Origin of the sequence: Mycolicibacterium arseniciresistens, from assembly GCF_030519285.1 — a bacterium.
Taxonomy (GTDB): Bacteria; Actinomycetota; Actinomycetes; order Mycobacteriales; family Mycobacteriaceae; genus Mycobacterium; species Mycobacterium arseniciresistens.
In genome coordinates, this window is record NZ_JAUMSQ010000023.1 from 1 (window position 1) to 42,478 (window position 42,478).

At 69.6% G+C, this 42,478-nt stretch carries 50 protein-coding genes; 31 read left to right on the forward strand and 19 right to left on the reverse strand.

Going from position 1 to position 42,478, the window contains the following annotated elements; translation table 11 throughout:
• The 4 genes from Q2100_RS05290 to Q2100_RS05305 all read left to right on the forward strand — a co-directional run.
• A partial coding sequence (locus tag Q2100_RS05290) for a WHG domain-containing protein (RefSeq protein ID WP_302913128.1) occupies positions 1 to 186 on the forward strand: 186 nt, incomplete at its 5' end.
• 26 nt (positions 187 to 212) lie between these two features.
• Positions 213 to 710, forward strand: a complete 498-nt coding sequence (locus Q2100_RS05295; protein ID WP_302913129.1) for a glutathione peroxidase — start codon at positions 213 to 215, stop codon at positions 708 to 710.
• A gap of 59 nt (positions 711 to 769) precedes the next feature.
• Positions 770 to 1,474 (forward strand): DUF2334 domain-containing protein, encoded by a 705-nt coding sequence (locus tag Q2100_RS05300; RefSeq protein ID WP_302913130.1) that lies wholly within the window; start codon positions 770 to 772, stop codon positions 1,472 to 1,474.
• A 37-nt stretch (positions 1,475 to 1,511) separates the two neighbouring features.
• Positions 1,512 to 3,155, forward strand: a complete 1,644-nt coding sequence (locus Q2100_RS05305) for an FAD-binding dehydrogenase (protein WP_302913131.1) — start codon at positions 1,512 to 1,514, stop codon at positions 3,153 to 3,155.
• A 13-nt stretch (positions 3,156 to 3,168) separates the two neighbouring features.
• On the opposite strand, the gene Q2100_RS05310 is transcribed toward Q2100_RS05305, so the two are convergent.
• Positions 3,169 to 3,831, reverse strand: a complete 663-nt coding sequence (locus Q2100_RS05310) for an MBL fold metallo-hydrolase (protein ID WP_302913132.1) — start codon at positions 3,829 to 3,831, stop codon at positions 3,169 to 3,171.
• A 46-nt stretch (positions 3,832 to 3,877) separates the two neighbouring features.
• Here Q2100_RS05310 and Q2100_RS05315 point away from each other — a divergent pair, with 46 nt between their 5' ends.
• Genes Q2100_RS05315 through purQ form a run of 3 tightly spaced genes read left to right on the forward strand, consistent with a single transcriptional unit; the run spans position 3,878 to position 5,486 of the window.
• Positions 3,878 to 4,537, forward strand: coding sequence for an ATPase (locus Q2100_RS05315; RefSeq protein ID WP_302913133.1), 660 nt, complete (start codon positions 3,878 to 3,880; stop codon positions 4,535 to 4,537).
• Positions 4,538 to 4,572: 35 nt separating this feature from the next.
• On the forward strand, positions 4,573 to 4,812 hold the full coding sequence (gene purS / locus Q2100_RS05320) for a phosphoribosylformylglycinamidine synthase subunit PurS (RefSeq protein ID WP_264013966.1): 240 nt from the start codon (positions 4,573 to 4,575) through the stop codon (positions 4,810 to 4,812).
• Complete coding sequence (gene purQ, locus Q2100_RS05325; RefSeq protein ID WP_302913134.1) at positions 4,809 to 5,486, forward strand: phosphoribosylformylglycinamidine synthase subunit PurQ; 678 nt, start codon at positions 4,809 to 4,811, stop codon at positions 5,484 to 5,486. Before purS ends, purQ begins: the two co-directional genes overlap by 4 nt.
• Before the next feature lie 16 nt (positions 5,487 to 5,502).
• On the opposite strand, the gene Q2100_RS05330 is transcribed toward purQ, so the two are convergent.
• Positions 5,503 to 6,300: a family 1 encapsulin nanocompartment shell protein gene (locus Q2100_RS05330; protein WP_264013964.1), complete on the reverse strand. Its 798-nt coding sequence runs from the start codon at positions 6,298 to 6,300 to the stop codon at positions 5,503 to 5,505.
• Positions 6,297 to 7,322, reverse strand: coding sequence for a Dyp-type peroxidase (locus Q2100_RS05335; RefSeq protein WP_302913135.1), 1,026 nt, complete (start codon positions 7,320 to 7,322; stop codon positions 6,297 to 6,299). The genes Q2100_RS05330 and Q2100_RS05335 overlap by 4 nt, the downstream gene beginning before the upstream one ends.
• A gap of 51 nt (positions 7,323 to 7,373) precedes the next feature.
• Here Q2100_RS05335 and Q2100_RS05340 point away from each other — a divergent pair, with 51 nt between their 5' ends.
• Genes Q2100_RS05340 through Q2100_RS05370 form a run of 7 tightly spaced genes read left to right on the forward strand, consistent with a single transcriptional unit; the run spans position 7,374 to position 15,078 of the window.
• Entirely contained in the window at positions 7,374 to 8,648 is a 1,275-nt protein-coding gene (locus tag Q2100_RS05340; RefSeq protein ID WP_302913136.1) for a M18 family aminopeptidase, read from the forward strand.
• Between the two features lie 50 nt (positions 8,649 to 8,698).
• On the forward strand, positions 8,699 to 9,742 hold the full coding sequence (locus tag Q2100_RS05345; protein WP_302913137.1) for an amidohydrolase family protein: 1,044 nt from the start codon (positions 8,699 to 8,701) through the stop codon (positions 9,740 to 9,742).
• 15 nt (positions 9,743 to 9,757) lie between these two features.
• A complete protein-coding gene (locus Q2100_RS05350; RefSeq protein ID WP_302913138.1) occupies positions 9,758 to 10,105 on the forward strand; it encodes a VOC family protein in 348 nt (115 codons plus the stop codon).
• Positions 10,106 to 10,134: 29 nt separating this feature from the next.
• The gene (locus tag Q2100_RS05355) at positions 10,135 to 10,398 is read left to right on the forward strand and encodes a hypothetical protein (RefSeq protein WP_302913139.1); all 264 of its coding nucleotides are present in this window, start codon (positions 10,135 to 10,137) and stop codon (positions 10,396 to 10,398) included.
• On the forward strand, positions 10,395 to 12,692 hold the full coding sequence (gene purL / locus Q2100_RS05360) for a phosphoribosylformylglycinamidine synthase subunit PurL (protein ID WP_302913140.1): 2,298 nt from the start codon (positions 10,395 to 10,397) through the stop codon (positions 12,690 to 12,692). Before Q2100_RS05355 ends, purL begins: the two co-directional genes overlap by 4 nt.
• The gene (locus Q2100_RS05365) at positions 12,689 to 14,455 is read left to right on the forward strand and encodes an alpha/beta hydrolase (protein ID WP_407667578.1); all 1,767 of its coding nucleotides are present in this window, start codon (positions 12,689 to 12,691) and stop codon (positions 14,453 to 14,455) included. Before purL ends, Q2100_RS05365 begins: the two co-directional genes overlap by 4 nt.
• Entirely contained in the window at positions 14,455 to 15,078 is a 624-nt protein-coding gene (locus tag Q2100_RS05370) for an Rv0804 family intramembrane glutamic endopeptidase (protein ID WP_302913141.1), read from the forward strand. Before Q2100_RS05365 ends, Q2100_RS05370 begins: the two co-directional genes overlap by 1 nt.
• Positions 15,079 to 15,084: 6 nt before the next feature.
• Here the strand turns inward: Q2100_RS05370 and Q2100_RS05375 are convergent, their stop codons facing one another.
• Positions 15,085 to 15,501: a PPOX class F420-dependent oxidoreductase gene (locus Q2100_RS05375; protein WP_302913142.1), complete on the reverse strand. Its 417-nt coding sequence runs from the start codon at positions 15,499 to 15,501 to the stop codon at positions 15,085 to 15,087.
• A 49-nt stretch (positions 15,502 to 15,550) separates the two neighbouring features.
• Entirely contained in the window at positions 15,551 to 16,756 is a 1,206-nt protein-coding gene (locus tag Q2100_RS05380; RefSeq protein WP_302913143.1) for an MCE family protein, read from the reverse strand.
• A 16-nt stretch (positions 16,757 to 16,772) separates the two neighbouring features.
• On the opposite strand from Q2100_RS05380, the gene Q2100_RS05385 reads away from it, so the two are divergent.
• Positions 16,773 to 17,165, forward strand: coding sequence for a sterol carrier family protein (locus Q2100_RS05385; RefSeq protein ID WP_302913144.1), 393 nt, complete (start codon positions 16,773 to 16,775; stop codon positions 17,163 to 17,165).
• A 130-nt stretch (positions 17,166 to 17,295) separates the two neighbouring features.
• A complete protein-coding gene (gene purF / locus Q2100_RS05390; protein ID WP_407667580.1) occupies positions 17,296 to 18,873 on the forward strand; it encodes an amidophosphoribosyltransferase in 1,578 nt (525 codons plus the stop codon).
• A 3-nt stretch (positions 18,874 to 18,876) separates the two neighbouring features.
• Here the strand turns inward: purF and Q2100_RS05395 are convergent, their stop codons facing one another.
• Together Q2100_RS05395 and Q2100_RS05400 are read right to left on the reverse strand one after the other, a co-directional pair.
• A complete protein-coding gene (locus Q2100_RS05395) occupies positions 18,877 to 19,857 on the reverse strand; it encodes an NAD(P)H-binding protein (RefSeq protein WP_302913146.1) in 981 nt (326 codons plus the stop codon).
• A 73-nt stretch (positions 19,858 to 19,930) separates the two neighbouring features.
• Positions 19,931 to 20,377 carry a cupin domain-containing protein gene (locus Q2100_RS05400; protein ID WP_302913147.1) on the reverse strand — a complete coding sequence of 149 codons (447 nt, stop codon included), beginning with the start codon at positions 20,375 to 20,377 and terminating at the stop codon, positions 19,931 to 19,933.
• 107 nt (positions 20,378 to 20,484) lie between these two features.
• Between Q2100_RS05400 and purM the strand changes: the two genes are divergently transcribed.
• The gene (gene purM, locus Q2100_RS05405) at positions 20,485 to 21,558 is read left to right on the forward strand and encodes a phosphoribosylformylglycinamidine cyclo-ligase (protein WP_302913148.1); all 1,074 of its coding nucleotides are present in this window, start codon (positions 20,485 to 20,487) and stop codon (positions 21,556 to 21,558) included.
• A 9-nt stretch (positions 21,559 to 21,567) separates the two neighbouring features.
• Here the strand turns inward: purM and Q2100_RS05410 are convergent, their stop codons facing one another.
• Together Q2100_RS05410 and ygfZ are read right to left on the reverse strand one after the other, a co-directional pair.
• A complete protein-coding gene (locus Q2100_RS05410) occupies positions 21,568 to 21,744 on the reverse strand; it encodes a DUF3073 domain-containing protein (RefSeq protein WP_302913149.1) in 177 nt (58 codons plus the stop codon).
• A gap of 135 nt (positions 21,745 to 21,879) precedes the next feature.
• A complete protein-coding gene (gene ygfZ, locus Q2100_RS05415; RefSeq protein ID WP_302913150.1) occupies positions 21,880 to 22,965 on the reverse strand; it encodes a CAF17-like 4Fe-4S cluster assembly/insertion protein YgfZ in 1,086 nt (361 codons plus the stop codon).
• Positions 22,966 to 22,999: 34 nt separating this feature from the next.
• Here ygfZ and Q2100_RS05420 point away from each other — a divergent pair, with 34 nt between their 5' ends.
• The 4 genes from Q2100_RS05420 to Q2100_RS05435 all read left to right on the forward strand — a co-directional run bounded on the left by Q2100_RS05420 (position 23,000) and on the right by Q2100_RS05435 (position 26,629).
• Positions 23,000 to 23,875 carry an aminodeoxychorismate lyase gene (locus tag Q2100_RS05420; RefSeq protein WP_302913151.1) on the forward strand — a complete coding sequence of 292 codons (876 nt, stop codon included), beginning with the start codon at positions 23,000 to 23,002 and terminating at the stop codon, positions 23,873 to 23,875.
• A 314-nt stretch (positions 23,876 to 24,189) separates the two neighbouring features.
• Positions 24,190 to 25,044 carry an ABC transporter substrate-binding protein gene (locus tag Q2100_RS05425; protein ID WP_302913152.1) on the forward strand — a complete coding sequence of 285 codons (855 nt, stop codon included), beginning with the start codon at positions 24,190 to 24,192 and terminating at the stop codon, positions 25,042 to 25,044.
• Complete coding sequence (locus Q2100_RS05430; RefSeq protein ID WP_302913153.1) at positions 25,041 to 25,883, forward strand: amino acid ABC transporter permease; 843 nt, start codon at positions 25,041 to 25,043, stop codon at positions 25,881 to 25,883. Before Q2100_RS05425 ends, Q2100_RS05430 begins: the two co-directional genes overlap by 4 nt.
• Positions 25,880 to 26,629: an amino acid ABC transporter ATP-binding protein gene (locus tag Q2100_RS05435; protein WP_302913154.1), complete on the forward strand. Its 750-nt coding sequence runs from the start codon at positions 25,880 to 25,882 to the stop codon at positions 26,627 to 26,629. Before Q2100_RS05430 ends, Q2100_RS05435 begins: the two co-directional genes overlap by 4 nt.
• A gap of 10 nt (positions 26,630 to 26,639) precedes the next feature.
• Here Q2100_RS05435 and Q2100_RS05440 read toward each other — a convergent pair whose 3' ends face one another.
• The 8 genes from Q2100_RS05440 to lmeA all read right to left on the reverse strand — a co-directional run bounded on the left by Q2100_RS05440 (position 26,640) and on the right by lmeA (position 30,851).
• Complete coding sequence (locus Q2100_RS05440) at positions 26,640 to 26,906, reverse strand: YajG family lipoprotein (RefSeq protein WP_264013943.1); 267 nt, start codon at positions 26,904 to 26,906, stop codon at positions 26,640 to 26,642.
• Positions 26,903 to 27,574, reverse strand: a complete 672-nt coding sequence (locus Q2100_RS05445) for a heme-binding beta-barrel domain-containing protein (protein ID WP_269892810.1) — start codon at positions 27,572 to 27,574, stop codon at positions 26,903 to 26,905. Before Q2100_RS05445 ends, Q2100_RS05440 begins: the two co-directional genes overlap by 4 nt.
• 221 nt (positions 27,575 to 27,795) lie before the next feature.
• Positions 27,796 to 28,098 carry a DUF1416 domain-containing protein gene (locus tag Q2100_RS05450; RefSeq protein ID WP_264013941.1) on the reverse strand — a complete coding sequence of 101 codons (303 nt, stop codon included), beginning with the start codon at positions 28,096 to 28,098 and terminating at the stop codon, positions 27,796 to 27,798.
• 5 nt (positions 28,099 to 28,103) lie between these two features.
• Positions 28,104 to 28,937: a sulfurtransferase gene (locus tag Q2100_RS05455; protein ID WP_302913155.1), complete on the reverse strand. Its 834-nt coding sequence runs from the start codon at positions 28,935 to 28,937 to the stop codon at positions 28,104 to 28,106.
• Between the two features lie 33 nt (positions 28,938 to 28,970).
• Complete coding sequence (locus Q2100_RS05460) at positions 28,971 to 29,426, reverse strand: DUF4395 domain-containing protein (RefSeq protein WP_302913156.1); 456 nt, start codon at positions 29,424 to 29,426, stop codon at positions 28,971 to 28,973.
• 86 nt (positions 29,427 to 29,512) lie between these two features.
• Positions 29,513 to 29,614 carry an Ms5788A family Cys-rich leader peptide gene (locus Q2100_RS31825; RefSeq protein ID WP_372503763.1) on the reverse strand — a complete coding sequence of 34 codons (102 nt, stop codon included), beginning with the start codon at positions 29,612 to 29,614 and terminating at the stop codon, positions 29,513 to 29,515.
• 20 nt (positions 29,615 to 29,634) lie between these two features.
• Positions 29,635 to 30,057: a thioredoxin family protein gene (locus tag Q2100_RS05465; protein WP_302913157.1), complete on the reverse strand. Its 423-nt coding sequence runs from the start codon at positions 30,055 to 30,057 to the stop codon at positions 29,635 to 29,637.
• A complete protein-coding gene (lmeA, locus tag Q2100_RS05470; RefSeq protein ID WP_302913158.1) occupies positions 30,054 to 30,851 on the reverse strand; it encodes a mannan chain length control protein LmeA in 798 nt (265 codons plus the stop codon). Before lmeA ends, Q2100_RS05465 begins: the two co-directional genes overlap by 4 nt.
• 166 nt (positions 30,852 to 31,017) lie before the next feature.
• Here lmeA and Q2100_RS05475 point away from each other — a divergent pair, with 166 nt between their 5' ends.
• The 10 genes from Q2100_RS05475 to Q2100_RS05520 all read left to right on the forward strand — a co-directional run bounded on the left by Q2100_RS05475 (position 31,018) and on the right by Q2100_RS05520 (position 39,559).
• On the forward strand, positions 31,018 to 31,800 hold the full coding sequence (locus Q2100_RS05475; protein ID WP_264013935.1) for a winged helix-turn-helix transcriptional regulator: 783 nt from the start codon (positions 31,018 to 31,020) through the stop codon (positions 31,798 to 31,800).
• A complete protein-coding gene (mshD, locus tag Q2100_RS05480) occupies positions 31,797 to 32,702 on the forward strand; it encodes a mycothiol synthase (protein ID WP_302913159.1) in 906 nt (301 codons plus the stop codon). The genes Q2100_RS05475 and mshD overlap by 4 nt, the downstream gene beginning before the upstream one ends.
• Before the next feature lie 63 nt (positions 32,703 to 32,765).
• Positions 32,766 to 33,143 (forward strand): ArsR/SmtB family transcription factor, encoded by a 378-nt coding sequence (locus tag Q2100_RS05485; protein WP_302913160.1) that lies wholly within the window; start codon positions 32,766 to 32,768, stop codon positions 33,141 to 33,143.
• Positions 33,140 to 34,258 carry an ACR3 family arsenite efflux transporter gene (gene arsB / locus Q2100_RS05490; RefSeq protein ID WP_302913161.1) on the forward strand — a complete coding sequence of 373 codons (1,119 nt, stop codon included), beginning with the start codon at positions 33,140 to 33,142 and terminating at the stop codon, positions 34,256 to 34,258. The genes Q2100_RS05485 and arsB overlap by 4 nt, the downstream gene beginning before the upstream one ends.
• Positions 34,251 to 34,673, forward strand: a complete 423-nt coding sequence (locus tag Q2100_RS05495; RefSeq protein WP_302913162.1) for an arsenate-mycothiol transferase ArsC — start codon at positions 34,251 to 34,253, stop codon at positions 34,671 to 34,673. The genes arsB and Q2100_RS05495 overlap by 8 nt, the downstream gene beginning before the upstream one ends.
• A 204-nt stretch (positions 34,674 to 34,877) precedes the next feature.
• Complete coding sequence (gene pstS, locus Q2100_RS05500) at positions 34,878 to 36,011, forward strand: phosphate ABC transporter substrate-binding protein PstS (RefSeq protein WP_269892799.1); 1,134 nt, start codon at positions 34,878 to 34,880, stop codon at positions 36,009 to 36,011.
• A 12-nt stretch (positions 36,012 to 36,023) separates the two neighbouring features.
• Positions 36,024 to 37,070, forward strand: coding sequence for a phosphate ABC transporter permease subunit PstC (pstC, locus tag Q2100_RS05505; protein ID WP_302913163.1), 1,047 nt, complete (start codon positions 36,024 to 36,026; stop codon positions 37,068 to 37,070).
• Positions 37,067 to 37,978, forward strand: coding sequence for a phosphate ABC transporter permease PstA (gene pstA / locus Q2100_RS05510; protein WP_302913164.1), 912 nt, complete (start codon positions 37,067 to 37,069; stop codon positions 37,976 to 37,978). The genes pstC and pstA overlap by 4 nt, the downstream gene beginning before the upstream one ends.
• Before the next feature lie 7 nt (positions 37,979 to 37,985).
• Positions 37,986 to 38,762, forward strand: a complete 777-nt coding sequence (gene pstB / locus Q2100_RS05515) for a phosphate ABC transporter ATP-binding protein PstB (RefSeq protein WP_302913165.1) — start codon at positions 37,986 to 37,988, stop codon at positions 38,760 to 38,762.
• Between the two features lie 59 nt (positions 38,763 to 38,821).
• Positions 38,822 to 39,559, forward strand: coding sequence for a winged helix-turn-helix transcriptional regulator (locus Q2100_RS05520; protein ID WP_302913166.1), 738 nt, complete (start codon positions 38,822 to 38,824; stop codon positions 39,557 to 39,559).
• A gap of 55 nt (positions 39,560 to 39,614) precedes the next feature.
• On the opposite strand, the gene phoU is transcribed toward Q2100_RS05520, so the two are convergent.
• Both phoU and Q2100_RS05530 read right to left on the reverse strand, forming a co-directional pair.
• Positions 39,615 to 40,283, reverse strand: a complete 669-nt coding sequence (phoU, locus tag Q2100_RS05525) for a phosphate signaling complex protein PhoU (protein WP_302913167.1) — start codon at positions 40,281 to 40,283, stop codon at positions 39,615 to 39,617.
• Between the two features lie 105 nt (positions 40,284 to 40,388).
• The coding region (locus Q2100_RS05530; protein ID WP_302913168.1) for an LCP family protein at positions 40,389 to 42,478 on the reverse strand (2,090 nt) is incomplete at its 5' end.

Consider the following 42,478-nt stretch of genomic DNA (forward strand, 5'->3'; position numbering starts at 1 on the left):
GAGCTGGCCCGCGGCGTCGGCACCCTCGCCGACGACCGTGCCGAGGCCGATCCCGAAGCCGCCGCGCTCGCCGCGTGGTCGCTGGTGCACGGCTTCTCGCTGCTCTGGCTCAACCAGGCCGTCGACACCGACGCCGATCCGATCGCCACCGCCCGCCGTACCGCCACGATGCTCTTCGGTCGCTGACCCAGGGCCTGCGGTAGCGTGCGGACATGGCTGACACGTCGCTGTCCGACATCCCGCTGACCACCCTCGACGGCACCCCCACCAACCTCGCCGAGATCACCGACGGCGCGGTGCTCGTGGTGAACGTCGCCTCGAAATGTGGTCTGACGCCGCAGTACAGCGCCCTGGAGCGGCTGGCCCAGGAGTACGGCAGGCGCGGCCTGACCGTCATCGGCGTGCCCTGCAACCAGTTCATGGGCCAGGAGCCCGGCAGTGCCGAGGAGATCCAGACCTTCTGCTCGCAGAACTACGGCGTGACGTTCCCGCTGCTGGCCAAGACCGACGTCAACGGGCCGGACCGGCATCCGCTCTACGTCGAGCTGACCAAGACACCCGACGCCGGCGGCGAGGCCGGTGACATCCAGTGGAACTTCGAGAAGTTCCTCATCGCACCCGACGGCTCCGTGGTCAACCGGTTCCGTCCGCGCACCGAGCCGGACGCACCGGAGGTCATCACCGCCATCGAAGCGGTCTTGCCGCGATAGACAACTCCCGCCCACGTGTCGGCAACCGTCACGACACCTGGCGTTGCCACACTGCACATGTGGCTGGACAACTGATCGTCTCGATCGCCCATATCAGCGAACGCACGCTGCCCCACGTCGCCTCGTTCTGCGCCGAACTCGACGCGCGCAACGTGCCGTCGTCGTTCCTGGTCGCCCCCCGCCTCAAGGGGGGCTACCGGCTGGACCGCGACGAGCGGACGGTGGGCTGGCTGACAGAACGCCGCGCGGACGGCGCCGCCATCGTGCTGCACGGCTTCGACGAGGCCGCGACCAAGCAGCGCCGCAGCGAGTTCGCCACCCTGCCCGCGCACGAGGCCAACCTGCGGTTGATGGGCGCCGACCGGGTGCTCGAACACCTCGGTCTGCGCACCCGGCTGTTCGCCGCCCCCGGCTGGACCGTCTCGCAGGGCACCGTGACGGCATTGCCCCGCAACGGCTTCCGTCTGATGGCCGGCCTCACCGGGATCACCGACCTGGTGCGGCAGACCACCGTGCGCGCCCGCGTCGTCGGTATCGGCGCCGGCTTCCTCACCGAACCGTGGTGGTGCCGCACGCTGGTGCTCACCGCCGACCGCACCGCCCGCCGCGGTGGCATGGTCCGGCTCGCGGTGTCGGCCAAACAGCTGCACCGTCCCGGTCCGCGGCAGGCCGTGCTGGACGCCGTCGACCTCGCGCTCATGCACCGGTGCGCACCGGCGGTCTACAGCTGGACGACGCCCGTGGCGCTCACCGACGCCGCCTGAGCTCCGCGCACAGCGGGCAGGGCTAACGTAGCGTCCTGTGGACGCTGACGTCATAGTCGTAGGAGCCGGCCTGGCCGGTCTGGTCGCGGCCTGCGAGCTCGTCGAGCGGGGCCGGCGCGTGCTAATCGTCGACCAGGAGAACGCCGCCAACGTCGGTGGTCAGGCGTACTGGTCGTTCGGTGGGCTGTTCTTCGTCGACAGCCCCGAACAGCGCAGGCTCGGCATCCGCGACAGCCACGAACTCGCACTGCAGGACTGGCTGGGCTCGGCCGGCTTCGACCGGCCCGAGGACCACTGGCCGCGGCAATGGGCGCACGCCTACGTCGACTTCGCGGCGGGGGAGAAGCGCAGCTGGTTGCGGGCCCGCGGACTGCAGACCTTCCCGCTCGTCGGGTGGGCCGAGCGGGGCGGCTACGGCGCCACCGGGCACGGCAATTCCGTGCCGCGCTTCCACGTCACGTGGGGCACCGGCCCAGCGATCGTCGAGGTGTTCGAGCGGCGGCTGCGTGCGGACCCGGGCACGGTGCGGTTCGCGCACCGGCACCGCGTCGACGAGTTGATCGTCGAGGGCGGCGCCGTCACCGGCGTGCGGGGCGCCGTCCTCGAACCGTCGACCGCGGTGCGGGGTGCGCCGTCGTCACGGAACACTGTCGGCGAGTTCGAGTTTCGCGCCTCGGCGGTGATCGTCTCCAGCGGCGGCATCGGCGGCAACCACGACCTGGTGCGGAAGAACTGGCCGCCCAGGATGGGCCGGGTGCCCGAACAGTTGATCAGCGGTGTGCCCGCCCACGTCGACGGGCGGATGATCGGCATCACCGAGGCCGCCGGAGCGCGGGTGATCAACGCCGACCGCATGTGGCACTACACCGAGGGCATCACCAACTACGACCCGATCTGGCCGCTGCACGGCATCCGGATCCTGCCCGGCCCGTCGTCATTGTGGCTGGACGCCAACGGGAAACGGCTGCCCGTGCCGTTGTACCCGGGCTTCGACACCCTCGGCACACTGGAACACATCTGCACCACCGGGCAGGACTACACCTGGTTCATCCTCAACGCGCGGATCATCGAGAAGGAGTTCGCGCTGTCGGGGCAGGAGCAGAACCCCGACCTCACCGGCCGGAGCGTGCGGCAGGTGCTGGCCAGGGTGCGACCGGGCGCACCGGCCCCGGTGCAGGCCTTCGTCGACCGGGGCGTCGACTTCGTCAGCGCGAACTCGTTGCGGGAGTTGGTCGCCGCGATGAACGGCGTGCCCGCCGTGGTGCCGCTCGACTACGACGCCGTGGCCGCTGAGGTGACCGCACGCGACCGCGAGGTGGAGAACCGGTTCACCAAGGACAGCCAGATCACCGCGATCCGCGGAGCCAGGGCGTATCTCGGCGACCGGTTCAGCCGGGTGGTCGCCCCGCACCGCCTCACCGACCCGAAGGCCGGGCCGCTGATCGCGGTGAAGTTGCACATCCTGACCCGGAAGTCGTTGGGCGGGTTGGAGACCGACCTCGATTCCCGCGTGCTGACCGCCGACGGGTCCGCGTATCCGGGGCTGTACGCGGCCGGCGAGGCGGCCGGCTTCGGCGGCGGCGGCGTGCACGGCTACCGCTCGCTGGAGGGGACCTTCCTGGGCGGCTGCATCTTCTCCGGCCGGGCCGCCGGCCGCGGCGCCGCCCGCGACATCGCCTGAGGCCCGGCTCAGGTCAGAACGCGGTGCCGTTCTCCGGTTCGAGCACACGGAAATCGGTGTCGGTCATCTCCGAGAGCCTGCCGTAGTAGATGCCGCGCGCACTCGGGTCGATGATCGCCTGGTGGATGGGCACCGCCTGGGCCGGCGCGACCGCCCGCAGGTAGTCGACCGCCTCGGAGATCTTCATCCACGGTGCCGCTGCCGGGGTGGCCAGTACCTCGACCGGCTCACCGGGCACGAACAGCGCGTCACCAGGATGCATGAGCCGGGCCGGGTGATCGCCGTCGCCGAGCAGGTAGGAGATGTTGTCGATCACCGGGATCTCCGGATGGATCACGGCGTGCCTGCCGCCGACGCCGCGTACCTGCAGGTGGCCGATGCCGAACTCGTCGCCGACGTGCACGGCCCGCCACGGCTCGCCCAGCTGCTCCGCGGTCTGCGGGTCGGCGTAGAGGGCGGCCTGCGGGTTGGCCTCCAGCAGGGCAGGCAGCCGCTCGGTGTCGGCGTGGTCGGGGTGCTGGTGGGTGATCAGGATCGCCGACAGGCCGGTGATGCCCTCGAAGCCGTGGGAGAACGTGCCGGGGTCGAAGAGCACCGTCGTCTCGGCCCCGGATTCACCGGATCCGGCGGAAAAGCTGGCGAGAAGGCAGGAATGGCCGAAATGCGTCAGTTGCATGCCTATATTGTGGCGCTCGGGCGGGGCGTGAGCGCGGGGGTTCTCGATGCGAATTCTGCTGGCGGCGGTGCTGGCCGGCTGTGGGTTGGCGTTCGCGCCCGCTCATGGGGACGCCGCCCCGCTGGACTGCCCGCCGTTCTGCGACCGGATTCCGCAGTCCGCCTGGATCGCCCCGAGCTCGATCCCGCTGCACGACGCCTACCGATGGCCCGAACTCGGCGCCGTCGCCACCCCGGTGACGGCGCCACTGTTCCGGTTCGAAGAGGCGTGCGCCTCGCCACCGGTCGACGACGCACGCGCCTACGCCGTGGCGTCCCGCGCCGTCGTGACCTCGCCCGACGGCATGTGGCACCTGCAGGCGCAGGTGATGCACTGGCGCGGGGAGGCCTGGCGGGCCGGTGAGACGGCGACCGAGGTCTACGACGCGGGTGTCGCCGCACTGCGCCGGTGCCAGCTGACCGCCCCGCACACCTCGCCATCGCTCACCACCGCCGAACCGGAGCGCAAAGCCGCGGTGATCAGCGACGCAGCCGGACCGACGCTGCACGAATACCTGCTGGTCGACCCGCGCAGCGGCACGATCAGCGAGCTGGCGCTGTGGTCGACGGGCCGGCAGGCCCGCCCGTGGCCGGCCGTCGCGGACGCCGATGTCCTCGACGCGATGGCCGCCCCGCTGTGCGTCGCCTACATCGACTCGTGCCGGTAGGGCGGCTGCGCCACCCACGCCGGTACAGTTGTCCCGTGGCAAGGGTGGTGGTGCATGTGATGCCCAAGGCGGAGATCCTCGATCCGCAGGGCCAGGCAATCGTCGGTGCGCTCGGTCGCCTCGGCATCGCCGGAGTGTCAGATGTCAGGCAGGGCAAGAGATTCGAACTCGAGGTCGACGACAGCGTGACCGACGAGACGATCGCCGAGATCGCCGAATCCCTGCTGGCGAACACGGTGATCGAGGATTGGTCGGTCAGCAGGGAGCAGGCATGACGGCGCGTGTGGGGGTCATCACATTCCCCGGCACCCTCGATGACATCGACGCCGCCCGCGCGGTGCGGCTCTCAGGCGCCGAGGCGGTCAGCCTGTGGCATGCCGACGCCGACCTCAAGGGGGTCGACGCGGTCGTGGTGCCCGGCGGCTTCTCCTACGGCGACTACCTGCGCGCGGGCGCGATCGCGAAGTTCGCCCCGGTGATGGGTGAGGTGGTCCGCGATGCCCGCGAGGGGCTGCCGGTGCTCGGCATCTGCAACGGCTTCCAGGTGCTGTGCGAGGCGGGTCTGCTGCCCGGTGCGCTCACCCGCAACGCCGGCCTGCACTTCGTGTGCCGCGACATCTGGCTGGAGGTCGCCTCGACGTCCTCGGCGTGGTCCACCCGCTTCGAACCGGGCGCCGACGTCCTGGTCCCGCTCAAGTCGGGGGAGGGCCGCTACGTCGCCGACGAGAAGACCCTCGACGAACTCGAGGGCGAGGGCCGGGTGGTGTTCCGCTACCGCGACAACCCCAACGGGTCGATGCGCGACATCGCGGGCGTCAGCTCGGCCGACGGCCGCGTCGTCGGCCTGATGCCGCACCCCGAGCACGCCACCGAGGCGTTGACCGGTCCGTCCGACGACGGCCTCGGCCTGTTCTACTCGGCGCTGGACGCGGTGCTCGCGTCGGCCTGAGCGCCTCGCGACCGGCTCAGGCCGTCAGGGCGACCGACGCCTCGGCGGTGTAGCAGAGGAACGTCAGCGTCTCCTGCAGGTACAGCTGCACGGTGTCGGCGTCGTGCGACAGGTATCCGATCGACACGTCGGTGCCGAGCTGCAGATCGAAATCCCCACCGCGGGTGGACAACACGAATGCCCCGTCGATGGCCGGCGCCCAGATGATGTCGCCGTCGACGAGCCGGTTGAGGTGCTCGCGGATCGGATAGCCGTTCACCGTCGTCTCGCTCACCTGCGTGTACACGTCGGCCGACAGCAGCACGCTGTACGGGCCGTCGACGCCGGCCAGCCTCAGTTCCGACAGCGCCTGGGTGATGACGTCGGGGATCTCCCGCGGATCGGCGGGCAGTTTGAGGTTCGGGCAGGAACTCGAGCCGCGGATGCCCTCGATCGACGCGGCCGGATAGCCCTCGAAGATCGCGCGGTCCTCGACGAACGCCAGCTTCTTCGCGGCGTCCTTGACCGGATCCCAGTCGGAGTCCTGCGAACCGCGTTCGACGTCGTCGATCGCGCTGCGCGACACCGTGAACGGGACCCGCAGCCGCACCAGCGGCCTGCTGTCGCGCAGATGCGCGAACACGCCGTCGCCCGGTGACGTCACGTCGACCAGATGGCCGGTGCTGATCGCCGCGGTGACCGGGCCACCCGGCTCGCTCACGTCGACGACGCGACGACCGGCGATGTGGCGCTTGAACGTTCGGGTCGCCTCCTGTTCGATCTGCTCCCATGCCCCGTCGGTGACCGGTGCCAGCTCGCGGTAGAGGTTGTTCATCGGGACTGTCCTTTCAGGCTGCCGATCGAGAGGGAACCGGCATAGGCGGGGGACGGCGCGGGAGGCGCGGCCGGGACGGCGGCCGCGCCGGGCAACGGCGGTGGGTCGTCGAGGAAGTCGATCGTCGGGGAGAAGAACATGCCGCCCGTCACGGCGGTGGAGAAGTCCAGGATGCGGTCGGTGTTCCCGGGCGGATCGCCGATGAACATGTTGCGCAGCATCCGCTCGGTCACCGCGGCGGTCCGCGAGTAGCCGATGAAGTAGGTGCCGAACTCGGAACGGCCGATCTCGCCGAACGGCATGTTGTGCCGCAGGATCTTGAGCTCGTTGCCCGCGTCGTCGGTGATGACGTTGAGCGCGATGTGCGCGTTCGCGGGCTTCGCGTCGTCACCCAGTTCGACGTCGTCGAGCTTGGTGCGGCCGATCACCCGCTCCTGCTCGCCGACCGGCAACGCATTCCACGACCCCATGTCGTGCAGGTACTTCTGCACGTGTACGTAGCAGCCGCCGGCGAAATCGGGGTCCTCGTCCCCGATCTGCGTCGCGCTGCGCGCCAGCGGGCCGTCCGGGTTCTCCGTGCCGTCGACGAAGCCCATCAGGTCCCGGTTGTCGAAGAACTTGAAGCCGTGCACCTCGTCGACGACGGTGACGGCGCCGGCCATCGCCTCGACCAGCTTGGTGGCCAGTTCGAAGCACACGTCCATCGATTCCGCGCGGATGTGGAACAGCAGATCGCCGGGCGTCGCGGGGGCGTCGTGCCGCGGACCGTGCAGCGCGACGAAGGGGTGCAGCTCGGCGGGCCGGGGACCGGAGAACAACCGGTCCCACGCGTCGGACCCGATCGAGGCCACCACCGACAGCCGCTTGCTGGGATCGCGAAAACCGATGGAACGCACCAGCCCCGAGATGTCGGCGAGCCCGTCGTGCACCGTTTCCTCGCCGCCGTCGTCGACGGTGAGGACCAGGAACACGGCCGCCGGAGTCAGCGGCGCCAGCACCGGTTGTGGCAGCGGATCGGGCACAACGTGGACCCTAGCGTCAAGATCAGTGAAATCGCCCGTCAAACTTGAAAGATGGCAGCTAGCCCCCAGCACCTCTGTGAGTTCATCGACGCCTCGCCGTCGCCGTTCCACGTCTGCGTCACCGTCGCCGAACGGTTGCGGGCCGAAGGCTTCACCGAACTGGCCGAGTCCGACGCCTGGCCGGCCGATCCGGGTGACTACTTCACGGTGCGGGCGGGGTCACTGGTCGCGTGGCGGGCGGGTGAGGACCCCGGTGCGCCGTTCCGGATTGTCGGCGGCCACACGGACAGCCCCAACCTGCGGGTCAAGCAGCATCCGGACCGCTTCGTGTCGGGCTGGCAGGTGGTGGCGCTGCAGCCCTACGGCGGTGCCTGGCTGAACTCGTGGCTGGACCGCGACCTCGGCGTGAGTGGCCGGCTCTCGGTGCGCGGCGGCGGGGGCGGCGGCGGGAGCGTGCAGGACGTGCTGGTACGCGTCGACGAACCGATCCTGCGGGTGCCGCAGCTGGCGATCCACCTGTCCGACGACCGCAAGGGCGTCACCCTCGACCCGCAGCGACACCTGAACGCGGTGTGGGGCGTGGGGAGCGGAACCCGGTCGTTCCTGGAGTACGTCGCCGACCGTGCGGGCGTGGCGGCCGGCGATGTGCTCGCCGCGGACCTCATGACCCACGACCTCGCGGGTTCGCGCCTCGTCGGCGCGACCGAGGATCTGGTCAGTGCGCCCCGGCTGGACAACCAGGGCACCTGCTACGCCGGGCTGGAAGCCTTCCTCGCCACCACCGCGGCCGGCCGCGCCGTGCCGGTGCTCGCGCTGTTCGACCACGAGGAGGTGGGGTCGACGTCGGATCATGGCGCGCAGTCCGACCTGTTGCCGACCGTGCTGGAACGGATCACGCTGGCGGCCGGCGGCGCGCGCGAAGACCTGCTGCGCCGGCTGTCGGGATCGATGGTGGCCTCCGGCGACATGGCGCACGCCACCCATCCGAACTACCCCGAGCGCCACGAACCCCTGCATCTGATCGAGGTGAACGCCGGACCCGTGCTCAAGGTCCAGCCGAATCTGCGCTACGCCACCGACAGCCGGACCGCCGCGGCATTCCAGCTCGCGTGCGATCAGGCCGGCGTCCCGCTGCAGCGCTACGAGCACCGCGCCGACCTGCCGTGCGGGTCGACCATCGGCCCGATGACCTCGGCGCGCACCGGCATCCCGACCGTCGACGTCGGTGCGGCCCAGCTCGCGATGCACTCGGCGCGCGAGCTGATGGGCGCGCACGACGTCGCGGCGTATTCGGCGGCGCTGCAGGCGTTCCTGGCGCCTGCCTGATTTCCGCGGATTCGCCTGCCGATGCGGCGTCGGCGCGCCACAGTGAACCCGTGATCGCACGAGACGTGGTGGACGCGCACATCCACCAGTGGGACCCGTTCACCACCCCGCGCAAGGTGTCGGCGGTCGCGAAGGTGGTGCGCCGCGCGCCGCTGGTGATGCCGGCGCTGGTGCGGGTGTTCCCGCGCAGCAACCGCGAGTTCGTCGGCGATGCGCGGTATCTGTTCGACCGGTACCTGCCCGAGGACTACCGGGACGACGCGGCGGCCGCCGGCGTGCGCACCGTCGTCCACGTCCAGGCGGGCTGGGAGTCGAAGGAACCGCTCGGCGCGGTCGACGAGACGCGGTGGATCGCGGCGCTGCCGTTCGGCCGCGACGGCGCGCCTTCCCTCGGCGCGATCGTGGTGCACGCCGACCCCGGTGAGTCCGGTGTGGCCGGAGTGCTCGACGCCCACCTCGAGGCGAGCCCGCTCGTGCGGGGCGTGCGCTGCCTGGCCGCCCACCACGACGACCCCGGCGTGATGGACTGGACAGCCTCGCCGCACCTGCTCGCCGCGCCATCGTTCCTCCGTGGTTTCGCGGCGGTGGCCGAGCGCGGCCTCACCTTCGACATCTGGGTCTACAGCCACCAGCTCCCCGACGCGGCGAAGCTCGCCCGCGAGTACCCGCAGACCACCTTCGTGCTCGACCACTTCGCCACGCCGGTGGGTGCGCTCGGCCCGCGCGGCCGGCACACCGGCACCACCGGAGCCGAGCGCGGCGACATCCTGGCCCGCTGGCGTGACGACATCGCCGCACTCGCCGCGCTGCCCAACGTCGTCGCCAAGCTCGGCGGCCTCGGCATGCCGGTGCTGGGCGCCGGGGCTGTGCCGCGCGAACGACTGCGTGACCTCGCCGCACCGCTGATCGCCCACCTGTATTCGGTGTTCGGGCCGCAGCGCTCGTTCTGGGCGTCGAACTATCCGATCGACAAGCCCAATGTGTGGTTGCCGGACAGCATCTGGATGCTGCGCGAGGTCCTGGGCGACGCGTTCGACGAGGACGCCGTGCTGCGCGACAACGCCCGGCGTGTCTATCGGTTGTCGGTGGCCTGACCTAGGGTCGGGTCCATGGCACTCAGAGTGGAGACGCTGACCTTCGACTGTGACGACCCGGACGGGCTGGCCGCCTGGTGGGCAGGGGCGGTGGGCGGTGACGTCAACGCCGTCGTGCCAGGCGAATTCGTGCTCGTCGCGCAGGCGAACGGCCCGCAACTGGGCTTCCAGCGGGTGCCCGACCCGACGCCGGGAAAGAACAAGCTGCACCTCGACTTCGCGGCCGCTGACGTGGAGGCGGAGGTGGCCCGGCTGGTGGGCCTCGGTGCGGAGGAGACGGGTCGCCACAGCTTCGGCGAGGAATTCCGCTGGGTGGTGCTCGCCGACCCGGCGGGCAACGCGTTCTGCGTCGCGGAGGGATGAGCGTCCACGGGCGGTGAAATGATCGCGCCGTGCTGCTGTCACTGATCGCCGTCTCCGTGGTGCTCGCCGGCTGGTCGCTGCTGGCCTTCAACACGCTGTCCGACACGGCCGAACACGAGGTCCTGCTGGCGATGGTGATCACCGTGCTGGGCAGCGTGGTGCTGCACGGACTGGGCGCTCCAGCGGCGGCACGCGCGCACGCGCGGAGCGGTGATCGGGAGCACAGTGCCCCGGGGCGACTAGGTGCGGCGGGCAGGAGCGAAGCGACAGGGGAATTAGACTGGTCCCCGTGACGCAGGAGGTCGGACCCACACTGGACACCGTCGAGCGGGCGGCAGCCAGCCCCGACCAACCCCAGCCCCACCGCGAACTGGGCCTCAAGGACGACGAGTACCAGCGGATCCGCGAGATACTCGGCCGTAGGCCCACCGACGCCGAGCTGGCGATGTACTCGGTGATGTGGAGTGAACACTGCTCCTACAAGTCCTCGAAGGTGCATCTGCGCTACTTCGGCGAGACGACCACCGACGAGATGCGCGCCGGGATGCTGGCCGGCATCGGCGAGAACGCCGGCGTGGTCGACATCGGCGACGGCTGGGCGGTCACGTTCAAGGTCGAGTCACACAACCACCCCTCCTACGTGGAGCCCTACCAGGGGGCGGCCACCGGCGTCGGCGGCATCGTGCGCGACATCATGGCGATGGGCGCCCGCCCGGTCGCGGTGATGGACCAGCTGCGCTTCGGCGCGGCCGACGCCCCCGACACCCGCCGGGTGCTCGACGGTGTGGTGCGCGGCATCGGCGGCTACGGCAATTCGCTCGGCCTGCCGAACATCGGCGGCGAAACGGTCTTCGACGCCTCCTACGCAGGCAACCCGTTGGTCAACGCCCTGTGCGTCGGCGCGATGCGCACCGAGGATCTGCATCTGGCCTTCGCATCGGGCACCGGCAACAAGATCATCCTGTTCGGCGCGCGCACCGGCCTGGACGGCATCGGCGGGGTGTCGGTGCTGGCGTCGGAGACGTTCGGCGGCGACGAGGGATCGGGGCCCGGACGCAAGAAGCTGCCCAGCGTGCAGGTCGGCGACCCCTTCATGGAGAAGGTGCTCATCGAGTGCTGCCTCGAGTTGTACGCCGCCGGTCTGGTGGTCGGCATCCAGGACCTCGGTGGCGCCGGACTGTCCTGCGCCACATCCGAACTCGCGTCGGCCGGCGACGGTGGCATGCGCATCGAGCTGGACCGCGTGCCCCTGCGTGCGAAGAACATGACACCGGCGGAGGTGCTGTCCAGCGAGTCGCAGGAACGCATGTGCGCGGTGGTCACTCCCGACAACGTCGACGCGTTCATGGCGGTGTGCCGCAAGTGGGAGGTGCTGGCCACGGTCATCGGGGAGGTCAGCGACGGCGACCGGCTGGAGATCACCTGGCACGGTGAGACCGTCGTCGACGTCCCGCCGCGCACCGTGGCGCACGAGGGTCCGGTCTACCAGCGCCCGCTGGCCCGGCCCGACAGCCAGGACGCGCTGACGGCCGACACCACCGCCGGACTACCCCGGCCGCAGACCGGTGACGAACTGCGCGCCACCCTGCTGGCCATGGTGGGCAGCCCGCACCTGTGCAGCCGGGCGTACATCACCGAGCAGTACGACCGCTACGTGCGCGGCAACACCGTGCTCGCCGAACACGCCGACGGCGGTGTGCTGCGCATCGACGAGGCCACCGGCCGCGGCGTCGCGGTCTCCACCGACGCGAGCGGCCGCTACACCGCGCTCGACCCCTATGCGGGGGCGCAACTGGCGCTCGCCGAGGCCTACCGCAACGTGGCCGTCACCGGCGCGACCCCCGTCGCCGTGACCAACTGCCTGAACTTCGGCTCGCCGGAGGACCCCGGCGTGATGTGGCAGTTCTCCGAAGCGGTCCGCGGGCTCGCCGACGGGTGTGCCGCACTGGGCATCCCGGTCACCGGCGGCAACGTCAGCTTCTACAACCAGACCGGCAGCACCCCGATCCTGCCCACCCCCGTGGTGGGCGTGCTCGGCGTGATCGACGACGTCAAGCGCCGCATCCCCACCGGCCTCGGCACCGAGCCCGGAGAGACGCTGATCCTGCTCGGCGAGACCCGCGACGAGTTCGACGGCTCCATCTGGGCGCAGGTCACCGCGGGCCACCTCGGCGGCACGCCACCGCAGGTGGACCTCGACCGGGAGAAGCTGCTCGGCGAGGTGCTGACCGCCGCATCGCGCGACGGCCTGATCTCCGCGGCCCACGACCTGTCCGAGGGCGGACTGATCCAGGCTGTGGTCGAGGCGGCACTGGCGGGCGAAACCGGTTGCCGCGTCATTCTTCCCGACGGAGCCGATCCGTTCGTCACGCTCTTCTCCGAGTCGGCGGGCAGGGTGCTGGTCGCCGTGCCGCGCACCGAGGAGAGCCGGTTCCGGTCGATGTGCGAGGCGCGCGGCCTACCCGCCACCCGCATCGGTGTGGCGGACGACGGCAGCGACGCCGTCGAGGTGCAGGACCAATTCAGCGTGTCCCTCGCGGAGCTGCGCAGCACGTCGGAGGGCGTGCTCCCCGGATTGTTCGGGTGAGTGCGCCGACCGACGACCGTACCGGCGAGCGACTCGCCGAGGGGGAACAACGCCGAACGCGCCACCCGCTGCTGATCTGGGCCTGGAGCCTGATCCGCCTCGACTTCGTCGGGATCGGCTTCGGTGCGCTGTTCTTCTGCCTGTCGCTGACGCCGTCACTGTTGCCGCGGGACTGGCTGTTCCAGGGACTGATCGGCGGCATCAACGGCGCCATCGGCTACGGGATCGGCGTGTTCACCGCGACGATGCTGCACCGCTTCGTGTTTCGTCATTCCCGGCGCTGGCCGCCGCCGCAGCGGGTGCTGTCCTGGGCCAAGGGGCTGACGGTGGTACTGGCGATCGCCGCCAGCGTGGCGATGCTCGTTCCCGCCGCGGCGTGGCAGCGGCAGGTTTCGGCCGTGACCGGCGTGGAAGGTCCGACCACACTGGGACATTCGCGCACGCTGATCATCGCCGTGCTCGTCGGCGCCGCCTGCGTCGCGGTCACCCGGGTGTTGCTCGACGCGGTGAAGGCGCTTGCCCGGACCTTGATCAGGCGCTGGCACCTGCATCAGGAGGTGGCGCTGTTCATCGGCACCGCCATCGTCGTGGTGCTCGTCATCACGCTGATCAACGGCGTGCTGCTGCGCGGCTTCCTGGCCGGTGCGAACCGGGTGTTCCAGCCACAGAACACCACCACCCGTGACGGCATCGTGGCGCCGACCCAACCGCAGCGCTCGGGCAGCCCGGAATCCTTCGCGTCGTGGGATTCCCTTGGCTTCCAGGGCCGCAACTTCGTCGCGTCCGGGCCGAACGCCGACGAGCTCGAAGCCGTCAACGGGCGCCCGGCGCTGGAGCCGATCAGGGTGTACGCCGGGCTGCAGTCGGCCGACACCGACGAGCAGCGGGTCGCGTTGCTGCTTTCCGAACTCGAGCGCACCGGCGCCTTCGACCGGCAGCTGCTGGTGATCGTCCCGACCACCGGCACCGGGTGGATCAACCCGGTGGCCGCGCGGTCGCTGGAGCTGATGTACAACGGCGACACGGCGATGGTCGGGATGCAGTACTCCTACCTGCCGAGCTGGATCTCGTTCCTGGGTGACCGGCAGAAGTCGATCGACACCGGACGGCTGATGATCGACGCGATCCACGAGCGTTGGGAAAGGCGCCCCGCGGACCGGCGACCCGAATTGGTGCTCTACGGCGAGAGTCTCGGATCGATGGGCGGCCAGGGCGCGTTCGCGTGGCTGCCCGACATCGCCAGGATGGGCTTCTCGTCGGTGCTCTGGGTGGGCCCGCCCAACGCCAGCCCCCTGTGGCGCGCCATCATCGAGCGGCGCGATCCCGGCACGCCGGAGGTCGCCCCGCGCTACGACAACGGGCGCACCGTCCGGTTCTCCGAGGCGACCGGTCCGCAGGAGATCGCGCAGGACACCGCCGACCCGTGGGAGGGCACCCGCGTGCTGTTCCTGCAACACCCGTCGGATCCGATCGTGTGGTGGTCACCGGATCTGCTGTTCTCCCGGCCCGACTGGCTGAGGGAGGCGCCGGGCCGTGACCGCACCGCGTCGATGCGCTGGTACCCGATCGTCACCTTCTGGCAGGTCGGCGCCGACATGACGAACGCGTCGGGGGTGCCGGGCGGGCACGGCCACAATTACGGTGACTCGGTGCTCGACGGATGGGCTGCCGTCGCGCCGCCCGACGGCTGGACCGCCGAGGACACGGCACGCATCCGGCTGGCCCTGGAGAAGTCCGCCGCGGCCGACGGGCCCGAATACTAGTGTCGCGGCGCGGTTTCCGGGCGGTGGCGCTCGCCGTCACCCTCGTCACCCTCAAGGGTTTGGTGAGCCCGCGGCTACCGGCGCGCTGGCATCCGCTGGTGCAGGCCGCCTTCGGCACCGCGCTGGTGCGGCTGACGCGCGCACCGCTCGGCCTGCGGCCGCCCGAGCTCAGGACCGGATTGCGCCATGGCTCGGCCGTGGTCGCTGTCGTGGCGGCGGCCGTCGGGACGGCCACCGTGCTGCCCGCTGTGCGCTCGGCGATGGCGGGCCAGAAGGTGCCCGACCGCCCGGTGCGCTGGCTGCTGCTGCGCATCCCGCTCGGCACGGTGTGGGCCGAGGAGACCGCGTTTCGCGCCGCGCTCGGCACGCTCGCCGCGGAGGCGTTCGGGCCGGACGGCGGGCGGCTGCTGCAGTCCGCGGCGTTCGGGCTGTCGCACATCGCCGACGCGCGGGCAGCCGGTCAGCCGGTGGCGGCCGTGGTCGTGGCGACCGGGCTCGCCGGCTGGGTGTTCGGCCTGCTCGCGGAACGCTCAGGCAGCATCGCCGCGCCGATGCTGGCGCACTTCGCGGTCAACGAGGCGGGGGCCGTTGCCGCGCTGGTGATCCTGCGGCGAACCGCGTGATGAGAATCAGACGTCGCGGATGTCGGCGACGAGATCGTGCGGCGCGGTCTCGGTGTCGTCGATGCCGAAGCTGATGATGCGGCGGGGATGCACGCGGATGATCGCGGGGTCGAGCCCGTCGCCTGAGCCGGCCGTCCCGGCCTGCGCCTGCTCGGCGCTGCCGCGGATCTCCAGGCAGCGCACCCGCCACGGGTCGCGGGAGTAGATGTCGTCGACCACGAACGCCACGCCGGGGTGGTGGGCGATGTTGCGGAACTTCTGGCTGCGCGACATCCGGTAGCCGGCGATGTCGATGGTGCCGAGTTCGTCGTTGTAGGTGAACCCCACCGGACTGTTCTGCGGGGTGCCGTCGGACTGAATCGTGGCGAGCCGACCCAGGTCGGCCTCACGCAGAAATGCGATCTCGCGCGGTTTGAACATCATGCCCGCCAACGTAAAACCTCAACGGAACTTGATGTCAACACACCGACAGTCAGGGATTGATGGTGAGCTCGCCGAACTGGCGGCCCCACACGTAGTCGATCGCAAAGGGCTGGCCGATCTCCAGGTGGTTGTACGGGGCGATGCTGTATCCGGTGTCCATCACCAGGTAGGGCATCGGCCAGAGCTCGCGGGTGATCTTCTGCCAGCACCCCGGTCGGCCGCCCGGGCCGCCGCGGGCGTTCACCCGCGGCAGGTTGTCGGGATAGATGTAAGGGTTCCCCGCACCCGTGGGGGCACCCGCCGACCGCAGTGAGAACCCGTTGTCGCCGCCGAGGGTGCGCTGGATCTCCGGAGCGACGTCGTGATAGTTGCGGATCGTGCAGAAGATCATGCCGCGGTAGTCGTCGAGCAGCTTGGCCGTGGGCCCCAGATCCTCGGCCACCCGGACGAAATACGGGCCGGCCCGCTCGAAGGCGTCGCCCCCGGTGTTCGCGAACCCGATGGACGCGAGCAGGGCGGCGTCCACGTCGGCACGCCGGTCGTTCAGCGCACGTGCGGTCACCACGGCTCCGTCGAGGCCGTCCCACAGGTCCTGCGAGGCGTCTGCGTAGACGTCGGCGAGGTCGGCGAGGTTCGTGACGTCCTCGCGTAGCCGCGGCATCCGGGGGTTGAGGTCGTCGAGGATGGCGTTGCCGTCGGTCAGGGAGCCGCCGAACCGGTCGCCGAGCCCGGTCAGCGCCTGCGCCGTTGTGCTCAGCGTCTGGTTCAGTTTGATCGGGTCGACCTGTTCGGCCAGTGCGGTGACCGTCTCGAACACCGTGTTGAACTCGGTGGTCACCGACGACGCCACCACCACGTCACCGTCTGAAAGGCGTTGCGCGGCAGGATCGGCCGGAGAGCTGAAGGCGATGTACTTGTTGCCGAACACCGTGCTCGCGTTGATGTCGGTCACCACGTTGGCCGGGATGAGCCCCAGGTAGCGGGGATCGACGTCCAGCGACAGCCGGGCCTGCTGAGAGTCGTCGGTGGCGACGGTGCCGATACCGGTGACCCTGCCGATCTCGACCCCGTTGAACGTCACCTTCGACCCAGGATCGACCACCAGCCCCGCGCGTGACGACACCACCGTCAGCTCGGCCCTCGGTGTGAACGCGCCACGGAACTGGAGTGAGAACAGCACGCCGACGACGACCATCAATGCGATCAACGCCGCACCCGCCGTTTTGTACGGCGGGTGGTGGTGAAGATCAATCACTTTGCGACCCTAAGATATGGCCACCCGTCGTAGTCCCGATCCGGCAAAGACCCGCGCCGCCGTCGTGGCGGTCGCCGACTGGCTGCGCGACGCCGTCCGGCCGGAACCGTCGCGCACCGAGCTCGCCGAGGCGGTGCGCCTCACCGCCCGCACCCTCGCCGCGTCGGCGCCCGGCGCCAGCGTCGAAGTACGCGTCCCGCCCTTCGTTGCGGTGCAGTGCATCTCCGGCCCCCGCCACACCCGGGGCAACCCACCCAACGTCGTCGAGACCGACGGGCGGACCTGGCTGCGGCTGGCGACGGGGCTCACGACCGTCGACGCCGCGGTGAGCGCACACGACATCACGCTTTCGGGTTCGCGGGCCGGGGAGATCGCGCAGTGGCTTCCGGTGGTCACGCTCGAGGGTTAGCTTCGCCACAGCCCGGCGGCGTTGTGTGGGCCGCGACGCGGGAATGACCTGCAGCTGCGACGGTGTTGTACCTCCGAGATTCACCGGCGACACTGCCGCCGCGATTCCTCGAACACCCGCCTGTGACCGTATGCTCGGTCATGTCACCCACCGCCCCCACGGAGCAGCCCCTAACGTGACCGGCCAGACAGACCTCGAGCCCGAAGAGGGCCCCAAGGAAGAGTGCGGCGTGTTCGGTGTCTGGGCACCGGGCGAAGACGTCGCGAAACTCACCTACTACGGCCTCTACGCCCTGCAGCACCGCGGCCAGGAGGCGGCGGGCATCGCCGTCGCGGACGGTTCGCAGGTGCTGGTCTTCAAGGATCTGGGCCTGGTCAGTCAGGTGTTCGACGAGCAGACCCTGGCCGCCATGGACGGCCACGTCGCGATCGGCCACTGCCGCTACTCCACCACCGGGTCGACCACGTGGGAGAACGCCCAGCCGGTGTTCCGCAACACCGCGGCGGGCACCGGTGTCGCCCTCGGCCACAACGGCAACCTGGTCAACACCACCGAACTCGCCGCCCGCGCCCGCGACGCCGGGCTGATCAACCCCCGCACACCCGGCGCGGCCACCACGGACTCCGACATCCTTGGCGCGCTGCTGGCCCACGGCGCGGCCGACTCCACGCTCGAGCAGGCCGCGCTGGCGCTGCTGCCCACCGTCCGCGGCGCGTTCTGCGTGACGTTCATGGACGAGAACACCCTCTACGCCGCCCGCGACCCCTACGGCGTACGCCCGCTGTCGCTGGGCCGGCTGGACCGCGGGTGGGTGGTGGCGTCCGAGACCGCCGCGCTCGACATCGTCGGCGCATCGTTCGTCCGCGACATCGAGCCGGGCGAACTGCTGGCCATCGACGCCGACGGGGTGCGCTCCACCCGGTTCGCCAACCCGACGCCGAAGGGCTGCGTCTTCGAGTACGTCTACCTCGCCCGGCCGGACAGCGTCATCGGCGGCCGGTCCGTGCACGGCACCCGCGTCGAGATCGGCCGCCGGCTGGCCGCCGAGAAGCCCGTCGAGGCCGACCTGGTGATCGGTGTCCCCGAATCGGGGACGCCCGCCGCCGTCGGCTACGCGCAGGGCTCCGGCATCCCCTACGGCCAGGGCCTGATGAAGAACGCCTACGTGGGCCGCACCTTCATCCAGCCGTCGCAGACGATTCGGCAGCTGGGCATCAGGCTCAAGCTCAATCCGCTCAAGGAAGTGATCCGCGGCAAGCGGCTGATCGTCGTCGACGACTCCATCGTGCGGGGCAACACGCAGCGCGCACTGATCCGGATGCTGCGCGAGGCGGGTGCGCTCGAGGTGCACGTGCGGATCGCCTCACCGCCGGTGAAGTGGCCGTGCTTCTACGGCATCGACTTCGCCACCCCCGCGGAGCTCATCGCCAACGCCGTCGAGGACGAGGACGAGACACTCGAAGCCGTCCGCCGGGCGATCGGCGCCGACAGCCTCGGCTACATCTCCCAGCACGCCATGATCGCGGCGACCGAACAGCCCGCATCGCGGCTGTGCTCGGCATGTTTCGACGGCAAGTACCCGATCGAGCTGCCGGGCGAGACCGCACTGGGCAAGAACGTCATCGAGCACATGCTGGCCACGGCCGCACGCAACGGGCTGCCGCTGTCGATCGAGAACGACAACGCCTCGGCCGTTCGTCGCCCCTGAGTTCTACTGCGGCGCAGTCGGACTGAACTTCACCAGGTGGCGCCGCCCGCCGGTTGACGCGGTGCCGTCCTGCTGCAGCGCCTCGGTCACCGATTCGCGGTAGGACATCGAACCGCCCGGTGGCGGCGGGATGACGGCGTCGATGTCGTGCTCCGCCATCACCGCGTCGTGCGCCAGCGACTCGACCAGCGGCCGGGCCAGACCGGACGGGATCGGGGTCACCAGACCCACCCACCAACTCGCGATGGACGGCGTCAGGAACGGCATCACGACGATGAATCTCTTCCGGAGACCCGCGACGTTCGCATAGACCTGCATCGCGTCGCCGTACTCCAGGACATCGGGTCCGCCGACGTCCCAGGTCCGTGATTCCGGGATCTCGGCGGTGGCGGACTCGGTCAGGTAGTACAGGACGTCGTCGATCGAGATGGGCTGGATCTTGTTGTGCACCCACTTGGGGGTGGTCATGGCGGGCAGGCGGTCGGTGAGGTGGCGGATCATCTCGAACGACGCGGAGCCCGAGCCGACGACGATGCCCGCCTGCAGCACCACGGTCTCGATGCCGGAGGCGATGAGGATGTCCCCGACCTCGGTACGCGACGCAAGGTGACGCGACAACTCGACGTTCTTGGGGTGCAGGCCACTCAGGTAGACGATCCGCGTGACACCGGCCTTCTTCGCCGCGGCCACCACGTTGGACGCCGAGCGCTTCTCGTCGGCGACGAAGTCCTTCGACGAGCCCATCGAGTGCACCAGGTAGTAGACGACGTCCATGCCCTCGAACGCGGCCACCAGGGAGTCGGGATCGGTGAGGTCGCCGCGCACCACCTCGACGCGGTCGCGCCACGGCGCGTCGTCCAGCTTCTGCGGTGTCCGGGCCATGGCGCGGACCTGACGGCCCTCGTCGAGCAGTCGGGGCACCAGGCGGCTACCGATGTAACCGGTGGCGCCGGTCACCAGGCAGCGGATCTGTTCAGCAGGCACCCGCGGTCTCCATCTCTCGTCAACGTCTCCAGGTATTCGAAGCCGGTACGCCGCCGGATGACCGTTTCAGGGGTCAGGCAAACCCGCAACCCGGATCCGGTGCGTCCTGCGACAGCGGCGCGCCGGCCGGGTTGATGTACAGGATCTCCAGCACCAGGGGCGTCGGCCCGACATTGCGGCCGATGTGGACGTAACCCGGACCGCCCTTCTCGGCGATGTCCTGGCCCGCCACATAGAGGCCGTCCATCGTGCAGTCGGCCCGGTTGTGCATCAGGATGCCCTCCTTGACCGTGCCGAAGAGCTGGCCGGGATGGGAGTGCCAGCCGGTGCTGCCGCCAGGGGCGATGGTGATCCTGCGGAAGATGTAATCGGTCCCGGTCGGGGCGGCGCCGTCGGTCATCTCCCAGGTCACGACGCCTTCAGTGTCCCGCGGCGGGGTTGCCGCGGCCGGTGCTGCCAGGGCCGATGCGGTGAGCACCGACACCGCCGCGGCGAGCGCCGAACGGCGAAAGTTGTCCATGCCGGGTCACGGTGTCACACCCCGGGCCGCCCGGAGCGGAAACGCGCAGGCAGCGATGATCCGAGGCGCGTACCGTGTCGCGGCCGGTACCGGTAGCCTTTCCTTCGATGACCGATCGCGCCGAACAACACGGCATCTCCTACGCGTCGGCCGGGGTGGACATCGAAGCCGGTGACCGCGCCGTCGAACTGTTCAAGCCCCTCGCGGCGAAGGCCACCAGGCCCGAGGTGCGCGGCGGCCTCGGTGGCTTCGCCGGGCTGTTCGCCCTGCGGGGCGGGTACCGCGAACCGGTGCTGGCCTCGTCGACCGACGGGGTGGGCACCAAACTCGCGGTCGCCCAGGCCATGGACAAGCACGACACCGTGGGGCTCGACCTGGTCGCCATGGTCGTCGACGACCTGGTGGTCTGCGGCGCCGAACCGCTGTTCCTGCAGGACTACATCGCCGTCGGCCGCACGGTGCCCGAACGCGTCAGCGAACTGGTGTCCGGTATCGCCAACGGCTGTGTGATCGCCGGCTGCGCTCTGCTGGGCGGCGAGACCGCCGAGCATCCGGGCCTGATGGCGCCCGATCACTACGACATCTCGGCCACCGGCGTCGGCATCGTGGAGGCCGACGACGTGCTGGGGCCCGACCGGGTGAAACCGGGCGACGTCATCATCGCCTTCGGCTCGTCGGGGCTGCACTCCAACGGGTACTCGCTGGCCCGCAAGGTGCTGCTGGAGATCGACCGGATGAACCTCGCCGGTCACGTCGAGGAGTTCGGCCGCACACTCGGCGAAGAGCTCCTCGAACCCACGCGTATCTACGCCAAGGACTGCCTAGCGCTGGCCGCCGAGAGCCAGGTCCGCACGTTCTGCCACATCACCGGCGGTGGACTGGCGGGAAACCTGGAACGCGTCGTGCCCAACGGCCTGTCGGCCGAACTCGACCGCGGCACCTGGACGCCGGCCCCGGTGTTCCAGATGATCGCCCAGCGCGGCCGCGTCGACCGCGCCGAGATGGAACAGACCTTCAACATGGGAATCGGCATGGTGGCCGTCGTCGCGCCGGAGGACACCGACCGCGCGCTGGCCATCCTGACTGCCCGCCATCTCGACTGCTGGACGCTCGGCACCGTCAAGAAGGCCGGTAAGGACGAACCGCGGGCACACCTGGTCGGTCAGCACCCGCGGTTCTGAGCGAAGGGGCTACGGTCGCCAGTCGTCGTCTTCGACGTAGTCCTCGGAGTTGAACCCGTCACTGTCTCCAGGAGAGCTCGACCCGCCCAGCTCCTGCTGGAGCCGCTTCAAGTCGGTCTGCGGTGAGCTGTACTTGAGCTCACGTGCAACCTTGGTCTGCTTTGCCTTCGCCCGGCCGCGGCCCATGGGGGGACCCCCTCGCGCAATAACGGAGCGGCCCAGCGAGCAGGCGGCTCCGATCTGAGTGTGTTTATTGTCCTGCGGTCACTTTACCGTGCCCGGCTGCGGTCTGCTGGTAGGCCCTGCCTTGGGTGACCACCCTCACCGCGCGCCGCCCCGGAGGCGCTCGACGGCAAGCCGTCCCGCTCCGGTCACGTCGGCCGCCGGCACGGAGGCCGGATCGATCACCGCGGCGACGTCGCCCGCACCGCCGGTGGTGAGTGCGGTGTCGACAGGCAGCCCCCGCTTCAGCAGCGCCAGCGCGATGGGTCCCTCGTCGACGTGATCGACCACCGTCCCGAGCCGGCCGACCGCCCGCCCGCCGGCCAGCACCGGATCGCCCGTCGCCGGCCGGTCGCTCGACCCGTCCAGCTGCAACAGCACCAGCATCCGGGGCGGTTTGCCCAGGTTGTGCACCCGGGCGACGGTCTCCTGGCCGCGATAGCAGCCCTTGTCCAGGTGGACGGCGCCGACGCCGGGACCACCGATCCACCCCACCTCGTGGGGGATGGTGCGCTCGTCGGTGTCCAGGCCGAGGCGGGGCCGTCCGGCCGCCACGCGCAGCGCCTCATAGGCCCACACGCCGGCCGGGCGCACCCCCGCCGCGGTCAGCCGGGCCCGCCAATCGGCAGTCCGTTCGCGCGGCACAAGGAGGTCGATCTCGAGATCGCGTGCGGGCAGCCGGCGCAGGAATCCGCCGCCGTCGAGTGGAACCGCCGTCGATTCCGCCGGTAGCGAATCGAGGCCGAGCGCGTCGAGCACCGGCGTGTCGCCCACCGCGGGGCCGAGCAGCGACAGCACCGCCAGATCGGCGGGCTCGACCTGGACGTCGGCCCAGAACACCATCTTGCGCAGGTAGGCCAGAAGCGGCTCCGCGCGCCAGGGCTCGGTGTCGATGTACGTGGTGCCTGCCAGTTCGGACTGCAGCCAGTGGTCCTCGACGCGGCCCTGGCCATCGAGGCTGAGGTTCTCGGTGACCGCGCCGTCGGAGGACTCGCTGACGTGCTGGGTGGAGATGCTGTGCAGCCAGCTGCGGCGGTCGGCGCCGGTGAGGGTGAGTGTGCCGCGGTGCGAGCGGTCCACCACCACGGCGTCGTGCGCGGCGGCGCGCTGCTCGCCGAACGGATCACCGTGATGCCAGACGGCGCCGGCGTCGGGACTGCCTTCGGGCGCGGGAACTGCGGACATACCGTCAACTGTACGAGCGCTAGGCTAACCGGCCATGGGCAGCCAACCCTCGGTCGTGGTGACCCTCGACGGCACGCGGCACGATCCGCACGCGCCGCTGCTGCACGCCGACGACCTTTCCGCCGTGCGCGGCGACGGCATCTTCGAGACGCTGCTCATCCGCGACGGCGCGCCGTGCCTGCTGGAAGCGCACCTGGCCCGGCTGACGCAGTCGGCGAAGATGACCGACCTGCCGGCGCCGGACCTGGACCGCTGGCGCGCAGCGGTCGCCGCGGCGACGGCGCACTGGACGGCCGATCACGAGGGCGAAGGCGTGCTGCGCCTGGTGTACAGCCGCGGACGGGAGAGCGGTTCGGAGCCCACGGCCTACGCCACCGTCGGCGCACTTGCCGCCCGGGTGGCCGTGGCACGCCGCGAGGGGGTGGCCGCCATGCTGCTCGACCGCGGGCTTCCTGCGGGCGCGGCGGACCTGCCGTGGCTGCTCGCGGGCGCCAAGACGCTGTCGTACGCAGTGAACATGGCCGCGCTGCGGCACGCCGAGCGCCACGGCGCCGGCGACGTCATCTTCGTGAGCTCCGACGGCTTCGTGCTCGAGGGGCCGCGTTCGACGGTGGTGATCGCCGCGGGCGAGCCGGACAACCCGGTGCTGCTCACCCCGCCGCCCTGGTATCCGATCCTGCGTGGCACCACCGCGCAGGCGCTGTTCGAGGTCGCCCGCAACAAGGGCTTCGACTGCGACTACCGCGCACTGCGGCCGGCGGATCTGGCTGCGGCGCACGGTGTCTGGCTGATCTCCAGCATCACGCTCGCCGCCCGCGTTCACACGCTCGACGGCAGGCCGTTGCCGCCGTCGCCGTTGGCCGCCGAGGTGTCCGGGCTCGTCGACGCGGCGATCGTCTGTGATCGCTGAGCGCGAAACGAAAATTGCTTGTCGGGTCGCCGGGCCGTGGGTATGGTCGCTCGTACACAGGAAGGGAGGTGGTCCGACATTTTGAATGACTCATGGACATGTGAGGTGGCTGCGAGCTAGCAGCACCAAGGGGGACCGCCGTTCGGCGAAACTACTTGCGCGCGCTGGCGAATTCCCCGCAGTCACCCGGCCCCCGAGCCCCTCGGTCCGTCCAGCTGTGGATCCTTGGCTCGGGGGCCGCTCCATGTCTGGAGACATCGCCGGCGCAGTGGCGGCGGTGGCGCCGCCGGACCGAGTAGGCGAAGATCGCGGCCATGCGCACATTTCCGATCTTGGTGGCCGGGCCCGCACTGACCGCGTTGGCCGTGCTGAGCGCCTGCGCCCCCGCCGACGAATCCGCACCATCGACTCCTGCGGCGCAGACATGCCAGAAGGACGCCCTGCCGACACTGACCGAAGGGGTGTTGACCTTCGCCACCGACCAACCGGCCTACCAGCCGTGGTTCATCAACGACGATCCGGCGAACGGCCAGGGCTTCGAAGCGGCCGTCGCCTACGCCGTCGCCGGGAAGCTGGGCTACGCCAAAGAGGACGTGCGGTGGGAGCGGGTGCCGTTCAACTCCGCCATCGCGCCGGGGCCGAAGAACTTCGACGCCAACCTCTCCGAGTTCTCCATCACCGACGAGCGCAAGCAGGCCGTCGACTTCTCCTCGCCGTACTTCGACGTCACCCAGGCCTTCATCACGCTGCCGTCGTCGCCCGCGGCGTCGGTGACCACGCTCGAGGGGCTGCGTGACGTCCGGTTGGGCGCCCAGGTGGGCACCACCAGTTACGAGGCCGCCGAGAAGGTCAGCGGCGGCTCGGAGGTCTCGGTGTACAACAACAACGAGGACGCCAAGGCCGCACTGGTGAGTGGACAGATCGACGCGCTGGCGCTGGACCTGCCGACCGCGTTCGCGGTGCAGATGGAACTGGCCGACTCGAAGATCATCGGCCAGCTGCCGTCCGAGCCCGGCAACGCCGAACAATTCGGCATCGTGCTGGACAAGGGCAGCGCCCTGACCGCGTGTGTGTCACAGGCCGTCGACCAGCTCGGCGACGAAGGCGTGCTGTTCCGGCTGCAGAAGGAGTGGCTGGCCGGGCCGGGAGCGGCGCCGTTCCTTCCGTGACACCACCCGTCGTCGCCTCGCCGCTGCTCGACCGGCAGGCGTTCCGCCGCAGCAGGGCCCGCCGCTCGACGCTGGTGGCGCTGCTGTCCACGGCCGTGTTCGCGGCGGTGCTCCTGGTGGTCGTGACCAACGCACCGGGCTGGCCGCGGGTCCGTGAGTCGTTCTTCGACCTGCGCATCGGCTGGGACAGCCTGCCCGCGGTGCTCTCCGGTCTCTGGCTGAACCTGCGGGTGCTCGCGGTGGCGACGGTGCTGGTGCTCATTGTCGGTCTCGCCCTGGCCCTGCTGCGGGCATCCCGTGGGCCGGTGTGGTTCCCGGTGCGCGCCATGGCGACCGGGTACGTCGACGTGTTCCGCGGCCTGCCGCTGCTGATCTGCCTCTACCTCGTCGGGTTCGGCCTGCCCGGGCTGCGGCTGAACGGCGTGCCTAACGATCCCGTGCTGCTCGGCGGGCTGGCGCTGGTCCTGGTGTACTCGGCCTACGTGGCGGAGGTGTTCCGCGCGGGCATCGAGTCGGTGCACCCGTCGCAACTCGCGGCCGCGAAGTCGCTCGGACTCGACTACCGCCGCACCATGCGCCTTGTGGTGCTCCCGCAGGCGGTCCGGCGCGTCACCCCGGCACTGCTGAACGACTTCGTCGCGCTGCAGAAGGACTGCGGGCTGATCTCGGTGCTCGGCGCGGTGGACGCGGTGCGTGCCGCGCAGATCCAGTCCGCCTCCACCTACAACTTCACCCCGTACGTGGTGGCGGGGCTGCTGTTCGTCGCACTGGCCGTGCCGTCGGCGCGGCTCGCCGACTGGGTGGCCCGCCGCGCCGCGACCCGCCAGGGGGCGGTGTGAGCGCCGCTCCGGCGACGGTGCTGTCGATCCGAGGCCTGCGCAAGAGCTACGACGGGCGGACCGTGCTCGACGGGATCGACCTCGACGTCTGCGAGCACCAGGTGGTGGTGCTCATCGGGCCGTCCGGCTCGGGCAAGTCCACGCTGCTGCGCTGTGTGGACCTGCTCGAGGAGATCGACGACGGGCAGATCCTGCTCGACGGCCGCGACATCAGCGACCCCCGCGTCGATGCCGACGCCGCCCGGCGGGCGATCGGCATGGTGTTCCAGTCCTACAACCTGTTTCCGCACATGACCGCGCTGGCCAACGTGACGCTCAGCCCACGGGTGGTGCACCGCGCCGAACGCCGGGAGGCCGACCGCCGCGGCCGTGAGCTGCTGGACCGGATCGGGTTGTCGGACAAGGCCGACTGTTATCCCGACACACTGTCCGGCGGTCAGCAGCAGCGCGTCGCGATCGCACGCGCCCTGGCCTACGAGCCGCGGCTGCTCCTGCTCGACGAGATCACCAGCGCGCTGGATCCCGAACTGGTCGGCGACGTGCTCGATCTGGTCGGGGAACTCGCCGCCGCGGGCCGCACCATCGTGATGGCCACCCACGAGATGGGCTTCGCCCGCCAGGTCGCCGACACGGTGTGCTTCCTCGACGGCGGGGTCGTCGTCGAATACGGGCCTGCCGAACAGCTGCTCACCGACCCGACACACGCGCGCACCCGGGAGTTCCTCGCCCGGGTCCGGCGCGGGTGACGGGGCGCGCTCAGCCTGCGGGGCCGGGCGCCAACGTCGAGCAGTCGTCCATGGCGGTCTTCCACTTCGCGGCGTCCACCCCGGGCGGTGGCCCCGCGACGGGCCCCGGCGGCGCGGGAACGTCATGTGCAGAAAGACATTCGGCGAAGGTGCCGTGCCCGCTCGGCGCCTGGGAGGTCGACGGGTCCGGGGACGGGGCGCTCTCCGACGAGCACCCGGCGAGCAGGGCGATTGCGGTGATTCCGGTACCGAGACAGATTCCGAGGCGGCGCGTCATCCGACGAATCTAGACAACCGGGCGGACAGGTGCGGCACCAACCCGCCGTCGGCGTCCACCCGTTCCTCCACGTACGCCAGGTCGCCGCCGTCGACGATGCCGTAGAGCCGTTTGGCGCCGCCGACGAGCACACCGGACTTGCTGCGCGCCAGGGCGTCGGTGGCCAGCTCCCACGACGACTGATTGCGGGGGCGTCCGTAGAAGAGTTCGACGTAGCCGGCGGAATTGGCCAGCAGCAGTTCGATCGCCTGAGACTCCGACGGGTCGGCGGGGTCGGGGACGAACCGCCAGAACCCGGTCTCGCGCAGCGCGGGCCGGTCGTAGTCGCCGGTCTCGGTGAGCCGCCACGAGCGCGCTTCCCAGTTCAGGTAGTCGCCGCCGTCGTGGCTGACCACGATCTGCTGCCCGAAGCGGTAGTCGCCGCCTGCGCCGCGGCCCTCGCCCTCGCCGCGCCAGACGCCGACGAGCGGCAGCAGTGCGAGCAGCGCCTCGTTGAGATCCACACCTTCGCGCAGATTCGCCGTGTCGGTCGGCAGCGGCAGATCGCCGAACACCGGGATGTTGCGCGGCGCCGTCTCTCTGGCGCGTTGCGCCGCCGCAGCCACCGCCCTGTCGCCCGAACCGAAGATCGAACCGGTGAGGTCCTCGGGGCCGTCGGGGGAGCTCACGACTCGTCGGTGATGAGGCGATACACCGCGTACAGCGCGAACCAGGTGATCACCACGGTGCAGGCGACCAGGAGGAGTTCGAAGAACAGCACCACGATGCGAGTCTAACCGTCTGGTGCCCGCGCAATGAAGCCGCGGGCGGGCGCGAGCGTGCGTGATTGCTCACTTTCAGCGGCGTGCCACAGGAAGCCACGCGCGCTCGCGCCAACAGGCCAGAGAGGTCAGGCGACCTTGACGTCGACCTCGTGGATGCCTGCGCCGGACGGGGCGACGCTGGCGTCGCCGTTGCCCGCGGGCGACAGCGCGCGCAGGGTCCAGGTGCCGGGTGCGGCGAAGAACCGGAAGTCACCGGTCGCCGACGCGACGACCTCGGCGGTGAACTCGTCGGAGCCGTCCAGCAGCCGCACGAAGGCACCGCCGACCGCCTGACCGGATCCGTCGACCACGCGGCCGGTGATCACGGTCTCCTTCTCGAGGTCGACACTGGCAGGCAACGTCAGCCCTTGCTTCGGTGCAGAGCACATATCAATCAACTTCCCAACTCGATCGGGGCTCCCACGAGGGAACCGTATTCCGTCCAACTGCCGTCGTAGTTCTTGACGTTCTGGTGGCCCAGCAGCTCGCGCAGCACGAACCAGGTGTGCGAGGAACGCTCGCCGATGCGGCAATAGGCGATGGTCTCCTTGCTGCCGTCGAGTCCGGCCTCGGCGTACAGCTTCGCCAGGTCCTCGTCGGACTTGAACGTGCCGTCCTCGTTGGCCGCCTTGCTCCACGGAACGTTGATGGCGCCGGGGATATGCCCCGGCCGCTGGCTCTGCTCCTGCGGCAGGTGCGCCGGCGCGAGGATCTTGCCGGAGAACTCGTCGGGGGAGCGCACGTCGACCAGGTTCTTGCTGTCGATGGCCTCGATGACCTCGTCGCGGAAGGCACGGATGCTGGTGTCCGGCGACTGCGCGGTGTACGTGGTGGCGGCGCGGTTGACCGGCTCGGTCGACAGCGGGCGACCGTCGAGCTCCCACTTCTTGCGGCCGCCGTCGAGCAGCTTGACGTCCTGGTGGCCGTAGAGCTTGAAGTACCAGTAGGCGTAGGCGGCGAACCAGTTGTTGTTGCCGCCGTAGAGAACCACGGTGTCGTCGTTGCCGATGCCACGGTCGGACAGCAGCTTGGAGAACTGCGCGGCGTCGACGAAGTCGCGGCGCACCGGATCCTGCAGGTCGGTCTTCCAGTCGAGCTTGACGGCGCCCTGGATGTGACCGCCGTCGTAGGCCGAGACGTCTTCGTCGACCTCGACGAAGACGATGTTCGACGCGTCGAGATTGCTCTCGGCCCAGTCTGCGGTGACCAGGACGTCGGAGCGTGCCATGGATGAGATCCCTTCGGTTGCTTGTGAATTCGATCAGGAGTGAGCGGGACTGCGGCGGAGACGTACGGCGAGCGGGTAGAGCTGGCAGCCCAGGCAGATGCCGAAGGCCGCATTGAGGAACGCCGCGAACAGCGCGAAGGCCGTCGCGGTCAGACCCAGCGGCGAAAGGCCGAGCGCGAAGCCGGCCACCCCCACCACGGCGAAGACCAGGCCGACGACCTGGGCGAACTTCAGCGGCGGCACCGGCTCGGTGTCGGTCACCGGACCGAGGCGCGGTGCGACGAACCGGGCGAACAGCACACCGTACGGATGGCTGCGCGGGCCGCGGATCGCACCGATCGCGAACACCGCGGCCTGCGCGGCGAGCAGGACGGCGGCGGCGGTCTCATCGACCGCGGCCGACAACAAGGTAACCACGAGCACGGCCGTGGTGACCCACGCGACGAACCGGGGTCCGCGCACGTCCACGTGGTCCGGTGTGATGGTCATGAATCTGCTCCTGTTGCACGGTTGGGCTGGTCACGGGCATGCCACGAGGGCCTGCTCCGAGCGGGCGCGCGACGACGCGACGACGCTCAGCAGCTACAACAACAACAGCAACAACCCGCGACGCGGCACAGATCAACTGCGCGGCGCTTGGTGAGCACAAGCTCGAGGCGGGCGAACACGTCGGTCATCTTACCCAATGACAGGGTGATCAAGCCAACAGCGGCTCGAGCGCCGAACGCAGGTCAGCCGCCCTCGGCACACCCGTCGTGCGGTACCGCGGCCTGCCGTGGGCGTCGAAGATCAGTGTCGTGGGCAACGACAACACCGAAAGCCGCCGGGCCGCCGCCGGATTGGCGTCCATGTCGATCTCGACGTGGGCGACCGAAGGCAGCTCCGCGCACACCTGGTTGACCACCTTGCGCACCGCGCCGCACGGGCCGCACCACACCGCGCTGAAGTGCACGATGGTCGGACCGGTGCCCGACAACCCGAGGTCGGAGGTGTCGACGTCCGCCGCGGCATCGGCCCCCTTCAGCATCCCGGCGCGCATCGACATCAGCCGGCCGACGACGAAGGCCAGGCCGAAGACGGCGATCAGCACGGTGATGACCACCGCCCACTCTGTGCTCATGACCGGGTGAACTCCTCCAGCGCGATCGTCACTCCCTCGGCGATGCCCTCGATGATGATGTCCGAGCCGCGGGCGCCCTCGCTGGTCGGCGCGATGCCGAACGGCAGCTCCTGACCCGGCAGCGTGGTGCTGAACGCGGCCAGTACGGCGGCCACCTTGTCCTCGGGCACCTCCTCGTCGGCGGTGCCCGGACCGGTGAGCACTCCGGTGCCCGTCAGCACCAGGGTGCTCTGATCACCGTCCGGGCGGGACAGATCGACCGACACGCTGACCCGCTCGGTCACGCCCGCCGACTTCGGGGTGCCAGTGAACACCAGGCCCCGGTTGCTCGAGATGCCGGACTCGGTGGTGCCGCCGGTGGAGTCGTTGGTCTCCCGGGACGGCGCCTCCACCAGCAGGTCGGGGATGCTCATGAAGCGTCCGACGTGAGTGGAGTCGATGATGATGCGGCTCTCCACCTTGCCGACCGGCAGCGGTGCCTGTGGCCGGACCAGCCACGACGCCTGGCCGAGGCCGATGTCGTGCAGGGTGGTCTCCAGGGAGACCTTGCCGACCACCGGGTGATCAACGCCACTGGCCCGGATCTCGACCTCGTCGTAGTGCCGGTCCATCGCCTGGGTGGCGAACGGGAAGCCCAGAATCGCCACCGACGGGTCCCACTCCAGGTCCGCGGCGCTGCGCACGGCCCTGGCCAGTCGGTATTCGGCGTAGATGGCGGCGCCGAAGTCGACACCGACGGCGGCGACGACCACGGCGGTCAGCGTCGCTCCCAGTCCGATCAGCAGCTTGCGCACCTGGACATTCTGGCCTACCTCGACCGGCGCGTACCGCTTGGCGCGGCTGATCCGCAGGTGGCGCGGTATCGTTACGTGACTAACAGCCGGTAACGGCGATATGTCAGGCATGAATCTGGGAGATCACCGCAGGAGTTGATTGCACCCCGGGGACGCTGGAGGGCCTGTGGACCTACTTCTCTTGACCGTCGATCCGCACCCTGAGTCGGTCCTGCCGTCATTGGCGCTGCTCGCGCACAACGTCCGCTCGGCGCCGACCGAGGTGTCCGCTCTGCTCGAAGCAGGCACCGCCGACGTCGCGATCGTCGACGCACGCACCGACCTCGCCGCCGCGCGCGGCCTGTGCCGGCTGCTGGGCACCACGGGTACGTCGGTGCCCGTCGTCGCCGTGGTGAACGAGGGCGGCCTGGTCGCAGTGAACCACGAGTGGGGGCTCGACGAGATCCTGCTGCCGGGCACCGGTCCGGCCGAGATCGACGCGCGGCTCCGCCTGCTCGTCGGGCGCCGCGGCGGCATGGCCAACCAGGAGAACGTCGGCAAGGTCAGCCTCGGTGAGCTCGTCATCGACGAGGGCACCTACACGGCACGCCTGCGTGGACGGCCGCTCGACCTCACCTACAAGGAATTCGAGCTGCTGAAGTACCTCGCCCAGCACGCAGGCCGGGTGTTCACCCGCGCCCAGTTGTTGCAGGAGGTGTGGGGGTACGACTTCTTCGGTGGCACCCGCACCGTGGACGTGCACGTCCGCCGGTTGCGCGCCAAGCTGGGCCCGGAGTACGAGTCGTTGATCGGCACCGTGCGCAACGTCGGCTACAAGGCGGTACGGCCCGCGCGCGGTCGGCCGCCCGCGCCCGGCGCGGAATTGCCCGACGACGACGAGGAGGACGACTACGCGCACGCCCCGGACAGCGTGCCCGAGTCGTTCGTGGATCCCCTCCGAACCCAGTGACCGACCTCGACTGGCGCAGTCACCTCTCCGCGGCCGACCGGGACCGCATCCGCGCGCTCATCCACACCGCCACGACCGTGGACGGCGTTGCGCCGGTGGGGGATCAGGTGCTGCGGGAACTGGCCGCCGACCGGACACGTCACCTGGTGGCCGTCGACGGCGACGACATCGTGGGCTATCTGAACCTGGCTCCTGCCTCCGAGGGCACCCCCGCGATGGCCGAACTGGTGGTCGATCCACCGGCGCGCCGGCGTGGCATCGGATCGAAACTGGCGACCGCCGGTCTGGCCGCGGGCGGTGAGGACGCCAGGGTCTGGGCGCACGGCAATCTGGAACCCGCCCGGGCGACCGCCCGGTCACTCGGACTGGTGGTGCGCCGCGAACTGCTGCAGATGCGCCGTTCGCTGCGCGATCTGCCCGCGCCGGTGACGTCGCAGGGCGTGAGTGTCACGACCTACTCCGGACCGGCCGACGACGCCGACCTGCTGCGCGTCAACAACGCCGCCTTCGCCTGGCATCCCGAGCAGGGCGGCTGGACCGGTGCCGACATCGCCGAGCGCCGCGGCGAACCGTGGTTCGACGCGGAGGGGCTGTTCCTGGGCCGCGACGACGCGACCGGCGAACTGCTCGGGTTCCACTGGACGAAAATCCACGACGGGGATCTGGGCGAGGTGTACGTCGTCGGCGTCGACCCCTCGGCCCAGGGGCGCGGACTCGGCGCGACGCTCACCCTGACGGGTCTGCACCACCTCGCGAAGCGGCTGTCGGGAAGCGCGCAACCGACGGTCATGCTCTACGTCGAGGCGGACAACACCGCGGCGGTGAACACCTACCGCAAGCTCGGCTTCGACGTCCACAGCGTCGACGTCGCGTACGCCGCCGGGGCCTCGTCGGGCTCCTGAGGTCTTGGCTCGTTCATCTGGTCTTCGTTTGCCTACGGATTCGATCGGTGTCAATATCGATGAATGTCGAATCGGGTGCCCGTCGAACCGGCGGAATGTTGTGACGTCGGGCCGCTGCTGCGCGAGCCGCTGACGGCGCAAGCCGCCACCGAGATGGCCGCCACGCTCAAGGCTTTGGCAGATCCCGTGCGCCTGCGACTGTTCAGCGCCATCGCCAGCCGCGCCAACGGCGAGGCCTGCGTCTGCGACATCTCCGACGGCCTGGACGTCAAACAGCCGACCGTCTCGCACCATCTGAAGGTGCTGCGCGACGCCGGACTGCTCACCTCGGAACGCCGCGCGTCGTGGGTGTACTACGCCGTGGCGCCCGAGGCGTTGCACGGTCTGGCGGCACTGTTCGCCGGCGGCCCGGTGCACTCGGCAGCTGGAGCCACCGCATGACGAGGATCGCCGCGTCCGCCGACACCCCGGACGTCGTCGGCAAGCTCTCCACCCTGGACCGATTCCTGCCGTTGTGGATCGGCCTCGCGATGGCCGCGGGCCTGCTGTTGGGCCGCGGGGTCCCCGGGCTGAACACCGCGCTGGGGCACGTCGCCATCGACGGCGTCTCGCTGCCCATCGCGCTCGGGCTGCTGATCATGATGTACCCGGTGCTGGCCAAGGTGCGCTACGACCGCCTCGACACCGTCACCGGCGATCGCCGGCTCCTCATCAGTTCCCTCGTCCTGAACTGGGTTTTCGGGCCTGCGCTGATGTTCGCGCTGGCCTGGCTCATGCTGCCCGACCTGCCGGAGTACCGGACCGGCCTGATCATCGTCGGCCTCGCCCGGTGCATCGCCATGGTGATCATCTGGAACGACCTGGCCTGTGGCGACCGCGAGGCAGCGGCTGTGCTGGTCGCTCTCAACTCCGTCTTCCAGGTCATCATGTTCGCCGTGCTGGGCTGGTTCTACCTGTCGGTGCTGCCGGGCTGGCTGGGGCTCGAACAGGCCACCATCTCCACGTCGCCATGGCAGATCGCCAAGTCGGTGTTGATCTTCCTCGGCATTCCGCTTCTGGCGGGCTATCTTTCGCGCCGGTTCGGTGAGAGGGCCAAGGGGCGGGACTGGTACGAGACGAAGTTCCTGCCGGCGGTGGGGCCGTGGGCGCTCTACGGTCTGCTCTTCACGATCGTCATCCTGTTCGCCCTGCAGGGGGAGCAGATCATCAGTCGCCCAATGGACGTGGCCCGGATCGCCCTGCCGCTGCTGGTGTACTTCGCGGTGATGTGGGGCGGCGGATACCTGCTCGGCGCGGCCATCGGCCTGGGCTACGCGCGAACCACCACCCTGGCTTTCACCGCGGCCGGCAACAACTTCGAACTCGCCATCGCCGTGGCGATCGCCACCTACGGAGCGACCTCCGGGCAGGCCCTCGCCGGCGTCGTCGGTCCGCTCATCGAGGTCCCGGTGCTCGTCGCCCTGGTGTACGTCTCACTGGCGTTGCGGCGCCGGTTCTCGCCACCAATCGCTGGGGATGCAGCAGACGTCGTGAAGAAGGGTGTGCCACATGGCTGACCGCGCCAAGCCGGCGGTGCTGTTCGTGTGCGTGAAGAACGGCGGCAAGTCGCAGATGGCCGCGGGGCTCATGCGCAAGGTCGCAGCGGAGTCCGTCGACGTGTATTCAGCGGGCACCAGGCCGGGCGGTGAGATCAACGCGCTGTCCGCAGAGGTGCTCGCGGAGGTCGGCGTCGACATCACCGATCAGACGCCGAAGGCGCTGGACGCGGATCTCGTCAAGAAGGTCGATCTGGTCGTCACGCTCGGTCGGGAAGCCGAGGTCGACCCCGTGCCGGGGACGCGGTTCGAGAACTGGGACACCGACGAGCCGTCCGAGCGGGGCATCGACGGCATCGAACGGATGCGACTCGTGCGCGACGACATCGCTGCCCGGGTGGACGCACTCGCCACCAGGCTGCGCCGACCCGACTGATCATGGCCGGAAACCGTCGGGGCGTTCGATCCTGTCAACGAGGTGTGAAAAGTGGCGGACGTCGCCGGTGTGGTTCATTTTCCGTTCACCATGCGTAGGTAATTCATTCATGGCGTCCCTTTAGGTTCACAGCCGAGCAGCAATGGGTCTGCTTGACGCGCCGGCGACGGCCAGCGTCCACCCGTGAACTCTAGAAGGAGCTTCGTGAAGGCGAATCGTTCTGGTGCTGCGCTCGGCCTGCTGGCCGCCGGTGCCCTGCTGCTGTCGGCGTGTGGCAGCGACAACAACACCTCTTCGGGATCGGGATCCGGTGAATCCGGTTCGCAGGCCGCCGGTGAGTGCGGCGGCAAGGAAGCACTGAAGGCGAGCGGCTCGAGCGCGCAGGCCAACGCGATGACGCGGTTCATCAACGCCTACGAGACGGACTGCCCCGGCTTCACGCTGAACTACACCTCGAGCGGATCGGGTGCCGGCGTGTCGGAGTTCCTCGGCGGCCAGACCGACTTCGGCGGTTCCGACTCTCCGCTCAGTGCGGACAAGGGCGAGGTCGAGAAGGCCAAGGAACGCTGCGGTGGCAGTGAAGCGTGGAATCTCCCCGCCGTCTTCGGACCCATCGCCGTGACCTACAACGTCCCCGGCGTCGACGGGCTGGTGCTGGACGGACCGACGTTGGGCAAGATCTTCAACGGCGCGGTGAAGACCTGGAACGCACCGGAGATCGCGGCGCTGAACTCGGGCGCCACCCTTCCGGGCGATCCGATCAACGTGATCTTCCGCAGCGACGAGTCCGGCACGACCGACAACTTCCAGAAGTACCTGGATGCGGCATCGGACGGCTCCTGGGGCAAGGGTGCGGGCAAGTCCTTCGCCGGCGGTGTCGGCGAGGGCGCCAAGGGCAACGAGGGCACCTCGGCGGCCATCAAGAGCACGCCGGGCTCGATCACCTACAACGAGTGGTCGTTCGCCAAGTCGCAGAACCTCTCGATAGCCAAGATCATCACGTCGGCCGGCCCCGAGCCGGTGGAGCTGAGCACGGAGACGGCCGGCAAGGCCATCGACGGCGTCAAGTTCAAGGGCGACGGGAACGACCTGGTCCTCGACACCGCGTCGTTCTACAAGCCCACCGAGGCCGGGTCCTACCCGATCATGCTCGCGGCCTATGAGATCGTGTGCTCGAAGTACCCGGACGCCGAGGTGGCCACCGCGGTGAAGGCGTTCCTGAACTCGGCACTGGGCAACGGGCAGAAGGGTCTCGAGGACAACGGCTACATCCCGGTTCCCGAGGCCTTCAAGACACGGCTGACCGAGGCTGTCGACGCCATCAACGCGACGGCGTAGTAGCCACAACAAATGGCTGTCACACCAGACTCGACCGCTGTGGGCTCGTCGGCGACGACGAGCCCACAGCAGGGCGGGCACACGCCCGAGAAGCCAACGAAGAACCGGAAGGGATCGGCCTTGAGGCAGGGCGAAGGACGTTGGGGCGACACCGTCTTCAAGTCCATCGCGATCGCGGCAGGCGCCACCATCATCGGTGCGATCGCGCTGATGGCGCTCTTCCTGATCATCAAGGCGATCCCCTCACTGCAGGCCAATCAGGCGAACTTCCTCACCAGCACCGAGTTCCTCACCAGCGACTCGAGCAACCTGCGCTTCGGTATCCGCGACCTCTTCATGGTGACCGTGCTCAGCTCGGTGTTCGCCCTGATCATCGCCGTGCCCATCGCGATCGGGATCGCGGCGTTCCTGACGAACTACGCGCCCAAGCGGCTGGCGAAACCGTTCGGGATGCTGGTCGATCTGCTGGCGGCCGTGCCGTCCATCGTCTTCGGTCTGTGGGGCATCTTCGTGCTCGCACCGTGGCTGAGCCCGGTGGCGACCTTCCTCAACGACAGCCTCGGCTGGTTCTTCCTGTTCTCCCAGGGCAACGTGTCGCTGGCGGGCGGCGGAACGATTTTCACGGCGGGAATCGTGCTGGCGGTGATGATCCTGCCGATCATCACCTCGGTCACCCGCGAGGTCTTCGCACTCACCCCGCGTGGCCATGTCGAGGCTGCACAGGCACTCGGCGCCACGAAGTGGGAAGTCATCCGGATGACCGTGTTCCCCTACGGCCGTAGCGGCATGATCGCGGCGTCGATGCTGGGATTGGGCCGCGCGCTCGGCGAGACGATCGCGATCCTGATCATCCTGCGCACCGCTGCGCAGGCCGGCCACTGGTCGCTGTTCGACGGCGGCTACACATTTGCGTCCAAGATCGCCTCGGCAGCAGCGGAATTCAGTGCGCCGCTGCCCACGGGTGCTTACATCGCCGCCGGCTTCGTGCTCTTCGCGCTGACCTTCGTGGTCAATGCGCTGGCCCGGGCAGCGGCCGGCGGAAGGGTTAGCGGAGGATGACCGCAACGACGTCAACGCTCGACCAGCCGGTGAAGGCCCCGACCTTCCACCCGGTCAGCCCCAGTCGCAAGCTGAAGAACGGCATCGCGACGACGCTGTTCACCGCGTCGTTCGTGATCGCGATGGTCCCGTTGGTGTGGCTGCTCTACACCGTGCTGGCCAAGGGTGTCCGTGCGATGACCCTGTCGACGTGGTGGACCAATTCCCTGGCGGGCGTTCTGCCGGAGGAGTTCGCCGGCGGTGTGTATCACGCGATCTACGGCACGTTGATCCAGGCGGCCATCGCCGCGGTGCTCTCGGTGCCGCTGGGTGTGATGGCCGCGGTCTACCTGGTGGAATACGGCCGAGGCCGGTTCGCCAAGGTCACCACCTTCATGGTCGACATCCTCGCCGGTGTGCCGTCGATCGTGGCCGCGCTGTTCATCTTCGCGCTGTGGATCGCGACGCTGGGCTTCGAGCAGAGTGCCTTCGCCGTTTCGCTGGCCCTGGTGCTGCTGATGCTGCCCGTGGTGGTTCGGAACACCGAGGAGATGCTCAAGCTCGTCCCCGACGAATTGCGAGAAGCGTCCTACGCGTTGGGAATTCCCAAGTGGAAGACCATCATGCGCGTCGTGGTGCCCACGGCGCTGCCGGGCATGATCAGCGGCATCCTGCTCGCTCTGGCCAGGGTCATGGGTGAGACGGCTCCGGTGCTGGTGCTCGTCGGCTACAGCCGGTCGATCAACATGGATGCCTTCGAGGGCAACATGGCGTCGCTCCCCCTGTTGATCTACACCGAACTGATCAACCCGGAAGCGGCAGGCGCGCTGCGGGTCTGGGGTGCTGCCCTGACCCTGATCCTCATCATCGCGGCCCTGTACCTCGGCGCTGCCTTCATCAACCGATATCTCACGCGGAACCGAGTTTAGGAGCCTCATGGCCAAGCGCCTGGATCTCAAGGATCTCAACATCTACTACGGCAGCTTCCATGCCGTGTCCAACGTGGGTCTCGCGGTGCTGCCGCGTAGCGTCACGGCCTTCATCGGGCCGTCCGGCTGCGGCAAGTCGACCGTGCTGCGCACCCTGAACCGGATGCACGAGGTGATCCCCGGCGCCCGCGTCGAGGGCTCGGTGCTGCTCGACGGCGAGGACATCTACGCCTCGGGTATCGACCCGGTGAGCGTCCGCAAGACCATCGGCATGGTGTTCCAGCGACCGAACCCGTTCCCCACCATGTCGATTCGCGACAACGTGGTGGCCGGCCTCAAGCTGCAGGGAACGCGCAACAAGAAGGCGCTCGAAGAGGTGGCCGAGCGTTCGCTCAAGGGCGCGAACCTGTGGAACGAGGTCAAGGACCGGCTGGACAAGCCGGGTGGCGGGTTGTCCGGTGGCCAGCAGCAACGGCTGTGCATCGCCCGCGCCATCGCGGTGCAGCCCGACGTTCTGTTGATGGACGAGCCGTGTTCGGCGCTCGACCCGATCTCGACGCTGGCGATCGAGGATCTGATCGCAGAGCTCAAGCAGGACTACACGATCGTGATCGTGACCCACAACATGCAGCAGGCCGCCCGGGTCAGCGACCAGACCGCATTCTTCAACCTCGAGGCCACCGGCAAGCCCGGCCAGCTGGTCGAGGTCGACGACACGGAGAAGATCTTCTCCAACCCGACCCAGAAGGCGACAGAGGACTACATCTCGGGCCGCTTCGGCTGACGGTCGCTGCATGCACGTCGCGCCAGGGGGCGACAGAGTGACGGGCGAGGCGGTGACGGGTGACGATTGAGGTGCGGCGCACCGAGGGGGGCTTGGGGCGGCATCGCGCCGCGGTCCCGCCCACCCGCGGGACGCTGATGCTGGTCGACACCGACGCGGACGTCGCCGCGCACCTGATGGACGATGCGGCGAGGATCGGCATCGAGACCACCTGGTGCGACGACGGCGCCGAAGCGCTGCTGGCCATCGGCGTCGAACAGCCCAACGTGCTGGTGCTGGCGGCGCGGACCAGCACCGTCGATGCCGCCCGGATCACCTCGGCGGTGCGAAACAGGTGGACCCTGCCTATCCTGGTCGGCGCGCCCAGCGCCGACGAGCTCACGCGTCAGGCGCTGTCCGCGGGCGCCTCAGCGCTCATCGTCCGTCCGTACGACATCAACACGATCGCACCGTTCGCGTTCAACGGATTCCACGAACCCCGGCGGGATCAGCAGGTCTACATCGCCGGCCCGATCGAGGTGGACCGGGACGGCTACGAGACCCGCGTCCGCGGGCGCGACGTCCAGTTGACTCAGCGCGAACTCGAGCTCTTGGTGTACCTCATCGAACGCCGCGGACGAGTGGCCAGCAGCGACGAGATCAGCCGCGCTGTCTGGGGCCATCCCGCCGACACCAACACCGTCGCCGTGCACGTACGACGACTGCGCGAGAAGCTCGGTCACGATCCCGAACACGGCGAGTTCATCCGCACCATCCGTGGTGCCGGCTACCGCTTGGCGCCCTCGATCTCGGCCTGAATCGCCGCCGGGTCGGGGGTCAGCACGACGCGGGTGCCCGACGGCTCAGCGGCCGTCAGCGCGGAGTGGGGATCTGCTCCTCGGTCGGATACGTGCCCGTGACCTGGAAGATGACCCGGCGCGCCACCTCGACGGCGTGGTCGGCGAAGCGCTCGTAGAACCGGCTGAGCAGGGTCACGTCGACAGCGGCCGTCACGCCGTGCTTCCACTCGCGGTCCATCAGCACCGTGAACAGATGCCGGTGCAGGTCGTCCATCGCATCGTCTTCCTCCTGGATGCGGGCGGCCTTCTCCGGATCCCGGGTGATCAGCACCTCCTGCGCCGCGTTGCCGAGTTCGACTGCGACGCGGCCCATCTCGGCGAAGTAGCCGTTGACCTCCTCGGGCAGCACATGCTGCGGGTGGCGTCGGCGGGCGATCTTGGCGACGTGCAGGGCGAGAGCCCCCATCCGGTCGACGTCGGCGACGATCTGGATCGAGCTGACCACCGAACGCAGATCACCGGCCACCGGGGCCTGCAGCGCCAGCAGCACGAACGCGGACTCCTCGGCGCGGACGCTCAGGGCGGAGATCTGCTCGTGGTCGCTGATCACCTGTTCGGCGAGCACCAGATCGGCCTGCAGCAGCGCCTGGGTGGCGCGTTCCATCGCGCTACCCGCCAGGCCGCACATTTCGCCGAGCTGGCTCGTCAGGGAGTCCAACTGTTCGTGGTACGCGGTTCGCATGGGCCAAGCCTAGAGGTTGAGCAGGTCACACGTCACGACGCCGACAGTGAACGACAGGTGAATGACAACCGCCCGGACGTCGCCGGCGTCCGATTCGCGTAGCCGCTATTCGCAGGTGGTATCGGCGGCGTTGGTGACGGCGAGGTCCTCGGGCAGGTGCGACGTGGCGGTGCTCGTGCCCCGCACCACCTGAACCTGCACGGGCGACCCGCTCGGTGTCGGCGCGTTCACGGTGTTGAAGTCCGAGCCGAGCACCACCTGCACGGTGTCCCCGAGACCGGTGACCTGTTCGACGGTGGCGTTGGCGAACGACGATGCGACGGTGGCCGCGGCCTGCTCGTTGCCCGGCGCGAAGAACACCGTCGTCGAGGACAAGGAGTCCGGGTAGTCGTCGGGGGTGGTGACGTTGAACCCGTGCGCCTGCAACTCGTCGGCCGCGGTGGCGCCCAGGCCGGTCTGACCGGTCGAGTTCGACACCTGGACGGTGACCTGCGCCGGGTCTGTGGTGACGGCGTTGACCAGCCGGCCGGGGTCGGTCGCCGGTGCCGGCTCGGGCGCCGCAGTGGTCGACTCGGGGGTCAGGGTGGCCGACTCCGGAGTTCCGGGCACCGGGGTGTTGTCGGCGTTCTTCTCCCCGGGCAGCGGGTTGTCGTTGATGATCGCGTCGAACAGCGCGTTCATGTCGTCCTCGCGCGGCACCTCGTTGCCGTAGTCGTCGGCATAGCCGACCGTGGGCACGGTGACGAAACTGATCCGGCCGGCGGAAACCCCCTGGATCGACTGGCCGAGATCGACCAGTTCGCGGGTGCCGATGTTGTCGACGTAGGTGTCGTCGATGAACTTGTTCACCACGTCGTTGAGCTTGTTCAGCGAGAAGAACACCTCCTTGCTGATGAGCGACCGCAGCAGCGACGACAGGAACAGCTGCTGGCGCTTGATGCGGCCGTAGTCGCCGTTGATCTCGGTGGTGACCTGGCGGGCGCGCACGTAGTTCAGCGCGGTGTGCCCGTCGATCATCTGGCGGCCCGCGTTCGGCAGCACCGTGCCCAGCTCGTAGTCCTCGATCGGGGTGGTGCTGCAGACCTCGACGCCGCCGATCGCGTCGACCATCTTGGCGAAGCCGGCGAAGTCGACGGCCATGAACCGGTTGACCGACAGCCCGGACAGCTTCTGGACCACCTTGACCAGGCACTTCGGCCCGCCGACGGCGTACGCGGAGTTCAGCTTGGTCTCGGTCCACGCCTCCTCGAGCCCGTACATCGGCGAGTTCTCATCGGTGATCGGTCCGTAGGCGCCGGTCTCGGGATTCCACGGCTCGCACTCCATCGGCTCGATGGACAGATCGCGCGGGAACGACACCGCGACGACCCGCTCCCGGTTGGCCGGGATGTTGACCAGCATCACGGTGTCCGAGCGCGCACCCGCCGCGTCCTCGGTGTCGCCGGCGCCCATGTCGCTGTTCTGGCCGATCCGGCTGTCCACGCCGACGATCAGGAAGTTCTCGTCGCCGTACTGCGCGTTGGCGTCGATGATGTCGCGCGAATCCCGGTCCAGCGCCGACACCTTGTTCATGCTGTTGTTCTTCGACGACTGCCACTGCCACGCGCCGCCGGTCAGCACCAGCGCGAAGGCCGCCAGCAGCGCGGCGGCGGTCCGGCCGGCCAGCATCACCCGTCTGCGGCGGTGCGGTTCGTCACCCTGCGCGCCCACCGAAGGCCGGCCGATCCGCGACGGCGGCACCCGCGACGACCTGAGGTCGGGGATGTCGTCGTCGTACGCGGACGGTACGGAGGGGATGATCTCGGTGTCCTGCCGGTCCGGATCCGACGATCCGTCGGCGGCCACGGCCTCGTAGCCACCGTAGGGCTGGTAGGACTCGTAGTCCTCGTACTGCTCGTAGGGTTCGGCCGGGACGGCGTCGATGATCTCGGTGGGCGGTGCGGGCGGCTCGGCCGGCGGGACCACGTCGATGATCTCGGTCGGCGGTGCGGGCGGCGCCTCGGGTTCGGCCTCGGGCTCGGCGAGGTGGCGCCGCGCGCGGCGTCCGCCGGTGCCCTCTCCGGCCATCTTGGCGATGAGGTCGGCGACCGTCAGGCCGCCGTCGGTGTGGCTACCGCTCGGCTCGTCGGCTGCCTCGTCGTCGGGCTCATCGGCGGCCGCGGGCGTGACGGGGTGCCGGTCGCGGGGGGGCCCCC

What these genes read in the sequence shown, in the direction of transcription:
- Q2100_RS05295 (WP_302913129.1), top strand. Translation starts at nt 213, where the DNA reads ATGGCTGACACGTCGCTGTCCGACATCCCGCTGACCACCCTCGACGGC.
- Q2100_RS05420 (WP_302913151.1), top strand. Translation starts at nt 23,000, where the DNA reads ATGGGCAGCCAACCCTCGGTCGTGGTGACCCTCGACGGCACGCGGCAC.
- ygfZ (WP_302913150.1), bottom strand. Translation starts at nt 22,965, where the DNA reads ATGTCCGCAGTTCCCGCGCCCGAAGGCAGTCCCGACGCCGGCGCCGTC.
- arsB (WP_302913161.1), top strand. Translation starts at nt 33,140, where the DNA reads ATGACGAGGATCGCCGCGTCCGCCGACACCCCGGACGTCGTCGGCAAG.
- Q2100_RS05460 (WP_302913156.1), bottom strand. Translation starts at nt 29,426, where the DNA reads ATGACCATCACACCGGACCACGTGGACGTGCGCGGACCCCGGTTCGTC.
- Q2100_RS05495 (WP_302913162.1), top strand. Translation starts at nt 34,251, where the DNA reads ATGGCTGACCGCGCCAAGCCGGCGGTGCTGTTCGTGTGCGTGAAGAAC.
- Q2100_RS05450 (WP_264013941.1), bottom strand. Translation starts at nt 28,098, where the DNA reads ATGTGCTCTGCACCGAAGCAAGGGCTGACGTTGCCTGCCAGTGTCGAC.
- purM (WP_302913148.1), top strand. Translation starts at nt 20,485, where the DNA reads ATGACCGATCGCGCCGAACAACACGGCATCTCCTACGCGTCGGCCGGG.
- Q2100_RS05340 (WP_302913136.1), top strand. Translation starts at nt 7,374, where the DNA reads ATGGCAGCTAGCCCCCAGCACCTCTGTGAGTTCATCGACGCCTCGCCG.
- Q2100_RS05410 (WP_302913149.1), bottom strand. Translation starts at nt 21,744, where the DNA reads ATGGGCCGCGGCCGGGCGAAGGCAAAGCAGACCAAGGTTGCACGTGAG.
- phoU (WP_302913167.1), bottom strand. Translation starts at nt 40,283, where the DNA reads ATGCGAACCGCGTACCACGAACAGTTGGACTCCCTGACGAGCCAGCTC.
- Q2100_RS05310 (WP_302913132.1), bottom strand. Translation starts at nt 3,831, where the DNA reads ATGCAACTGACGCATTTCGGCCATTCCTGCCTTCTCGCCAGCTTTTCC.
- purQ (WP_302913134.1), top strand. Translation starts at nt 4,809, where the DNA reads ATGACGGCGCGTGTGGGGGTCATCACATTCCCCGGCACCCTCGATGAC.
- pstC (WP_302913163.1), top strand. Translation starts at nt 36,024, where the DNA reads ATGGCTGTCACACCAGACTCGACCGCTGTGGGCTCGTCGGCGACGACG.
- pstA (WP_302913164.1), top strand. Translation starts at nt 37,067, where the DNA reads ATGACCGCAACGACGTCAACGCTCGACCAGCCGGTGAAGGCCCCGACC.
- Q2100_RS05465 (WP_302913157.1), bottom strand. Translation starts at nt 30,057, where the DNA reads ATGAGCACAGAGTGGGCGGTGGTCATCACCGTGCTGATCGCCGTCTTC.
- Q2100_RS05330 (WP_264013964.1), bottom strand. Translation starts at nt 6,300, where the DNA reads ATGAACAACCTCTACCGCGAGCTGGCACCGGTCACCGACGGGGCATGG.
- Q2100_RS05350 (WP_302913138.1), top strand. Translation starts at nt 9,758, where the DNA reads ATGGCACTCAGAGTGGAGACGCTGACCTTCGACTGTGACGACCCGGAC.
- Q2100_RS05455 (WP_302913155.1), bottom strand. Translation starts at nt 28,937, where the DNA reads ATGGCACGCTCCGACGTCCTGGTCACCGCAGACTGGGCCGAGAGCAAT.
- pstB (WP_302913165.1), top strand. Translation starts at nt 37,986, where the DNA reads ATGGCCAAGCGCCTGGATCTCAAGGATCTCAACATCTACTACGGCAGC.
- Q2100_RS05315 (WP_302913133.1), top strand. Translation starts at nt 3,878, where the DNA reads ATGCGAATTCTGCTGGCGGCGGTGCTGGCCGGCTGTGGGTTGGCGTTC.
- Q2100_RS05440 (WP_264013943.1), bottom strand. Translation starts at nt 26,906, where the DNA reads ATGACGCGCCGCCTCGGAATCTGTCTCGGTACCGGAATCACCGCAATC.
- Q2100_RS05400 (WP_302913147.1), bottom strand. Translation starts at nt 20,377, where the DNA reads ATGGACAACTTTCGCCGTTCGGCGCTCGCCGCGGCGGTGTCGGTGCTC.
- Q2100_RS31825 (WP_372503763.1), bottom strand. Translation starts at nt 29,614, where the DNA reads ATGACCGACGTGTTCGCCCGCCTCGAGCTTGTGCTCACCAAGCGCCGC.
- purF (WP_407667580.1), top strand. Translation starts at nt 17,296, where the DNA reads ATGCTCGGTCATGTCACCCACCGCCCCCACGGAGCAGCCCCTAACGTG.
- Q2100_RS05385 (WP_302913144.1), top strand. Translation starts at nt 16,773, where the DNA reads ATGGCCACCCGTCGTAGTCCCGATCCGGCAAAGACCCGCGCCGCCGTC.
- Q2100_RS05485 (WP_302913160.1), top strand. Translation starts at nt 32,766, where the DNA reads ATGTCGAATCGGGTGCCCGTCGAACCGGCGGAATGTTGTGACGTCGGG.
- Q2100_RS05425 (WP_302913152.1), top strand. Translation starts at nt 24,190, where the DNA reads ATGCGCACATTTCCGATCTTGGTGGCCGGGCCCGCACTGACCGCGTTG.
- Q2100_RS05375 (WP_302913142.1), bottom strand. Translation starts at nt 15,501, where the DNA reads ATGATGTTCAAACCGCGCGAGATCGCATTTCTGCGTGAGGCCGACCTG.